Annotated in this window: 51 protein-coding genes and 1 pseudogene (2 of these 52 running past the window's edge); 31 read left to right on the forward strand and 21 right to left on the reverse strand. The window is 63.4% G+C overall.

Annotated features, from left to right (window positions below; genetic code table 11):
- From topA to J4P02_RS10320, 5 genes are all read right to left on the reverse strand, one after another.
- Window positions 1-2258, reverse strand: partial view of a type I DNA topoisomerase gene (gene topA / locus J4P02_RS10300; RefSeq protein WP_426189721.1) — the 5' portion only. The gene continues 355 nt to the left of window position 1, outside the view; the window shows 2258 of its 2613 coding nt (coding positions 1-2258); the start codon lies at window positions 2256-2258; its stop codon lies off the left edge, out of view.
- Window positions 2259-2372: 114 nt separating this feature from the next.
- Window positions 2373-2609: a DUF1653 domain-containing protein gene (locus tag J4P02_RS10305; RefSeq protein WP_426189723.1), complete on the reverse strand. Its 237-nt coding sequence runs from the start codon at window positions 2607-2609 to the stop codon at window positions 2373-2375.
- A 99-nt stretch (window positions 2610-2708) separates the two neighbouring features.
- Window positions 2709-3884 (reverse strand): acetyl-CoA C-acyltransferase FadA, encoded by a 1176-nt coding sequence (gene fadA / locus J4P02_RS10310; protein ID WP_426189725.1) that lies wholly within the window; start codon window positions 3882-3884, stop codon window positions 2709-2711.
- A gap of 28 nt (window positions 3885-3912) precedes the next feature.
- Entirely contained in the window at window positions 3913-6060 is a 2148-nt protein-coding gene (gene fadB / locus J4P02_RS10315; RefSeq protein WP_426189727.1) for a fatty acid oxidation complex subunit alpha FadB, read from the reverse strand.
- A gap of 537 nt (window positions 6061-6597) precedes the next feature.
- Window positions 6598-7035 (reverse strand): hypothetical protein, encoded by a 438-nt coding sequence (locus tag J4P02_RS10320; RefSeq protein WP_426189729.1) that lies wholly within the window; start codon window positions 7033-7035, stop codon window positions 6598-6600.
- Window positions 7036-7136: 101 nt separating this feature from the next.
- Here J4P02_RS10320 and J4P02_RS10325 point away from each other — a divergent pair, with 101 nt between their 5' ends.
- Complete coding sequence (locus tag J4P02_RS10325) at window positions 7137-7574, forward strand: universal stress protein (RefSeq protein WP_426189731.1); 438 nt, start codon at window positions 7137-7139, stop codon at window positions 7572-7574.
- Between the two features lie 79 nt (window positions 7575-7653).
- Here the strand turns inward: J4P02_RS10325 and J4P02_RS10330 are convergent, their stop codons facing one another.
- Window positions 7654-9576, reverse strand: coding sequence for an ATP-binding cassette domain-containing protein (locus J4P02_RS10330; protein ID WP_426189733.1), 1923 nt, complete (start codon window positions 9574-9576; stop codon window positions 7654-7656).
- A gap of 213 nt (window positions 9577-9789) precedes the next feature.
- On the opposite strand from J4P02_RS10330, the gene J4P02_RS10335 reads away from it, so the two are divergent.
- The gene (locus J4P02_RS10335; RefSeq protein WP_426189735.1) at window positions 9790-11718 is read left to right on the forward strand and encodes a transglycosylase SLT domain-containing protein; all 1929 of its coding nucleotides are present in this window, start codon (window positions 9790-9792) and stop codon (window positions 11716-11718) included.
- A gap of 189 nt (window positions 11719-11907) precedes the next feature.
- On the opposite strand, the gene J4P02_RS10340 is transcribed toward J4P02_RS10335, so the two are convergent.
- On the reverse strand, window positions 11908-13686 hold the full coding sequence (locus J4P02_RS10340) for an ABC transporter transmembrane domain-containing protein (protein WP_426189737.1): 1779 nt from the start codon (window positions 13684-13686) through the stop codon (window positions 11908-11910).
- Window positions 13687-13944: 258 nt separating this feature from the next.
- On the opposite strand from J4P02_RS10340, the gene J4P02_RS10345 reads away from it, so the two are divergent.
- Window positions 13945-14124: a PA1571 family protein gene (locus J4P02_RS10345; protein ID WP_011060254.1), complete on the forward strand. Its 180-nt coding sequence runs from the start codon at window positions 13945-13947 to the stop codon at window positions 14122-14124.
- A 69-nt stretch (window positions 14125-14193) separates the two neighbouring features.
- Here the strand turns inward: J4P02_RS10345 and pdxB are convergent, their stop codons facing one another.
- The gene (gene pdxB / locus J4P02_RS10350; protein WP_426189740.1) at window positions 14194-15336 is read right to left on the reverse strand and encodes a 4-phosphoerythronate dehydrogenase PdxB; all 1143 of its coding nucleotides are present in this window, start codon (window positions 15334-15336) and stop codon (window positions 14194-14196) included.
- 178 nt (window positions 15337-15514) lie between these two features.
- Here pdxB and J4P02_RS10355 point away from each other — a divergent pair, with 178 nt between their 5' ends.
- Window positions 15515-16924, forward strand: coding sequence for an MATE family efflux transporter (locus J4P02_RS10355; protein WP_426189742.1), 1410 nt, complete (start codon window positions 15515-15517; stop codon window positions 16922-16924).
- Here J4P02_RS10355 and tusA read toward each other — a convergent pair.
- The gene (tusA, locus tag J4P02_RS10360) at window positions 16921-17172 is read right to left on the reverse strand and encodes a sulfurtransferase TusA (RefSeq protein ID WP_426189744.1); all 252 of its coding nucleotides are present in this window, start codon (window positions 17170-17172) and stop codon (window positions 16921-16923) included. The genes J4P02_RS10355 and tusA overlap by 4 nt on opposite strands.
- Window positions 17173-17229: 57 nt before the next feature.
- A complete protein-coding gene (rlmM, locus tag J4P02_RS10365; RefSeq protein WP_426189746.1) occupies window positions 17230-18303 on the reverse strand; it encodes a 23S rRNA (cytidine(2498)-2'-O)-methyltransferase RlmM in 1074 nt (357 codons plus the stop codon).
- 204 nt (window positions 18304-18507) lie between these two features.
- On the opposite strand from rlmM, the gene acnA reads away from it, so the two are divergent.
- From acnA to J4P02_RS10380, 3 genes are all read left to right on the forward strand, one after another.
- Window positions 18508-21249 (forward strand): aconitate hydratase AcnA, encoded by a 2742-nt coding sequence (gene acnA / locus J4P02_RS10370; protein ID WP_426189748.1) that lies wholly within the window; start codon window positions 18508-18510, stop codon window positions 21247-21249.
- 173 nt (window positions 21250-21422) lie between these two features.
- The gene (locus J4P02_RS10375; protein ID WP_426189750.1) at window positions 21423-22214 is read left to right on the forward strand and encodes a CPBP family intramembrane glutamic endopeptidase; all 792 of its coding nucleotides are present in this window, start codon (window positions 21423-21425) and stop codon (window positions 22212-22214) included.
- Window positions 22215-22430: 216 nt separating this feature from the next.
- Complete coding sequence (locus tag J4P02_RS10380) at window positions 22431-23996, forward strand: methyl-accepting chemotaxis protein (protein ID WP_426189752.1); 1566 nt, start codon at window positions 22431-22433, stop codon at window positions 23994-23996.
- 146 nt (window positions 23997-24142) lie between these two features.
- Here the strand turns inward: J4P02_RS10380 and J4P02_RS10385 are convergent, their stop codons facing one another.
- Complete coding sequence (locus J4P02_RS10385) at window positions 24143-24850, reverse strand: alpha/beta family hydrolase (RefSeq protein WP_426189754.1); 708 nt, start codon at window positions 24848-24850, stop codon at window positions 24143-24145.
- A gap of 99 nt (window positions 24851-24949) precedes the next feature.
- On the opposite strand from J4P02_RS10385, the gene ccoN (J4P02_RS10390) reads away from it, so the two are divergent.
- The 17 genes from ccoN (J4P02_RS10390) to hemN all read left to right on the forward strand — a co-directional run bounded on the left by ccoN (J4P02_RS10390) (window position 24950) and on the right by hemN (window position 41965).
- Complete coding sequence (gene ccoN / locus J4P02_RS10390) at window positions 24950-26374, forward strand: cytochrome-c oxidase, cbb3-type subunit I (protein WP_426189756.1); 1425 nt, start codon at window positions 24950-24952, stop codon at window positions 26372-26374.
- A gap of 10 nt (window positions 26375-26384) precedes the next feature.
- Window positions 26385-26993 carry a cytochrome-c oxidase, cbb3-type subunit II gene (gene ccoO, locus J4P02_RS10395; protein WP_426189758.1) on the forward strand — a complete coding sequence of 203 codons (609 nt, stop codon included), beginning with the start codon at window positions 26385-26387 and terminating at the stop codon, window positions 26991-26993.
- 3 nt (window positions 26994-26996) lie between these two features.
- Complete coding sequence (locus J4P02_RS10400) at window positions 26997-27227, forward strand: cbb3-type cytochrome oxidase subunit 3 (RefSeq protein WP_426189760.1); 231 nt, start codon at window positions 26997-26999, stop codon at window positions 27225-27227.
- Complete coding sequence (ccoP, locus tag J4P02_RS10405) at window positions 27224-28171, forward strand: cytochrome-c oxidase, cbb3-type subunit III (RefSeq protein ID WP_426189762.1); 948 nt, start codon at window positions 27224-27226, stop codon at window positions 28169-28171. The genes J4P02_RS10400 and ccoP (J4P02_RS10405) overlap by 4 nt, the downstream gene beginning before the upstream one ends.
- A gap of 496 nt (window positions 28172-28667) precedes the next feature.
- Window positions 28668-30110 (forward strand): cytochrome-c oxidase, cbb3-type subunit I, encoded by a 1443-nt coding sequence (ccoN, locus tag J4P02_RS10410; protein ID WP_426189764.1) that lies wholly within the window; start codon window positions 28668-28670, stop codon window positions 30108-30110.
- Window positions 30110-30718: a cytochrome-c oxidase, cbb3-type subunit II gene (gene ccoO / locus J4P02_RS10415; protein WP_426189766.1), complete on the forward strand. Its 609-nt coding sequence runs from the start codon at window positions 30110-30112 to the stop codon at window positions 30716-30718. Before ccoN (J4P02_RS10410) ends, ccoO (J4P02_RS10415) begins: the two co-directional genes overlap by 1 nt.
- Before the next feature lie 5 nt (window positions 30719-30723).
- Window positions 30724-30909, forward strand: a complete 186-nt coding sequence (locus J4P02_RS10420; RefSeq protein WP_426189768.1) for a cbb3-type cytochrome oxidase subunit 3 — start codon at window positions 30724-30726, stop codon at window positions 30907-30909.
- Window positions 30906-31883 carry a cytochrome-c oxidase, cbb3-type subunit III gene (gene ccoP, locus J4P02_RS10425; RefSeq protein WP_426189770.1) on the forward strand — a complete coding sequence of 326 codons (978 nt, stop codon included), beginning with the start codon at window positions 30906-30908 and terminating at the stop codon, window positions 31881-31883. The genes J4P02_RS10420 and ccoP (J4P02_RS10425) overlap by 4 nt, the downstream gene beginning before the upstream one ends.
- A gap of 167 nt (window positions 31884-32050) precedes the next feature.
- Complete coding sequence (locus tag J4P02_RS10430) at window positions 32051-32305, forward strand: type II toxin-antitoxin system Phd/YefM family antitoxin (RefSeq protein WP_426189772.1); 255 nt, start codon at window positions 32051-32053, stop codon at window positions 32303-32305.
- Window positions 32305-32715, forward strand: a complete 411-nt coding sequence (locus J4P02_RS10435; protein WP_426189774.1) for a type II toxin-antitoxin system VapC family toxin — start codon at window positions 32305-32307, stop codon at window positions 32713-32715. The genes J4P02_RS10430 and J4P02_RS10435 overlap by 1 nt, the downstream gene beginning before the upstream one ends.
- 204 nt (window positions 32716-32919) lie before the next feature.
- The gene (gene ccoG, locus J4P02_RS10440) at window positions 32920-34335 is read left to right on the forward strand and encodes a cytochrome c oxidase accessory protein CcoG (RefSeq protein ID WP_426189776.1); all 1416 of its coding nucleotides are present in this window, start codon (window positions 32920-32922) and stop codon (window positions 34333-34335) included.
- A gap of 12 nt (window positions 34336-34347) precedes the next feature.
- Complete coding sequence (locus tag J4P02_RS10445; RefSeq protein ID WP_426189778.1) at window positions 34348-34881, forward strand: FixH family protein; 534 nt, start codon at window positions 34348-34350, stop codon at window positions 34879-34881.
- Between the two features lie 100 nt (window positions 34882-34981).
- A complete protein-coding gene (locus J4P02_RS10450) occupies window positions 34982-37432 on the forward strand; it encodes a heavy metal translocating P-type ATPase (protein WP_426189780.1) in 2451 nt (816 codons plus the stop codon).
- Between the two features lie 21 nt (window positions 37433-37453).
- Window positions 37454-37684 (forward strand): cbb3-type cytochrome oxidase assembly protein CcoS, encoded by a 231-nt coding sequence (gene ccoS, locus J4P02_RS10455; RefSeq protein ID WP_426189782.1) that lies wholly within the window; start codon window positions 37454-37456, stop codon window positions 37682-37684.
- The gene (locus J4P02_RS10460; protein WP_426189784.1) at window positions 37677-38360 is read left to right on the forward strand and encodes a sulfite exporter TauE/SafE family protein; all 684 of its coding nucleotides are present in this window, start codon (window positions 37677-37679) and stop codon (window positions 38358-38360) included. Before ccoS ends, J4P02_RS10460 begins: the two co-directional genes overlap by 8 nt.
- Window positions 38361-38545: 185 nt before the next feature.
- Window positions 38546-40405 (forward strand): calcium-binding protein, encoded by a 1860-nt coding sequence (locus J4P02_RS10465; RefSeq protein ID WP_426189786.1) that lies wholly within the window; start codon window positions 38546-38548, stop codon window positions 40403-40405.
- A 177-nt stretch (window positions 40406-40582) separates the two neighbouring features.
- Entirely contained in the window at window positions 40583-41965 is a 1383-nt protein-coding gene (gene hemN / locus J4P02_RS10470) for an oxygen-independent coproporphyrinogen III oxidase (RefSeq protein WP_426189788.1), read from the forward strand.
- Here the strand turns inward: hemN and J4P02_RS10475 are convergent.
- A complete protein-coding gene (locus J4P02_RS10475; RefSeq protein ID WP_426189790.1) occupies window positions 41962-42306 on the reverse strand; it encodes a hypothetical protein in 345 nt (114 codons plus the stop codon). The two genes, hemN and J4P02_RS10475, sit on opposite strands and share 4 nt — an antisense overlap.
- A 288-nt stretch (window positions 42307-42594) precedes the next feature.
- Between J4P02_RS10475 and fnrA the strand changes: the two genes are divergently transcribed.
- Both fnrA and J4P02_RS10485 read left to right on the forward strand, forming a co-directional pair.
- A complete protein-coding gene (gene fnrA, locus J4P02_RS10480; RefSeq protein ID WP_426189792.1) occupies window positions 42595-43329 on the forward strand; it encodes a Crp/Fnr family transcriptional regulator FnrA in 735 nt (244 codons plus the stop codon).
- Between the two features lie 82 nt (window positions 43330-43411).
- A complete protein-coding gene (locus J4P02_RS10485) occupies window positions 43412-43960 on the forward strand; it encodes an adenine phosphoribosyltransferase (protein WP_426189794.1) in 549 nt (182 codons plus the stop codon).
- Between the two features lie 23 nt (window positions 43961-43983).
- On the opposite strand, the gene J4P02_RS10490 is transcribed toward J4P02_RS10485, so the two are convergent.
- Window positions 43984-45393, reverse strand: a complete 1410-nt coding sequence (locus J4P02_RS10490) for a PLP-dependent aminotransferase family protein (protein ID WP_426189796.1) — start codon at window positions 45391-45393, stop codon at window positions 43984-43986.
- Between the two features lie 116 nt (window positions 45394-45509).
- Here J4P02_RS10490 and J4P02_RS10495 point away from each other — a divergent pair, with 116 nt between their 5' ends.
- Window positions 45510-46241, forward strand: a complete 732-nt coding sequence (locus tag J4P02_RS10495) for an NAD-dependent epimerase/dehydratase family protein (RefSeq protein WP_426189798.1) — start codon at window positions 45510-45512, stop codon at window positions 46239-46241.
- Window position 46242: 1 nt separating this feature from the next.
- On the forward strand, window positions 46243-46749 hold the full coding sequence (locus J4P02_RS10500; protein WP_426189800.1) for a cupin domain-containing protein: 507 nt from the start codon (window positions 46243-46245) through the stop codon (window positions 46747-46749).
- Window positions 46750-46769: 20 nt separating this feature from the next.
- Here the strand turns inward: J4P02_RS10500 and J4P02_RS10505 are convergent, their stop codons facing one another.
- The 7 genes and pseudogenes from J4P02_RS10505 to J4P02_RS10535 form a co-directional block, all read right to left on the reverse strand.
- Window positions 46770-47918: an acyl-CoA dehydrogenase family protein gene (locus tag J4P02_RS10505; RefSeq protein WP_426189802.1), complete on the reverse strand. Its 1149-nt coding sequence runs from the start codon at window positions 47916-47918 to the stop codon at window positions 46770-46772.
- 103 nt (window positions 47919-48021) lie between these two features.
- Window positions 48022-48624, reverse strand: a complete 603-nt coding sequence (recR, locus tag J4P02_RS10510) for a recombination mediator RecR (RefSeq protein ID WP_426189804.1) — start codon at window positions 48622-48624, stop codon at window positions 48022-48024.
- A 164-nt stretch (window positions 48625-48788) separates the two neighbouring features.
- Window positions 48789-49127 carry a YbaB/EbfC family nucleoid-associated protein gene (locus tag J4P02_RS10515; protein ID WP_426189806.1) on the reverse strand — a complete coding sequence of 113 codons (339 nt, stop codon included), beginning with the start codon at window positions 49125-49127 and terminating at the stop codon, window positions 48789-48791.
- A 66-nt stretch (window positions 49128-49193) separates the two neighbouring features.
- The gene (gene dnaX, locus J4P02_RS10520; RefSeq protein WP_426189808.1) at window positions 49194-51296 is read right to left on the reverse strand and encodes a DNA polymerase III subunit gamma/tau; all 2103 of its coding nucleotides are present in this window, start codon (window positions 51294-51296) and stop codon (window positions 49194-49196) included.
- 201 nt (window positions 51297-51497) lie between these two features.
- A complete protein-coding gene (locus J4P02_RS10525; RefSeq protein WP_426189810.1) occupies window positions 51498-53216 on the reverse strand; it encodes a putative bifunctional diguanylate cyclase/phosphodiesterase in 1719 nt (572 codons plus the stop codon).
- Between the two features lie 18 nt (window positions 53217-53234).
- Window positions 53235-54287: a methyl-accepting chemotaxis protein gene (locus J4P02_RS10530; RefSeq protein ID WP_426189992.1), complete on the reverse strand. Its 1053-nt coding sequence runs from the start codon at window positions 54285-54287 to the stop codon at window positions 53235-53237.
- 231 nt (window positions 54288-54518) lie between these two features.
- Window positions 54519-54800: pseudogene (locus J4P02_RS10535) on the reverse strand (PAS domain-containing protein); the annotation flags it as partial.
- Between the two features lie 445 nt (window positions 54801-55245).
- Here J4P02_RS10535 and J4P02_RS10540 point away from each other — a divergent pair.
- From J4P02_RS10540 to J4P02_RS10550, 3 genes are all read left to right on the forward strand, one after another.
- Window positions 55246-55560, forward strand: a complete 315-nt coding sequence (locus J4P02_RS10540; RefSeq protein WP_426189812.1) for a helix-turn-helix domain-containing protein — start codon at window positions 55246-55248, stop codon at window positions 55558-55560.
- A 235-nt stretch (window positions 55561-55795) separates the two neighbouring features.
- Window positions 55796-56167, forward strand: a complete 372-nt coding sequence (locus J4P02_RS10545; RefSeq protein ID WP_426189814.1) for a VOC family protein — start codon at window positions 55796-55798, stop codon at window positions 56165-56167.
- Window positions 56168-56301: 134 nt separating this feature from the next.
- Window positions 56302-57195, forward strand: a complete 894-nt coding sequence (locus J4P02_RS10550) for a DUF2167 domain-containing protein (protein ID WP_426189816.1) — start codon at window positions 56302-56304, stop codon at window positions 57193-57195.
- A 42-nt stretch (window positions 57196-57237) separates the two neighbouring features.
- Here J4P02_RS10550 and J4P02_RS10555 read toward each other — a convergent pair whose 3' ends face one another.
- Window positions 57238-57671 carry the end of a DMT family transporter gene (locus tag J4P02_RS10555; RefSeq protein ID WP_426189818.1) on the reverse strand. Its footprint extends 496 nt past the window's final position, so 434 of the gene's 930 nt are visible here — the last part of the coding sequence; its start codon lies beyond the right edge, outside the window; the stop codon is at window positions 57238-57240.

Here is a 57671-nt window from a genome sequence, read left to right on the forward strand (position 1 = left end):
GCCGCATCACCGCTTTTCAGCAGCTTGCGGGTGTTCTTGCAGGTGGCGTTGGTGCAGCCGAAGAACTTGCCGAAACGACCGGTCTTGAGCTGCATCTCGCTGCCGCACTTGTCGCATTCCAGGCTCGGGCCTTCATAACCCTTGATCCGGTAGCTGCCTTCCTCGATCTCGTAACCGGCGCAATCCGGGTTGTTGCCGCAGATGTGCAGCTTGCGCTTTTCATCCAGCAGGTAGGCATCCATCGCGGTGCTGCAGATCGGGCAACGATGCTTGCCACGCAGCACCAGGGACTCGGACTCACCCTCGTCGTCCGCAGCGATTTCATCGCCCGGCACCAGGTTGACCGTGGCCTTGCAGCGCTCCTTGGGCGGCAGGCTGTAGCCCGAGCAACCGAGGAACACACCGGTGGAGGCAGTGCGGATCTGCATCGGCCGACCGCAGGTCTGGCATGGAATATCGGTCATCACCGGCTGGTTGGCGCGCATGCCGCTTTCCGCGCCTTCGGCCACTTCGAGCTTCTTCTTGAAGTCGCCGTAGAACTCGTCGAGCACGTTCTTCCAGTCACGCTCGCCCTGGGCCACGTCGTCGAGGTTCTCTTCCATGCCGGCGGTAAAGCCGTAGTCCATGAGATTGGAGAAGCTCTCGGAAAGGCGCTCGGTGACGATATCGCCCATCTTTTCCGAATAGAAACGCCGGTTGTGCAGGGTCACGTAGCCGCGATCCTGGATGGTCGAGATAATCGCCGCATAGGTCGAAGGACGACCGATGCCGCGTTTTTCCATTTCCTTCACCAGGCTGGCTTCGGAGTAGCGCGCCGGCGGCTTGGTGAAATGCTGGCTCGGGTCGAGCTTGATCAGCTTCAGCACCTCGCCCTGGGCCATCTCCGGCAGCACATCGTCATCGCCTGGCTTGGCCATTTGCGGCATGACACGGGTGTAGCCGTCGAACTTGAGAATACGGCCCTTGGCACGCAGCTCGAAGCCGCCAGCGGCCACGCTGACGGTGGTGGACAGGTATTGCGCCGGCAGCATCTGGCAGGCAACGAACTGGCGCCAGATCAGCTCATAGAGCCGCTCAGCGTCACGCTCCATGCCCGACAGCTTGCTTGGGTGGGTATTCACATCGGACGGACGAATCGCTTCGTGCGCCTCCTGGGCCCCTTCCTTGCTGCTGTAGACATTGGGCGAGGCCGGCAGGTACTTGTTGCCGAACTCTTCTTCGATATAGCTGCGCGCCATCGCCACGGCATCTGCCGAGAGGTTGGTGGAGTCAGTACGCATATAGGTGATGTAGCCGGCCTCATACAGACGCTGGGCCATCATCATGGTCTTCTTCACCCCGAAGCCCAGGCGATTGCTCGCCGCCTGCTGCAGGGTGGAGGTAATGAAGGGTGCCGACGGCTTGCTGCTGGTGGGCTTGTCTTCACGCTTGGCGACGCTGTAGGCCGAGGCCTTGAGCTTCTCCAGGGCCGCCATGGCCTGGGCTTCGTTGAGCGGCTTGAAGGCTTCGCCGTTTTCACGGGCCACTTCAAAGCGCACATTCGAGCCCTTGGCGGTACCCAGGTCAGCGTGTATTTCCCAGTATTCTTCCGGGATGAAGGCACGAATCTCACGCTCGCGCTCCACCACCAGTTTCACCGCTACCGACTGCACACGACCGGCAGACAAGCCACGGGCGATCTTTGCCCACAGCAGCGGCGAAACCATGTAACCCACCACGCGATCGAGGAAGCGCCGGGCCTGCTGGGCATTGACCCGATGGATATCCAGTTCGCCCGGCTCGGAGAATGCCTCCTGGATCGCCTTCTTGGTGATCTCGTTGAACACCACGCGCTTGTAACGGCTGTCATCACCACCAATGGCTTCCCGCAGGTGCCAGGCAATGGCCTCCCCTTCGCGGTCCAAGTCCGTTGCGAGATAGATGGTGTCGGCATCCTTGGCCAGACGCCGCAGTTCTTCGATGACCTTTTCCTTGCCAGGAAGGATTTCGTACTTGGCCTTCCAGCCGTGCTCGGGGTCGACGCCCATGCGCGACACCAGCTGTTTGCGCGCTTTTTCCTTCGGCGACAGGGCCGGGGCTTCGCCCGCAGCAGCCTTGCCGCGCTTGGCAGCGGGCTCCTTGGCGGCACTAGCCGAACCGCTGGTGGGCAGGTCTCGGATATGGCCGATACTCGACTTCACCACGTATTGGTTGCCCAAGTACTTGTTGATGGTCTTGGCCTTAGCCGGGGATTCCACAATGACCAGCGATTTGCCCATGGATCGGAAAATTCCTGAATTCGAGAAGTGAGAGGCGGTTGGCGCCTGACGCGGCACCGCTATATATAGTGGCAACAGGGTGAGGTCAAGCGCAGGGTACTGCGCGACCGGCACCTATGCCGGTGAAAAAAGACTGGCTTCAGCTTGCACCAAAGCAAAGCGCGGGACCTGCTCGCCGTCAACTTCGACCGACTCCAGGAACATGCTCAAAGGCCGCACCCAAAAGCCGTATTCGCCATACAGGGCTTGGTAGAACACCACCTCTTCTTCCGTTTCCGAGTGCCGCGCGACACTGAAGACACGGTACTGCGGCCCCTTGTAATGCTGATAGAGCCCGGGTTGTAACTGCATGCTCTGGCCCTCGTAGATTTCTTTCAAAATAAAAATAAATAAAACGTCGGAAAAACAAAAACCGGGGCACAGGGCCCCGGTTTGCCATCAAGCCAACGCTTAAACGCGTTCGAAGACAGTCGAGATACCCTGGCCAAGGCCGATGCACATGGTGGACACACCGAAGGTGCCGCCATTTTGCTTCATGACGTTGAGCAGGGTCCCGGAGATACGCGCACCGGAGCAGCCGAACGGGTGACCCAGGGCGATCGCGCCGCCGTGCAGGTTAACCTTCTCGTTCATCTTGTCGAGCACTTTCAGATCTTTCAGCACGGGCAGGGCCTGTGCGGCGAAAGCTTCGTTGAGCTCGAAGAAGTCGATATCGGCAATACCCAGGCCCGCGCGCTTCAGGGCTTTCTGCGTGGCCGGTACTGGACCATAGCCCATGATGGCCGGGTCCACACCCGCCACCGCCATCGAGCGGATCACCGCCATCGGCTGGATACCCAGATCCTGGGCACGCTGGGCCGACATCACGATCATGCACGAGGCGCCGTCAGTGATCTGCGACGACGTACCGGCAGTCACGGTACCGCCCTTGGGGTTGAACGCCGGCTTCAGCGCCGCCAGGCTCTCCAGGGTGGTCTCGGGACGGATGGTTTCGTCGTAGTCGAACAGTTTCAGGAAACCGTTCTCGTCGTAACCCTGCATCGGGATGATCTCGTCCTTGAACTTGCCTTCCACGGTCGCCTTGTGGGCGAGTTGGTGGGAGCGCGCGCCAAAGGCGTCCTGCTGCTCACGGGTGATGCCGTGCATCTTGCCCAGCATCTCGGCGGTCAGCCCCATCATGCCCGAGGCTTTCGCCGCGTACAGGGACAGGTGCGGGTTCGGATCCACGCCATGCATCATGCTCACGTGGCCCATATGCTCGACGCCGCCGACCACGAACACGTCACCGTTGCCGGTCATGATCGCTTGCGCCGCGGTGTGCAGGGCGCTCATGGAGGAGCCACACAGACGGCTAACGGTCTGGCCAGCCGAGGTGTGCGGGATCTGGGTCATCAGCGACGCCATGCGGGCGATGTTCCAGCCCTGTTCCAGGGTCTGGTTGACGCAGCCCCAGATCACGTCCTCGACTTCCGCCGGGTCGACCTTGGTGTTGCGCTCCAGCAGTTTGCTGATCAGGTGCGCCGACATGTCTTCGGCGCGGGTGTTGCGGTGCATGCCGCCCTTGGAGCGGCCCATCGGAGTACGACCGAAGTCGACAATCACGACGTCTCTAGGATTCAAGCTCATATGTTCACTCTCGCTCTAGTGTGGGCGCTTAACCGAAGAAGCTCTGGCCGTTCTTGGCCATTTCACGCAGCTTCGCGGTCGGGTGGTACAGCGCGCCCAGATCGGCGTACTGGTCGGCCAGGGCAACGAACTCGGCAACACCGATGGAGTCGATGTAGCGCAGCGCACCGCCACGGAATGGAGGGAAACCAATACCGTAGACCAGGCCCATGTCCGCTTCGGCAGCGGTCTCGACGATGCCGTCTTCCAGGCAACGAACGGTTTCCAGGCACAGCGGGATCATCATCCAGTTGATGATGTCTTCGTCGGTGACTTCACGCTGCTCGTAGACGATCGGCTTGAGCACTTCCAGCACCGATGGATCGGCAACCTTTTTCTGCTTGCCCTTCTTGTCGGTTTCGTAAGCGTAGAAACCCTTGCCGTTCTTCTGGCCCAGGCGCTTGGCTTCGTAGAGCACGTCGATCGCGGAACGACGGTCGTCTTTCATGCGATCCGGGAAACCTTCAGCCATCACGTCGCGGCCGTGGTGGCCGGTGTCGATGCCGACCACGTCCATCAGGTACGCCGGGCCCATGGGCCAGCCGAATTTTTCCATGATCTTGTCGATGCGCACGAAGTCCACACCGGAGCTGACCAGCTTGGCGAAACCGCCGAAGTAGGGGAACAGCACGCGGTTGACCAAAAAGCCCGGGCAGTCGTTGACCACAATCGGGTTCTTGCCCATTTTCTTGGCGTAGGCAACGGTGGTGGCAACCGCCAGCTCGCTGGACTTCTCGCCACGAATCACTTCCACCAGCGGCATCATGTGCACCGGGTTGAAGAAGTGCATGCCGACGAAGTTTTCCGGACGCTTGAGGGCCTTGGCCAGCAGGCTGATGGAAATGGTCGAGGTGTTGGACGCCAGGATGGTGTCCTCCTTGACCTGGCCTTCCACTTCGGCCAGCACGATCTGCTTGACCTTGGGGTTCTCGACCACGGCTTCGACCACCAGGTCGACGTTGCCGAAGTCACCGTAGGACAGGGTCGGACGAATGCCGTTGAGCACTTCAGCCATTTTCGCTGCGGTCATGCGACCTTTATCAACGCGGCCTACCAGCAGTTTCGCGGCTTCCGCCAGGCCCTGCTCGATACCGTGCTCGTTGATGTCCTTCATCAGGATCGGCGTGCCCTTGGACGCCGACTGGTAGGCGATGCCGCCACCCATGATGCCGGCACCGAGTACGGCGGCCTGCTTCACGTCCTTGGCGATCTCGTCGTAGGCCTTGGCCTTTTTCTTCAGCTCCTGATCGTTCAGGAACAGGCCGATCAGGCTCTGTGCGGCCGAGGTCTTGGCCAGCTTGACGAAGCCCGCGGCTTCCACTTCCAGGGCCTTGTCGCGACCGAAGTTGGCGGCTTTCTGGATGGTCTTGATCGCTTCGACCGGCGCCGGGTAGTTCGGGCCAGCCTGGCCAGCCACAAAACCCTTGGCGGTTTCGAACGCCATCATCTGCTCGATGGCGTTGAGCTTGAGTTTTTCCAGCTTTGGCTGGCGCTTGGCCTTGTAGTCGAATTCGCCGGAAATGGCGCCTTTGACCAGGGCCAGGGCGGCTTCCTGAAGTTTCTCAGGAGCGACCACAGCGTCGACTGCGCCCACTTTCAGCGCGTCTTCGGCACGGTTTTCCTTGCCGGCGGCAATCCACTCGATGGCGTTGTCGGTACCGATCAGGCGCGGCAGGCGCACGGTGCCGCCGAAGCCCGGGTAGATGCCCAGCTTGACTTCCGGCAGGCCGATCTTGGCGCTGGCGGACATGACGCGGTAGTCCGCGGCCAGGCACATTTCCAGGCCGCCACCCAGGGCGATGCCATTGATCGCGACCACGGTGGGCACATTGAGGTCTTCGAAATCGCTGAAGATCTTGTTGGCTTCGAGGTTGCCAGCCACCAGCTCCGCATCCGGCAGCTTGAAGTTGTCGACAAACTCGGTGATGTCGGCGCCGACGATAAACACGTCCTTGCCACTGCTGACGATCACGCCCTTGATCGAAGCATCTGCCTTGATGGTGTCAACAGCCTGACGCAGTTCGTTCAGGGTTAGACGGTTGAACTTGTTGACGGACTCACCCTTGAGGTCGAAATTCAATTCGACGATGCCACTTTCAAGAGCCTTAACCGTGATGGCTTTACCTTCGTAAATCATCAACTGATCTCCACGATATGGAAGCTGAACAGTACACGTCGGACGCTAACTTCAGGCTTGGCATGGACGTCACCGTCGATGCTAACGCCAATCCGCCAGGCACACCCGCCAACGCGATAGTCGGGAATCTGTATAGAGCCGCCTGAGATACAAACGCTCATTTCATACGCCCGTTTGATTTGGGTACGCCACATTCAGGGAAAACCCGACAATTGTCAATCGTACAAAACACTGTTTGAAACGCGACTTTGCGGTCATTCCGGCGCCCCCCCTGGACGATCAACACGCCCCTGCATTTATAACCATTCATAGGGGCTATATTTAGAAAAAGCTCCCTAAATCGCCCATCGGTGCAGAGAAAGAACGGCTACGCTGGGAAGAAATCTGAAGAAATGCCCAGCCAAAGCGCAGCAGGAGCAAACCCCAGACAGCAAAAAACCACCCGAAGGTGGTTTCAAGGAGATTACCGGCCTGCCTGGCCATCCCGCCCGATGCTCAGTCGGGCTTTTTATTGCCCAATGCGCCCTCCCCGCCGACTCAGGCCAGGGCCTTGAGTACTGCGGCAATATCCTGCAAGACACGGGTCTCGCCACGCTCGTTCCAGTACAGCGCGATCATCTGGCGGTCCGCCTCGACCTTGAACACTCCTGCCGGCAAGCTCTGCAGGTGCGACAGCAGTGACTCATCGACGCAGGGCTCGCGCCACTGATTGCACCAATTGCCCGGCTCCACCTGCCAGTAACTCCAGCAAGCCGCCTGCGCACTGCGTCGCGGCCGGTGGTATTGCGGGCAAGGATTGGGCGGCTCCTGGCCCAGCCAGTGCGGCCACTCCTGGGGCGCCAGTTGCATGGCCAGGCCCATGCGCCGCGCCTCCATGCGCAGGGCGATCTGAGCGTTCTGGCGCCGTGAAGGTCGCAGCCAGGCCAGGGGACTCAGCACTACCGCAAGGATTGACACCACTATCAAGACCGTCATATCAGTACTCTCGATTTTTTCATGAGCGGGAACCGGGTGGAACCAACCCGCTTGAAACCAGCCATACTTGAAGCTATTGCAATCCTCAGGAGGAGCGCCTCATGTCCTACCACCACATTCTGGTCGCCGTAGATCTAACCGAAGAGTGCGATCCTGTTATCCACCGCGCCCGCGAGCTGTCGGTGAGCAGTGGGGCCAAACTGTCCCTGGTGCACATTGTCGAACCCATGGCCATGGCCTTCGGGGGCGACGTGCCCATGGACCTGTCGCAGCTGCAACAGCAGCAGTTCGACCAGGCCAGGGAGCGCCTGGACCGGCTGATCAACAAGTATCCGGAGCTGACCAAGGAATACAGCCACCTGACTTATGGCCAGCCGCGCCAGGAGATTCATCACCTGGCCAAGGAACAGGAATGCGACCTGATCGTGGTCGGCAGCCATGGTCGTCACGGCCTGGCGCTGCTGCTGGGCTCCACCGCCAATGACGTCCTGCATGGCGCGCCTTGCGACGTGCTGGCGGTACACCTGGCCAAACGCTGAATCCGCAACCGCGCAGGCGGTAGCAGCCCCGACAAAAAGCCCGACTCTGAAGTCGGGCTTTTTATCAACCGCCGATCACTCAGGCATCCAGCTCGGCCCAACGCTCGACCATCTGCTCCAGCTCGGCGTTCAACTGCTCCAGGCGGGCAATCACCGCCGCGGTTTCAGTCGCCGGACGCTGGTAGAAACCGCCATCGGCCATTTCCGCCTCGACTGCGGCAATCTGCTGCTCCATGGCATCGATCTGCCCAGGCAATGCCTCAAGCTCGCGCTGCAACTTGTAGCTAAGCTTCTTTTTCGCCGCCGGCGCTTCCTGCACGGGCGCCGGGGCCGCAGCCGGTACCGGGGCCACCACCGCAGAATTCAGCTCGGCCTTGCCAGACTTGTTCTCGGTCACGCCCAACAGCCGCGGCGAACCGCCCTGGCGCAGCCAGTCCTGGTAGCCACCGACATACTCGCGAACCTTGCCTTCACCTTCGAAGACCAGGGTGCTGGTCACCACGTTGTCGAGGAACGCCCGGTCGTGGCTGACCATCAGTACGGTGCCCTGGAAGGTCAACAGCACTTCTTCCAGCAGCTCCAGGGTTTCCACGTCCAAGTCGTTGGTCGGCTCATCGAGCACCAACAGGTTGGCCGGCTTGCTGAACAACTTGGCCAGCAATAACCGCGCACGCTCACCACCGGACAGCGCCTTGACCGGCGTGCGCGCACGCTGCGGGCTGAACAGGAAATCGCCGAGGTAGCTCAGCACGTGCCGGCTCTGACCATCGATCTCGATGAAGTCACGACCTTCGGCAACGTTGTCGATCACGGTCTTTTCCAGGTCCAGCTGATGGCGCAACTGGTCGAAGTAGGCGACGTCGATCCGCGTGCCCTCTTCCACCTTGCCACTGCTGGGCACCAGGCCACCGAGCATCAACTTGAGCAGGGTGGTCTTGCCGGTGCCGTTGGCTCCCAGCAGGCCGATACGGTCGCCGCGCTGCAGGACCATGGAGAAGTCCTTGACCAGGAACGGGCCGTCCGGATGCGCGAAGCTGACATTCTCCAGCACCATCACCTGCTTGCCGGACTTGTCTGCGGTTTCCAACTGGATGTTGGCCTTGCCGGTGCGCTCGCGACGCTCGCTGCGTTCAACACGCAGTGCCTTGAGGGCACGCACGCGACCTTCGTTACGGGTCCGCCGGGCCTTGATGCCCTGGCGAATCCACACTTCTTCCTGGGCCAGGCGCTTGTCGAACAGCGCGTTGGCGGTTTCTTCCGCCGCCAGCATGGCTTCCTTGTGCACCAGGAAGCTGGCGTAGTCGCCATTCCAGTCGATCAGGCCGCCACGATCCAGTTCGAGGATGCGGGTGGCCAGGTTCTGCAGGAAGGAACGGTCGTGGGTGATGAACAGCACCGCGCCCTGGAAGTCTTTCAGCGCCTCTTCCAGCCAGGCAATGGCGCCGATGTCCAGGTGGTTGGTCGGCTCGTCCAGCAGCAGCAGGTCGGGCTCGGACACCAGGGCCTGGGCCAGCAGCACGCGACGGCGCCAGCCACCGGACAGCTCGGCAAGGGTCTTGTCGGCGGGCAATTGCAGACGGCTCAGGGTGCTGTCCACCAATTGCTGCAGGCGCCAGCCGTCACGCGCTTCGAGGTCGTGCTGAACGTGCATCAGTTTTTCCAGATCAGCGTCGGTAACGATGTTCTGGCTCAGGTGGTGGTACTGCGCCAGCAACTCGCCAACGCCGTCCAGGCCCTGGGCGACCACGTCGAACACGGTCCGCTCGTCGGCCACCGGCAATTCCTGGGGCAATTCGCCGATCTTCAGACCGGGTGCGCGCCATACGGAGCCGTCATCGGGCTTCTGATCGCCCTTGACCAGCTTCATCATGCTGGATTTGCCAGTACCGTTACGGCCGATGATGCACACCCGCTCACCACGGGCGATCTGCCAGGACACCTTGTCCAACAGCGGCATGGCGCCGAAAGCAAGGGACACATCGCTGAATTTGAGCAGGGTCATGTTGTTCTCCAAAAACCGGGCGCGCATTCTACCTGACTTGCGCCCTTATAAGGCCGGCTATTTCGCCGCCGATGGCACCAGCGGCGCATTTGTTGCGAACTGCTGCCAGGGGCCCGGCAAAGCTTTCGCCGGTTGCTGGCAAAAGGCTAAGCTAGTCAGCAATCAGTGTTGGCCCTGTCGGCACTTGTCATGATTTCTCTGCCCGGATGTCTCATGCGCAGTCGCCTTTTCAGTCTTTTATCTTGCCTGTTTCTTTCCGCCGCGGCCGTCCATAGCGCCCAGGCAGCGGACCTGACCCAACAACGCCAGTACTACGATGAAGCCAAGCGCGCCCTGGCCAAGGGCGATTCCGGCCCCTACTTCCGTTATGCCGATGCCCTGCGCGATTACCCGCTGGAACCCTACCTCGCCTATGACGAGCTCACCGCCCGCCTGAAGAGCGCGAGCAACGCCGAGATCGAGAAGTTCCTCGCCGCCCATGGCGACCTGCCCCAGGCCAACTGGATGAAACTGCGCTGGTTGCGCTGGCTGGCCGAACGCGGCGACTGGGCCACCTTCACCCGCTACTACGACCCGAAGCTCAATTTCACCGAGCTGGACTGCCTCAACGGCCAGTACCAGCTCGGCCACAACCTCAAGGCCGAAGGCTACGCCACCGCGGAAAAACTCTGGCTCACCGGCAAGTCCCAGCCGGCCGCCTGTGACGGCCTGTTTGGGCAGTGGGCCGCCGAAGGCCAGTTGACCGAACAGAAACGCTGGCAGCGGGCAAAACTGGCGGCCGAAGCCCGCAACTACCCCCTGGCCAACAGCCTGGTGAACAGCCTGTCCACCCTGGCCCCGCAAGGGCGCCTGCTGGTGGACGTGGCACAGAAACCCGAACTGCTGAGCCAGCCCTCGCGCTTCCAGCCGGCCAACGAAGCCATGGCCGACGTAGTGGGCCTCGGCCTGCGCCGCCTGGCCCGCCAAGATCCGGACAAGGCCATGGCCCTGCTGGACGGCTATGCCAGCAGCATGCACTTCTCCCGTGACGAAAAAGTGGCCATCGCACGGGAAATCGGCCTGACCCTGGCCCGCCGCTTCGACAGTCGCGCCCTGGCGGTGATGACCCAATATGACCCGGAACTACGGGACAACACCGTGTCCGAATGGCGCCTGCGCCTGCTGCTGCGCCTGGCGCGCTGGGAAGATGCCTACCAGCTCACCCGCAAGCTGCCCCAGGACCTGGCCAGCACCAACCGCTGGCGTTACTGGCAGGCGCGCAGCCTGGAGCTGGCCGAGCCGAAGAACCCACAGGCCCAGGCGCTGTTCAAGGGCCTTGCCCGGGAGCGGGACTTCTATGGTTTCCTGGCCGCCGATCATGCCAAGGCCCCCTACCAGCTGACCAATCAGCCACTGATGCTGAGCCAGGCGGTGATCAACAAGGTGCGCAACACCCCGGGCGTGCGTCGCGCCCTGGAGCTCCACGCCCGCGGCCAGGTAGTCGATGGCCGTCGTGAGTGGTACCACGTCAGCCGGCACTTCAACCGTGACGAAATGGTCGCCCAGGCGCGCCTGGCCTACGACCTGAAATGGTATTTCCCGGCCATCCGCACCATCAGCCAGGCGCAATACTGGGACGACCTGGACATCCGCTTCCCCATGGCCCACCGCGACACTCTGGTGCGTGAGGCCAAGGTTCGTGGCCTGCACTCCAGCTGGGTATTCGCCATCACCCGCCAGGAAAGCGCCTTTATGGACGATGCCCGCTCCGGTGTCGGCGCTAGCGGCCTGATGCAGCTGATGCCCGGCACCGCCAAGGAAACCGCGCGCAAGTTCAGCATCCCCCTGGCTTCGCCGCAGCAGGTGCTGGACCCGGACAAGAACATCCAGCTGGGGGCAGCCTACCTGAGCCAGGTGCACAGCCAGTTCAACGGCAACCGAGTGCTGGCTTCGGCGGCCTACAATGCCGGCCCTGGGCGCGTGCGCCAATGGCTCAAGGGCGCCGACCACCTGAGCTTCGACGTCTGGGTGGAAAGCATTCCCTTCGACGAGACCCGCCAGTACGTGCAGAACGTGCTGTCCTACTCGGTGATCTACGGCCAGAAGCTCAACTCGCCACAGCCGCTGGTGGATTGGCACGAGCGTTATTTCGACGATCAGTAAGCACCGGCTCAACCCCAAAAGCCCGCAGCGATGCGGGCTTTTTTATTGCCCGCCAGTTCATCACAGGCGCAGGTTTGTCACACGGTTTGAGGCCGCTTTCGCCGGCAAGCCGGCTCCTACGGTGGCGCCCGCCAAACCAGCAAGCCCAGCCTCCCGTAGGAGCTGGCTTGCCAGCGAAAAAGCCTGCACCTACGAGGGGGAATGCACACCATCGCTGAACTGCAGGGCCGCCAGGCGGGCATAGAGCGGGCTGCTGGAGAGCAGTTGCTGATGGGTACCCAGCGCCACCAGCCGCCCCTGATCCATGACCGCGATGCGGTCGGCGTTCTTCACCGTGGCCAGGCGATGGGCAATCACCAGGGTGGTGCGGTTGTGCATCAGGCTGGGCAAGGCTTGCTGGATCAGGTGTTCGCTTTGCGCATCCAGGGCGCTGGTGGCCTCGTCCAGCAGCAAAATCGGCGCATCCACCAGCAAGGCCCGGGCGATTGCCAAGCGCTGGCGCTGGCCTCCCGACAACCCCAGCCCACCATCCCCCAGGTGGGTCTGGTAGCCCTCGGGCATCTGTTCGATGAACTCGTGGGCGTAGGCGATCTTCGCCGCTTCCTGGACCTGGGCCAGGCTCGCATCGGGATTGCCGTAGCGAATATTGTCCTCGATGCTGCCGTAGAACAGCGCCGGGCTCTGCGATACCAGGGCGAAGCAACGGCGCAGGTCCTGCGGGTCGAGCCGGGTCAGGGCCACGCCGTCCAGCAGGATCTGCCCCTGCTGTGGGTCATAGAAGCGCAGCAGCAAATCATACAGGGTCGACTTGCCCGCTCCCGACGGCCCCACCAGCGCCAGGGTTTCCCCGGCCCGCACCTCCAGGCTCAAGCCCTCCAGCGCATAGCGCTCGGGGCGCGACGGATAGGAGAAGTACAGGCCATCGAGTTGCAGATCGCCGCGCACCCGTTCCGGCAGGCGCAGCACGCCGGTGTCGGGCGGCAAGATCAGGCTCTCGGCCCGCAACAGTTCGGCGATTCGCTGCGCGGCTCCGGCGGCCCGCTGCAGTTCGCCAATCACCTCGCTCAGGGTGCCGAAGGCACTGCCGACGATCAGGCTGTAGAACACGAAAGCCGCCAGCTCGCCCGCGGAAATCCGCCCGGCGATCACATCCATGCCGCCGACCCAGAGCATCACCCCCACCGCCCCCAGCACCAGCACTATCACCAGGGTGATCAGCCAGGCACGCTGCAAGATGCGCTTGCGGGCGGTATCGAACGCCTGCTCCACCGTCAGGGCAAAACGCTGCTCGTCCTGGGCCTGGTGGTTGTAGGCCTGGACCGTCTTGATCTGGCCCAGGGTTTCCGCGACATAGCTGCCGACATCGGCGATCCGGTCCTGGCTCTGGCGCGACAAACTGCGCACCCGCCGGCCAAAGATCAGGATCGGCGCCAGCACCAGTGGCAAGGCCACCACCACAATGCTGGTGAGCTTGGGGTTGGTGATGAACAGCAGCACTATGCCCCCCAGCACCATCAACGCATTGCGCAAGAACAGCGACAGCGAAGAGCCGATCACCGATTGCAGCAAGGTGGTGTCGGCAGTCAGTCGCGACTGGATTTCCGAGCTGCGGTTGTTCTCGTAGAAGCCGGGGTGCAGGTAGATCAGGTGATTGAACACCTGGCGCCGGATATCCGCCACGCAGCGTTCGCCGATCCACGACACCAGGTAGAAACGCACGAAAGTACCCAATGCCAGCGCCAGCACCAACAGCAGGAACAGGCCGATGGTCTGGTTCAGCAAATGCGGCGACTGAGTCATGAAGCCCTGGTCCACCAGCAGGCGAATGCCCTGCCCCATGGACAGGGTAATGCCCGCCGTGACGATCAACGCCAGCAGGGCGGCCAGCGCCTGCCAACGGTAGGGAGCGATAAAGCGCGTGGCCAGTTGCAGTGCCCGGCGCTGAGGTGAAGAAAGCATGCTGTTCATCCATTGACGCGCCGGCGACTCACCGGCCGCCGCGACGGCAACGAGATGAATTCGCAGGAACTTTGCTAAATCACAATGAGTCGGTTTGATTATGACCGCTGACACTAGGGCCTAGAGATTATCGGTCTAATCCGTGGCTGGCACTCCCCGGGCATTTCTGTTGGAGTGAAGTTGCCGGCCCGGCCTTGCGGCGCTCTGTCACAGCTTGGTCACCCGGTCATTCTAAAGTAAGCACACCACCTGACGAGGAGACAGGCCATGTCCTTGCAACACAGCAGCAATGACAAGATTCAAGTGATCCGTACCCAGCCCAACCAGTCTCTGGGGTGTGCCATCATCGACGCCCAGGGGCGCGAAGTACCTATCACTGAAGACATGATCCAGAACGCCTGCCGCGAACTGGAAAAGCGACTGGTCAAGCCTGCTCGGCAAGATTGACACACAGCCTCACGTCCTCTTGACCCGGCCATCCATATGGCCGGGTTTTTTATGCCTGCGGCCCAGCCTTCACACTTCACTGGCACCCAGGGCCCGAACGATCCGACTCAAGGCCGCCGACTCGCCTTGGATCCGCACGTGCAGGCCATCGATCTCACGCCGTTCCGGGTAATGCTTGCGCAGGCCGTCGAAGGCGCTGCGCTGCAGGGCGACATCGTCCACCAGGCTGCGGCGAAAATCCGCATCGTCACGGCGCGGGTCGTACACCGCCCGGCAAATCATCGCCAGGGCCCAGGCCGGGTGCGCATTGGCATTGAGGCTGACTTGCGGCACCCAGGGCGCCGGCAGCAGGCTGGCCAGGTCAACCTGCTCGGCCTGGCCGAGGAACCGGCAATAGGCCTGGTAGATCTGCGCCGTGCCGCGCTGCTTGCCGTCCAGGCTGTAGCCGGCGATATGCGGCGTGGCCAGCACGCAGAGGTCTGCCAGCTCGCGGTCCACCGTCGGCTCGGCCTCCCACACATCCAGCACCGCTTGCAGGTCTTCGCGCTGCAACAGCACCTCGCGCAACGCCTGGTTATCCACCACCGGGCCACGGGCGGCGTTGATCAGCCAGGTGCCCTGGCGCAGGCGGTCGAGGCGCTGCCGATCCAGCAGGTGCCAGGTGCGCTGCTCGCCATCGCGGGTCAACGGGGTGTGCAGGCTGATCACATCGCAGCGCTCGAGCAACTCATCCAGGCCGACGTAGTCGCCGCCTTCCGCCGCCTGCCGCTGCGGGTCGCAGACCAGCACCTGCCAGCCCAGAGCCCGCAGCACCTGAATCAGCCGCCCACCCACTTCGCCAGCCCCCACCACGCCATAGCAGCGCTGGGCCAGGTCCACGCCCTCGATCTCGGCCAGGGTCAGCAGGCTGCCCAGTACATAGTCCACCACCCCCCGGGCATTGCAGCCCGGCGCACTGGACCAGGTGATACCGGCCTCCTGGAAATAGTCCAGGTCCAGGTGATCGGTGCCTATGGTGCAGGTGCCGACAAAACGCACCGGGCTGCCTTCGAGCAACTGGCGATCGACTTGGGTCACCGAACGCACCAGCAACACATCCGCCTCGGCCACGCAGGCCTGATCGATGGCGCGCCCGGGGTAACGCCGGATCTCGCCGAAACCGGCAAAGAACTCTTCGATCAGGGGAATATTTTCGTCGGCGACAATCAACATGGCAGGCTCCTCGTGGGGAGCCGCAGTGTAGGCGCAGATGCGCGGGCGAGCTAGCACCGCAAGCAGCGCTTGCGGGCCCGGCCATTACAAATCCGCAACACGGGATCTTTTCCTGACCGCAGCGTCAGCGCGTAGACTGTCGCGCTCCCGGCAACACCACCTATGGACGCTACGCCCCGTGAATTCCGTGATCGACTCCCCCGCCGCCACCCTCTCCAGCCGCCCTGCCCGGGTTGGCCGCGAACTGCGCGACCTGCTGCGATTGGCCCTGCCCATCATGATTGCCCAGGTGGCCACCACCGCCATGGGTTTTGTCGATGCGGTGATGGCCGGGCGGGTCAGCCCGCGGGACCTGGCCGCCGTGGCCCTGGGCAACTCGATCTGGATCCCGGTATTCCTGCTGATGACCGGTACCCTGCTGGCGACAACGCCCAAGGTGGCCCAGCGCTTTGGCGCCGACAAGCTCGAGGAGATCGGCCCTGTGGTGCGCCAGGCCCTGTGGCTGGCCGTGGCCACCGGCATCTCGGCCACGCTGATGCTGATCAGCGCCGAACCGATACTGCACCTGATGAAGGTCGACCCGGAACTGATCGAACCCTGCATGGGCTACCTGCACGGCATCGCCAGCGGCCTGCCGGCGGTGGCGCTGTACTACGTGCTGCGCTGCCTGAGCGACGGCCTTGGGCGCACGGTGCCAAGCATGGTCATCGGCCTGTGCGGCCTGGCCCTGAACATTCCCATCAACTACATCTTCATCTATGGCCACTTCGGCGTGCCGGCCATGGGCGGGGTTGGCTGCGGCTGGGCCACGGCGATCGTGATGTGGGTGATGATGCTGGGCATGGCCGGCTGGATTCGCTGGGCACCGGCCTACCGCAAGATCCAGTTGTTCAGCCGCTTCGACTGGCCGCAGTGGGCGGTGATCAAGCGCCTGCTGAGCGTTGGCCTGCCCATCGGCATCGCGGTATTCGCCGAATCGAGCATCTTCGCGGTGATCGCCCTGCTGATCGGCAGCCTGGGCGCCACGGTGGTGGCCGGACATCAGATCGCCCTCAACGTCAGCGCCCTGATGTTCATGATCCCCTACTCCCTGGCCATGGCCGTGACCGTGCGCGTCGGCCAGTCCCTGGGGCGCCAGCAACCGCGCGATGCACGCTTCAGTGCCGGGGTCGGCATGGGCGCGGCACTGGCTTATGCCTGCCTGTCGGCGAGCCTGATGTACCTGCTGCGCGAGCCTATCGCTTCGATCTACACCAGCGACCCGTTGGTGATCCAGGTGGCCTCGATGTTGATTGTGTACGCGGCGCTGTTCCAGTTTTCCGACGGCATTCAAGTCACCGCCGCCGGTGCGCTGCGGGGTTACCAGGACACCCGGGTGACCATGATCCTGACCCTGTTCGCTTACTGGGGAATTGGTTTGCCAGTGGGCTATGCCCTGGGCCTGACCGACTGGTTCGGCCCGGCACAGGGGCCGAGCGGTCTATGGGAGGGCCTGATTGCCGGCTTGACCTGCGCCGCGCTGATGCTGCTGATCCGCCTGACCCGCAGTGCGCGCAAGCAGATCCGCATCAGCCGCGCGACGGCTTAGTCGAGCTTCTTGCGAATCCAGTAGAGATAGGTGCCGGCCTGCTCCTCCTGCGCCACCAGTTCGTGGTCGAGAAACACGCAGAACTTGGGAATGTCGCGGCGGGTGGACGGGTCGGTGGCAATCACCTTCAACAGCCCACCGGCCGGCAGGTCGCGGATGTGCTGGTGCAGCATCATCACTGGCTCGGGGCAATTGAGGCCGGTGGCGTCGAGGGTGCCGTCAACCGGCGTATCGATGATTTGACTCATGGTTCACTCCAGAAACAGGCCGGCATTGTCGCGCAATGCCGGAAGCGTGGCGAGGGCTCAGCGTGAGCGGGCGGGCTTGGTGTCCAGGCGCCGCAGGTGGCAGGTCACTTCCTCACGATCGTGGTACAGCTGCTTGCAACCGATCACCACGCGGATGCCCCGGGCCTTGAAGCCCTCTTCGATGCGCTCCAGCAAACGCTTCACCTCGGCATAGCGCTGCTTCATCGGCAGCTTGAGGTTGACCACCGCCTCGCGGCAGTGGCCTTCGCCGATCCAGGTTTCCAGCAGCGCGGCATTGCGCGCCGGCTTCTCGACGATGTCGCAGACCATCCAGTCCACCGGCTGCCGCGGCTTGTAGGTAAAGCCATCCGCCATCAGGTGCTGTACCAGGCCAGTGTCCATCAGGCTTTCGGCCATGGGACCGTTGTCGACCGCCGTCACCAACATGCCGCGATTGACCAGCTGCCAGGTCCAGCCACCCGGGGCCGCCCCCAGGTCGACCCCGGTCATGTCGCCGTGCAGGCGCTCATCCCATTGGTCCCTGGGGATGAAATGGTGCCAGGCCTCTTCCAGCTTCAGGGTCGAGCGGCTCGGCGCTTCCCGGGGGAACTTCAGCCGTGGAATGCCCATGGGCCACATCGCCGAGTTGCCGGCATCGGCCAGGCCGACAAAGACTTCACGGCCGCTCTTGAAGGTCAGCAGCAGGCGCGGCTTGGCGGCATCCTCCACCAGCTTGCCGGCGCCAGTCAGGGCCTTGCGCAGCGGCGCTTCGAATTTCTTGCAGAAGTTCGACAGCTCCTTGCCGTCGTTGGTGTCCACCACTTCCAGCCACAGGCTGCCGCACTGCGGAAAGTTGGCCAGGTAGGCCAGGATCACGCTGATGCGGTCGGTTTCCGGCAGATCGATGAAACCGCCCCGGGCCCACTGCCGGGGAAAGATCAGCTCCGAGAAACGCAGGCCCTGCATCAGGCGCTGGGCGCCGTCATCCTCGGTGCAGATGAATTCGGCGCAGGCAGTGCTGGGCTTGGCCTTGGCGTAGCCGGCGACATTCAAGCGGGCCGCGTGATCGGCGATCTCGGAGCAGACTTCGCCCTCGAAACCGGGCCGGCAATGGATAAACAGGGTGTTCATTGAATCTCCTGGGCGATGGGCGATGGATCCGCAAACCTGCCCTGTAGCAAAGCCTGTCACGAAAACCGGCGCATGATAACCGAGTTCGGAACCTTGGACTTGCGCCCGCAGTCCAGTGATTAGCGCCAAGCCCCAAACAGAGCTAGCTTGATCCTCTGTCCGTATCACAGGTCCGTAGCCGTGCGGGCCACAAGGAGTCATTCAATGCCATCCCTCGATAGCCTGAAAACCCTTACACCGCTAAAAGTCGCCGACAAGACTTATCACTACTTCAGCCTGCCGGAGGCCGCCAAGAGCCTGGGCGATATCGACCTTTTGCCCATGTCGCTGAAGGTCCTGCTGGAAAACCTGCTGCGCTGGGAAGACGCCAAGACCGTCACCGGCGCCGACCTCAAGGCCCTGGCCGGCTGGCTCAAGGACCGCCGCTCCGACCGCGAGATCCAGTACCGCCCGGCCCGGGTGCTGATGCAGGACTTCACCGGCGTACCGGCGGTGGTCGACCTGGCCGCCATGCGTGCCGCCATGGCCAAGGCCGGTGGCGACCCGCAGCGAATCAACCCGCTGTCGCCGGTGGACCTGGTGATCGACCACTCGGTGATGGTGGACAAGTTCGCCAGCAGCAGCGCCTTCGAACAGAACGTCGACATCGAGATGCAGCGCAACGGTGAGCGTTATGCGTTCCTGCGCTGGGGCCAGAGCGCCTTCGACAACTTCAGCGTGGTGCCGCCGGGCACCGGCATCTGCCACCAGGTCAACCTGGAATACCTGGGGCGCACGGTCTGGACCAAGGACGAGGACGGTCGCACCTACGCCTTCCCCGACACCCTGGTGGGCACCGACTCGCACACCACCATGATCAACGGCCTGGGCGTGCTGGGCTGGGGCGTGGGCGGCATCGAGGCCGAGGCGGCGATGCTCGGCCAGCCGGTGTCGATGCTGATTCCGGAGGTCATCGGCTTCAAGCTCACCGGCAAGCTCAGGGAAGGCATCACCGCCACCGACCTGGTGCTGACGGTGACCCAGATGCTGCGCAAGAAAGGCGTGGTGGGCAAATTCGTCGAGTTCTATGGCGACGGCCTGGCCGACCTGCCCCTGGCCGACCGCGCCACCATCGCCAATATGGCCCCGGAATACGGGGCCACCTGCGGCTTCTTCCCGGTGGACCAGATCACCCTCGACTACCTGCGCCTGTCCGGCCGCCCTGCCGAGCTGGTGCAACTGGTGGAGGCCTACAGCAAGGCCCAGGGCCTGTGGCGCCTGCCGGGCAAGGAGCCGGTGTTCACCGACAGCCTGGCGCTGGACATGGCCACGGTAGAAGCCAGCCTCGCCGGCCCCAAGCGCCCCCAGGACCGTGTGGCGCTGCCCGCTGTGGCCCAGGCCTTCACGGATTTCATCGACCTGCAATTCAAACCCACCAGCAAGGAAGAAGGTCGCCTGGAAAGCGAGGGCGGCGGTGGCGTGGCAGTGGGCAACGCTGACCTGCTGGGGGAAACCGACTACCAATACGAAGGCCAGACCCATCGCCTGAAGAACGGTGCGGTGGTGATCGCCGCCATCACCTCCTGCACCAACACCTCCAACCCCAGCGTGATGATGGCCGCCGGGCTGGTGGCGAAAAAGGCCGTGGAAAAGGGCCTGCAACGCAAGCCCTGGGTCAAGAGTTCCCTGGCCCCCGGTTCCAAGGTAGTAACCGACTACTACCAAGCCGCGGGCCTCTCGACCTACCTCGACCAACTGGGCTTCGACCTGGTGGGCTACGGCTGCACCACCTGCATCGGTAACTCCGGCCCGCTACAGGAGCCGATCGAGAAAGCCATCCAGCAGGCCGACCTGACTGTGGCGTCGGTGCTCTCGGGCAACCGCAACTTCGAAGGCCGGGTGCACCCGCTGGTGAAGACCAACTGGCTGGCCTCGCCACCGCTGGTGGTGGCCTATGCCCTGGCCGGCACCGTGCGCATCGACCTTAGCCGCGAGCCCCTGGGCCAGGGCAAGGACGGGCAGCCGGTGTACCTGCGGGATATCTGGCCCAGCAGCCAGGAGATCGCCGCGGCGGTGGCCCAGGTGAATACGCGGATGTTCCACAAGGAATACGCCGAGGTCTTCGCCGGCGATGCCCAGTGGCAGGCCATCGAGGTGCCCCAGGCCGCCACCTATGTCTGGCAGGACGACTCCACCTATATCCAGCACCCGCCGTTCTTCGACGAGATTACCGGCCCGCTGCCGCGGATCGAGGATGTGCGCGGCGCCCGGGTGCTGGCACTGCTGGGGGATTCGGTGACCACCGACCACATCTCCCCCGCCGGCAATATCAAGGCCGACAGCCCGGCCGGCCGCTACCTGCGGGACAAGGGCGTGGAGCCGCGGGACTTCAACTCCTACGGTTCGCGCCGTGGCAACCATGAAGTGATGATGCGCGGCACCTTCGCCAATATTCGCATCCGCAACGAAATGCTCGGTGGCGAGGAAGGTGGCAACACCCTCTATATCCCCAGCGGCGAGAAGCTGGCGATCTACGACGCGGCCATGCGCTACCAGGCCTCGGGCACGCCGCTGGTGGTGATCGCCGGCCAGGAGTACGGCACCGGCTCCAGCCGCGACTGGGCAGCCAAGGGCACCAACCTGCTGGGAGTCAAGGCGGTGATCGCCGAGAGCTTCGAGCGCATCCACCGCTCCAACCTGGTGGGCATGGGCGTGCTGCCCCTGCAGTTCAAGCTCGACCAGAACCGCAAGAGCCTCAAGCTCACGGGCCGCGAGACCCTGGATATTCTCGGCCTCGACGGCGCCGAGCTGGCGCCGCGAATGAACCTCGGCCTGGTGATCACCCGTGAGGATGGCAGCCAGGAGAAGATCGAGGTGCTGTGCCGCATCGACACCCTGAACGAGGTCGAGTACTTCAAGAACGGAGGGATCTTGCACTACGTATTGCGCCAGCTGATCGCCGCCTGACCCGGCAGCAGAAAACACCGCCTACGGGCGGTGTTTTCTTGTTGGGCTGTCGAACAATACCCAGCTGGTTATACTGCCCGCCCGTCGGAATAGAGCCGTCGCTCCCTGCGACTACAGATCCGGCGCTGAAAAACGTCTGTGCAATACCCTTTCTTTCGCAACAAGGATTTCCCATGACCGCTTTGCCATGGATGTATCTGGCACTCCTTTCCATTGGCTACGCGCTGGCCCTGAGCTACGGACAACTGGGGCTTCTGGCCGCCCTCTCGATACTGCTGTTGCTGGGCGCCGGTTTCGCCGTGCGCCAGCAACGCAGCCGCATCGGCCAGTACCTGGGCCACGGCCTGTTCGTGGTGCTCGCCCTGGCACTGGCCATGCACTGGCTCCCCGGGTTCTACAACGGCCGGGCCATCGACCCGCAACGCTTCACCGACGATTCCGTGCCCTTCTCCATGTACCTGAACCAGGACAAGCCATTGATCGGCTTCTGGCTGCTGCTGGTATGCCCGTGGATAGTCGGGCGCCGCTCGTTGCGCCTGTCGCTCTACGCCACAGCCCTGGCCCTGGTGCTCTGCGCGGTGGCCGCACTGGGCGGCGCCCTGCTGCTGGGCATGATCAATTGGGCGCCGAAATGGCCCGACCAGGCCTGGCTCTGGGTGCTGAACAACCTGCTGCTGGTGACCCTGGTGGAAGAGGCACTGTTTCGTGGTTATATCCAAGGCGGCCTGAGCCGACGCTTCAAGGCCCTGCCCTATGGCGACAACCTGGCCCTGCTGTGCGCGGCCCTGCTGTTCGGCCTGGTGCACCTGGGCGCGGGGTGGCAATGGACGCTACTGGCCGGCATCGCCGGAGTCGGCTACGGTCTGGCCTATCGCTTCGGCGGCCTGGGCGCGGCAGTGGCCACCCACTTCGGTCTCAACCTGTTGCACTTCGCGCTGTTCAGTTACCCGATGCTGGCCGGGTAAATCACCCCTATTCTGCAAAACCAGTACTTCAGAACTATTGACTGCCAAGGAAGAAGGTCAATGATTATGCCCTCGCCAATGCCGCCGAATCCTCGGCGGCGCACTTTGCAAGCGACACATTTTGTCAATGAGACCCAGTGCCGATTATTGGAAAATAATTTCAACAATCGACTAAAGCGGCCGACACCCTATCAAAGCCTTGCGGATTGAAAAAACATGCGTAATAACCAGCCTGTCACACAGCGCGAACGTACCTTCCCGGCTCAACAACGGTTGATTTCCACCACCGATGCCAAAGGCGTGATCACCTACTGCAACGACGCCTTTGTCGAGATCAGTGGGTTTTCCCGAGAGGAACTGATTCGCGCGCCGCACAACCTGGTACGTCACCCCGATGTACCCGCGGCGGTATTTGCGCACATGTGGGGCACCTTGAAACAAGGTCTGCCATGGATGGGCATCGTCAAGAACCGCTGCAAGACCGGCGATCATTATTGGGTCAACGCCTACGTGACCCCGGTGTTCGAAGGCAGCCAGGTCGTGGGCTACGAGTCGGTACGGGTCAAGCCCACGGCCGAGCAGGTGCGTCGCGCCGAAGCGCTGTACCAGCGAATCAACCAGGGCAAGTCGGCCATTCCCAAGCGGGACAAGTGGCTGCCGGTGCTGCAGGACTGGTTGCCGTTCATCCTGGTCAGCCAACTGAGCTTCACCATTGGCGTATGGCTCAACTCCCATTGGGGCTTCGCCCTGGCTGCCGCCTTGTCAGTGCCATTGGGCCTGCTGGGCCTGAGCTGGCAGCAGCGCGGCCTCAAGCGCCTGCTGCGCCTGGCCGAGCAGACCACGTCCGACCCGCTGATCGCACAGATGTACACAGACAGCCGCGGCGCCCAGGCGCGCCTGGAAATGTCCATCCTGAGCCAGGAAGCACGCCTGAAAACCTGCCTCACCCGCCTGCAGGACACCGCCGAGCACCTCAACGAGCAGGCCCGGCAGTCCGACACCCTGGCCCACAACAGCTCCAGCGGCCTGGAACGCCAGCGGGTGGAAACCGAGCAGGTGGCCACCGCGGTCAACCAGATGGCCGCCACCACCCAGGAAGTCGCCAGCCACGTACAACGCACCGCCGATGCCACCCAGGAAGCCAATCGCCTGACCGGGCGCGGCCGGGATATCGCCGGGGAAACCCGCGAAGCCATCCAGCGCCTGTCGGAAGTGGTGGGCGAAACCGGCCTGACCGTGACCCAACTGGCCAAGGACAGCGACGAAATCGGTGGCGTGGTGGATGTGATCAAGGGCATTGCCGACCAGACCAACCTGCTGGCCCTGAACGCCGCCATCGAAGCGGCCCGTGCCGGGGAAATGGGCCGCGGCTTTGCCGTGGTGGCCGACGAAGTGCGCCAGCTGGCGCAACGCACCAGCGAATCCACCGGGCAGATCCATACCCTGATCGCCAAGTTGCAGCAGACCGCCGCCACCGCCGTGCAAACCATGGACGCTGGCCACCGCCAGGCCGAGGAAGGCGTGGCCCGGGTACTGGAAGCCGACCAGGCGCTGGTGGGCATCAGCGAAGCGGTGGCCAACATCACCGACATGACCACCCAGATCGCCGCCGCCACCGAAGAGCAAACCTCGGTGGCCGAGGAGATCAGCCGCAACATCAGCACCATCGCGCAACTGGCGGACCAGACTTCGGAGCAGGCCCAGCACTCGGCCGAGCTCAGCGAAGCCCTGACCCGTACCGCCAACACCCAGTACTCGCTGGTGGAACGCTTCAACCGCTAAGCCTCAAGGCTTGGCACAAAAAAACCGCAGGCACTCGCCTGCGGTTTTTTTATGCCCGTGAAACGACCCAAGAACCGTAGGAGCGAGCTTGCTCGCGAAAGATCTGCTGGGCGATACGGATCAGAGCTTCGCGAGCAAGCTCGCTCCTACAGGTTTGGGACAGGCAGTGCTTTGAGGAAGGTGGCCACCTTGCTCGCGGTGGCTTCAAGGTGTTGCTCGTGGGTGAAACCCGAGGCCTTCAGCGGCTTGAGATCATGGTCAGCCGCCGCCAGCCAGTGCAGCTCGATACTGGGTGCCAGTGAGTAGGCCGCAACCGCCTGGCGGTTGCCCAGGGCGTCACGCTCGCCCTGCACGATCAGGGTCGGCGTGGCCAGTTCGGCCAGGTGCGCCACCCGGGGCTTCTCCGGCTTGCCCGCGGCATAGAAGGGGTAACCCAGGCACACCAGGGCATCAACCTTGAGCTCATCGGCCAGCAAGCTGGCCATGCGCCCGCCCATGGACTTGCCACCCACCGCCAGCACTCCAGTGACATAAGGTCGCACCAGGGCATACACCTCGCGCCAGCTCTCCAGCAGTTTCGCCGCCGGGTTGGGCGGACGCTTGCCCCCGTCCAGTCGCCGCTGCGCCATATAGGGAAACTCGAAGCGCAGGACGTTCACCCCATGCCCGGCAAGGCGCAGGGCAATATCGTTCATGAACCCGCTGTCCATTGGCGCGCCGGCACCGTGAGCCAGGATCAGCGTCGCCGAGGAGCGCGGCGCCACGTCCCGCGCCGCCTCCCAGATCCAGCCCCGCTGCTGCACGCACTGCCCCCATTGATCCCCGTCAATACTGGCCTTGTGCTCATTGCTCATGCTTGCCTCGCTTTTAGTCTGCCTATAACTCCAGAAGAAATGAGCGCGCCCTGCCTTGCGCAGTCGCTTTCACTTCAGCTGAACCGTGGATGGGGAACCATGAACACTTCTATCAGTACCGCCTACAACTACAAGGTGGTCCGCCAATTCGCCATTATGACGGTGGTGTGGGGCATCGTCGGCATGGGGCTCGGGGTTTTTCTCGCTGCCCAGTTGGTCTGGCCCGAACTCAACTTTGACCTACCGTGGACCAGCTTCGGCCGTCTGCGTCCATTGCACACCAACGCGGTGATCTTCGCCTTCGGCGGCTGTGCACTGTTTGCCTGCTCGTTCTACTCGGTGCAACGTACCTGCCAGACCACGCTGTTCGCGCCGAAAATCGCCGCGTTCTGCTTCTGGGGCTGGCAACTGGTGATCCTCCTGGCGGCCATCAGCCTGCCATTGGGCTACACCAGCACCAAGGAATACGCCGAACTGGAATGGCCGATCGATATCCTGATCACCATTGTCTGGGTGGCCTACGCCATCGTGTTCTTCGGCACCCTGGTCAAGCGCAATACCAAGCACATCTATGTGGGTAACTGGTTCTTCGGTTCCTTCATCATCACCGTGGCCATCCTGCATATCGTCAACAACCTGGAAGTGCCGGTGAGCTTCACCAAGTCCTATTCGCTGTATGCCGGTGCTACCGATGCCATGGTGCAATGGTGGTACGGCCACAACGCCGTAGGCTTCTTCCTCACCGCAGGCTTCCTGGGGATGATGTACTACTTCGTGCCCAAGCAGGCCGAGCGTCCGGTGTACTCCTATCGCCTGTCGATCGTGCACTTCTGGGCACTGATCACCCTGTACATCTGGGCCGGCCCGCACCACTTGCACTACACCGCGCTGCCGGATTGGGCGCAGTCGCTGGGCATGGTGATGTCGCTGGTACTGCTGGCGCCAAGCTGGGGCGGCATGATCAACGGCATGATGACCCTCTCGGGCGCCTGGCATAAGCTGCGCAGCGACCCGATCCTGCGCTTCTTGGTGGTGTCCCTGGCGTTCTACGGCATGTCGACCTTCGAAGGTCCGATGATGGCGATCAAGACCGTCAACGCCCTCTCCCACTACACCGACTGGACCATCGGCCACGTACACGCCGGTGCCCTGGGCTGGGTAGCGATGATTTCCATCGGCGCCCTGTATCACCTGATCCCGAAAGTCTTCGGCCGCGAGCAGATGTACAGCACCGGCCTGATCAACACCCACTTCTGGCTCGCCACCATCGGCACCGTGCTCTACATCGCTTCGATGTGGGTCAACGGCATCGCCCAGGGCCTGATGTGGCGTGCGGTCAACGAAGACGGCACCCTCACCTACTCCTTCGTCGAAACCCTGGTGGCCAGCCACCCAGGCTTCATCGTGCGCCTGGTGGGTGGTGCGATCTTCCTCAGCGGCATGTTGCTGATGGCTTACAACACCTGGCGCACCGTGCGTGCCGCGGTGCCAGCCGAAGTCAACACCGCTGCGCAGATGGCCTGAGGAGTCCGCCATGAAACACGAAACGATTGAAAAAAACGTTGGCCTGCTGATGCTGCTGATGGTCTTCGCGGTGAGCATCGGCGGTCTGACCCAGATCGTCCCGCTGTTCTTCCAGGACGTCACCAATAAGCCGGTGGAAGGCATGAAGCCCTACACCGCACTGCAGCTGGAAGGCCGCGACATCTACATCCGCGAAGGCTGCGTGCAGTGCCACTCGCAGATGGTGCGTCCGTTCCGCGCGGAAACCGAACGCTACGGCCACTACTCGGTAGCCGGTGAAAGCGTCTGGGATCACCCCTTCCTCTGGGGCTCCAAGCGTACCGGTCCGGACCTGGCCCGGGTGGGTGGCCGCTACTCCGATGACTGGCACCGCGCGCACCTGTACAACCCGCGCAACGTGGTCCCCGAGTCGAAGATGCCGGCCTACCCCTGGCTGGTGAATGCGCCGGTGGACAGCAGCCATACCGAAACCAAGATCAAGGTCATGCGCACCCTCGGCGTGCCCTACACCGATGACGACATCGCCGGCGCCACGGCCTCGCTCAAGGGCAAGACCGAGATGGACGCCCTGGTGTCCTACCTGCAAGTGCTTGGCACTGCGATCAAGAGCAAGAGGTGAGCCATGGGTTTTGCACTCGATAGCGGCATGATCCGCGGGCTCGGGACCCTGGTAGTGATGATTGCCTTCGTCGGCCTGTCGATCTGGGTCTTCAACGCCAAGCGCAATCCCGAGTTTGCTCAGGCACGCCTGCTGCCCTTCGCCGATGACCCGATGCCGGGCACGGCGCCGGCCAGCCACACAACTGATGACGCTCAACCTCAAGAGCCTGCAACAAGGAGCATTCGGCCATGACCACCTTCTGGAGTACGTGGATCTGCGTACTGACCATCGGCAGCCTGATCGGTCTGACCTGGCTGCTGGTCGGCACCCGCAAGGGTGAGACCAAGGGCAGCGTGGACCAGACCATGGGCCACGCCTTCGATGGCATCGAGGAGTACGACAACCCCCTGCCGCAATGGTGGTTCCTGCTGTTCGCCGGCACCCTGGTGTTTTCCGTGGGTTACCTGATCCTCTACCCGGGTCTGGGCAACTGGAAAGGCATCCTGCCGGGCTATGAAGACGGCTGGACCCAGAACAAGGAATGGGAAAAGGAAATGGCCAAGGCCGACGCCAAGTTCGGGCCGATCTTCGCCAAATTTGCTGCCATGCCCGTGGAAGAAGTAGCCAAGGACCCACAAGCGCTGAAGATGGGCGGACGCCTGTTCGCCTCCAACTGCGCGGTGTGCCACGGCTCCGATGCCAAGGGCGCCTTCGGCTTCCCCAACCTGGCGGACGACAGCTGGCGTTGGGGCGGCAGCGCCGACACCATCAAGGCCACCATCATGGGCGGACGCATGGCCGCCATGCCGGCCTGGGGCGAAGTGCTCAAGGAAGACGGGGTGAAGAACGTGGCCGCCTATGTGCGTCACGAACTCGCCGGCCTGCCCCTGCCAGCGGACAGCGATGCCGACCTGCTGGCCGGACAGCAAGCGTTCAGCACCACCTGCGTAGCCTGCCACGGCGCCAACGGCAAGGGCACCCAGATCATGGGCGCACCCGACCTGACCCAGCCGGCCGGTTTCATCTACGGCACCAGCCTGGCGCAACTGCAGCAGACCATCCGTCACGGTCGCCAGGGCCATATGCCGGCGCAGAGCGAACTGCTCGGCAACGACAAGGTGCAACTGCTGGCCGCCTACGTGTACAACCTGTCCCACCACAGCAGCGACAAGCCACAAGCTGACAGCGTCAAGTAAAAGATCAACGGCAAGCTGCGAGATTTCACTTGCAGCTTGCCGCTTGAAGCTTCTCCCCCTCCGCTTTGCGACTAAGTGTCGCACCCCCTCCTCCCCCTTCCTTTGCACTGATTCGAATCAGGACTAAGCTTGCCCCGAAGTGGTCCGGCAACAGTCGGTTACAGGCCAAGGGTATCCGTGAGGTTCACAGCTTCAGATCGATGACAGGCCGCAAAGGCTGGTTTATACCGGCTGTCGACTCACTTACCGCCTGTCAGCTGATTCAAGAGCGTCCGCCCACCCGGTTGCAACCCACCTGAAACCCCGACTTTTCTGTCCACTGCGACAGCTTGTCCGAGGGCGATTTTTTGTCCCTACTCGGCATAGGGAAAGGCCGCAGAATCAGGCATGGAACGCATTGACGCAGGTCATGGCGCGTTGCAATGACCCCCTGCTTTCTCCATACTTGCGGCCGATTTTTATCCCTAATAAAACACCCAAACCGTGGAACCTTAGAATGAGCACAGCAATCAGTCCGACTGCTTATAACTATAAGGTAGTCCGCCAGTTCGCCATCATGACGGTGGTCTGGGGGATCCTTGGCATGGGGCTCGGTGTCTTCATCGCCTCGCAACTGGTCTGGCCGGAGTTGAACTTCGGTCTGCCATGGACGACCTTTGGACGCCTGCGCCCGCTGCACACCAACCTGGTGATCTTCGCCTTCGGTGGATGTGCGTTGTTTGCCACCTCCTACTATGTCGTGCAGCGAACCTGCCAGACGCGACTGATTTCCGACAGCCTCGCGGCCTTCACCTTCTGGGGTTGGCAAGCGGTGATTGTCGGCGCCATCGTGACCCTGCCCCTGGGCTACACCACCACCAAGGAATACGCTGAACTGGAATGGCCGCTGGCCATCCTGCTGGCGATCGTGTGGGTCACCTACGGCCTGGTGTTCTTCGGCACCATCACCAAGCGCAAGACCAAGCACATCTACGTCGGCAACTGGTTCTACGGTGCCTTCATCGTGGTGACCGCGATGCTGCACATCGTCAACCACGCTTCCCTGCCGGTCAGCCTGTTCAAGTCCTACTCGGCCTACGCCGGTGCGACTGACGCGATGATCCAGTGGTGGTACGGCCACAACGCCGTGGGCTTCTTCCTGACCACCGGCTTCCTGGGGATGATGTACTACTTCGTGCCCAAGCAGGCCGAGCGTCCGATCTACTCCTATCGCCTGTCGATCGTGCACTTCTGGGCGCTGATCACCCTGTACATCTGGGCCGGTCCGCACCACCTGCACTACACCGCACTGCCGGACTGGGCCCAGTCCCTGGGCATGGCCATGTCGATCATCCTGCTGGCTCCGAGCTGGGGCGGCATGATCAACGGCATGATGACCCTGTCGGGCGCCTGGCATAAATTGCGCACCGACCCGATCCTGCGCTTTTTGGTGGTGTCCCTGGCGTTCTACGGCATGTCGACCTTCGAAGGCCCGATGATGGCCATCAAGACCGTCAACTCGCTCTCGCACTACACCGACTGGACCATCGGCCACGTACACGCCGGCGCTCTGGGCTGGGTAGCGATGATCTCCATCGGCGCCCTGTACCACCTGATCCCGAAAGTCTTCGGTCGTCAGCAGATGCACAGCATCGGCCTGATCAACACCCACTTCTGGCTGGCTACCATCGGTACCGTGCTGTACATCGCTTCGATGTGGGTCAACGGCATCACCCAGGGCCTAATGTGGCGTGCAATCAACGATGACGGCACCCTCACCTACTCCTTCGTCGAAGCGCTGCAAGCCAGCCACCCGGGCTTTATCGTCCGCGCCCTGGGCGGTGCGTTCTTTGCCGCCGGCATGCTGTTCATGGCCTACAACGTGTTCCGCACCGTTCGCGCCTCGAACCCGGCTGAAGCTGAAGCCGCCGCTCAGATCGCTGTAGTTGGAGCTCACTGATGAAGCACGAAGTAGTTGAGAAGAATATCGGCCTGCTGGCCTTCTTCATGGTCATCGCCGTCAGCATCGGCGGCCTGACCCAGATCGTCCCGTTGTTCTTCCAGGACGTCACCAACAAGCCGGTGGAAGGCATGAAGCCTCGCTCCGCGCTGGAACTGGAAGGCCGCGACGTCTACATCGCCAACGGCTGCGTCCAGTGCCACTCGCAGATGATTCGTCCGTTCCGTGCGGAAACCGAACGTTATGGCCACTACTCGGTGGCTGGCGAAAGCGTCTGGGACCACCCGTTCCTCTGGGGTTCCAAGCGTACCGGTCCGGACCTGGCCCGGGTCGGTGGTCGCTACTCCGATGACTGGCAGCGTGCGCACCTGTACAACCCGCGCAACGTGGTTCCCGAGTCGAAGATGCCGGCTTACCCGTTTCTCGTAGAAAACAAGCTCGACGGCAAAGACACCGCGAAGAAAATGGAAGTCTTGCGCACGCTCGGCGTCCCTTACACCGACGAAGACATCGCCGGTGCCAAGGACGCAGTGAAGGGCAAAACCGAAATGGACGCGCTGGTGGCCTATCTGCAAGGCCTGGGCACCATCATCAAAAGCAAACGGTGATCTAGATGGATATCGGGATGATTCGTGGCCTGGGCACCCTTGTCGTGATGGTGGCCTTCATCGGTTTGGCTCTGTGGGTGTTCAGCCCCAAGCGCAAGTCCGAGTTTGAAGACGCGACCTTGTTGCCGTTCGCGGATGATCCCGAGGCTATCAAGCACGTCGAGCAAGCTTCTAGGAGTAACAAAGAATGACAACATTCTGGAGTCTGTACGTCACAGTCCTCAGTCTGGGCACCATCTTCGCCTTGACCTGGCTGTTGCTGTCGACCCGCAAGGGCCAGCGTACCGAGCAGACCGACGAGACCGTCGGCCACTCGTTCGACGGCATCGAGGAGTACGACAACCCGCTGCCGAAATGGTGGTTCATGCTGTTCGTCGGCACCATCGTCTTCGCCCTGGGTTACCTGGTGCTGTACCCCGGCCTGGGCAACTGGAAAGGCGTACTGCCGGGCTACAGCTACCTCGATAACGAGAAGCAGACCCCGTTCGCCAACGGCCAGTCCGGCTGGACCGGCGTGCACGAGTGGGAAAAGGAAATGGCCAAGTCGGATGCCAAGTTCGGGCCGATCTTCGCCAAATACGCCGCCATGCCCATTGAAGAAGTGGCCAAGGACCCGCAAGCGCTGAAAATGGGCGGGCGCCTGTTCGCCTCCAACTGCTCGGTGTGCCACGGTTCCGACGCCAAGGGCGCCTATGGCTTCCCCAACCTGACCGACGCCGACTGGCGCTGGGGCGGCGAGCCGGAAACCATCAAGGCCACCATCATGGGCGGCCGCCATGCGGTGATGCCGGCCTGGGTCGACGTGATCAAGGAACAGGGCGTCAGCGATGTTGCCGCCTATGTGCTGACCAACCTCGACGGCCGCAAGCTGCCGGAAGGCATCAAGGCCGATCCGGCCAATGGCCAGAAGCTGTTCGCCGCCAACTGTGCGGTCTGCCACGGCCCGGAAGGCAAGGGCACCCCAGCCATGGGCGCGCCTAACCTGACTCACCCGGCAGCCTTCATCTACGGCTCGAGCTTCGCCCAACTGCAGCAGACCATTCGTCACGGCCGCCAAGGCGTGATGCCTGCTCAGGAACAGTTGCAAGGCAACGACAAGGTTCACCTGCTGGCGGCTTATGTCTACAGCCTGTCCCACGGTGACAAGCAGGCCGACGCCGAGTAAGCGCAACGCCTGAAAGCAGCACCCGACGGCCCCGCCAATGCAGATTGGCGGGGCCGTTTTATTTGCCCCCTACCCTGCCCGCGACAGCCGTGCGTCAGTGCAACCTTGCCTGCCCCAAACCACAGTAGTAACGTTTCTACATTGCGCTTCCCGGACAGGCTCCCGACATGACCATCACCACGCTTTCCAGTCGCGAATTCAATCAGGACACAAGCGGTGCCAAAAAAGCCGCGCTATCGGGCCCGGTGATCATCACCGATCGCGGCAGGCCGGCCCATGTGCTGCTAAGCATTGAGGAGTACCAGAAACTCAGTGGCCTCAACCTGAGCATCGTCGAGATGCTGGTGATGCCGGAGGCCAAGGACCTTGAATTCACTCCGGAGCGCGCCGTGATCACCCCACGCGATACAGACCTGTCCTGATGTTCCTGCTCGATACCAACGTCATCTCCGAGCTACGCAAACCCAAGGCCAATCACGGGGTCAAGGCCTGGGCCCATGGCATAGCCCCCACCAGCCTGTTTCTTTCGGCCATCACCCTGCTGGAGCTGGAAACGGGCATCTTGCGCATGGAACGCCGGGACCCGGCACAGGGAGCAATGCTTCGTGCCTGGCTCGAGCGTCGGGTGCTGCCGGCCTTTGCCGGACGCATCCTGGCCATCGATAACGCGGTGGCCCTGCGCTGCGCCCAACTGCATGTGCCGGACCGCAGCAATCAATGCGATGCACTGATCGCCGCCACGGCCCTGGTGCATGGCCTGACGCTGGTGACACGCAATGTGGCGGACTTCGAAAGCTCTGGCGCGCGCCTGCTCAACCCCTGGAAGAATTGAACGGCGCGGTGTCTGAAAGGGTGCATAATTCACAAGTCAATTGATTCAAGTCATTACACCATCAGTTGATTTCCCCCAACGCGACCAAAGGTCGCACCCTTGAGCTAGAGCTACAGGCGTATCATTGCGCCACTGCAACACCCTTCATGACCCCGATCGGCACGTACTGATCGAGGCATTTTTCCACTGCCGTGGGATGCAATGATGAGCAACCAGATTCCGGTACACGACGTCACCCCCCCTGCCAAGAACGCCAGCAAGAGCGTCGACCTTTACGCCTCCAGAGAAAAAATCTACACCCGCGCCTTCACCGGCCTGTTCCGCAACCTGCGGATGATCGGCGGCGCCGGTTTGTTCCTGCTGTATTTCGGCACCGTCTGGCTCAACTGGGGCGGCCACCAGGCGGTCTGGTGGAACCTGCCAGAACGCAAGTTCTTCATCTTCGGCGCCACCTTCTGGCCCCAGGATTTCATCCTGCTCTCGGGCATGCTGATCATCGCCGCCTTCGGCCTGTTCTTCATCACCGTGTATGCCGGGCGCGTCTGGTGCGGCTACACCTGCCCGCAAAGCGTCTGGACCTGGATCTTCATGTGGTGCGAAAAGGTCACCGAAGGCGACCGCAACCAACGCATCAAGCTGGACAAGGCGCCCATGAGCGCCAACAAGTTCCTGCGCAAATTCAGCAAGCACAGCCTGTGGCTGCTGATCGGATTCGTCACCGGCATGACCTTTGTCGGCTACTTCTCGCCGATCCGTGAACTGGTGATCGACTTCTTCACCGGCCAGGCCGATGGCTGGTCGTACTTCTGGGTCGGTTTCTTCACCCTCGCCACCTACGGCAATGCCGGCTGGTTGCGCGAGCAGGTGTGCATCTACATGTGCCCTTATGCCCGCTTCCAGAGCGTGATGTTCGACAAGGACACCCTGATCGTCTCCTACGACCCGCGCCGTGGCGAAAGCCGTGGCCCGCGCAAGAAAGGCGCCGACTACAAGGCCCAGGGCCTGGGTGATTGCATCGATTGCACCATGTGCGTCCAGGTCTGCCCCACCGGCATCGACATCCGCGACGGCTTGCAGATCGAGTGCATCGGCTGCGCCGCCTGCATCGACGCCTGCGACAGCATCATGGACAAGATGGAATACCCTCGCGGCCTGATCAGCTACACCACCGAGCACAACCTCTCCGGGCAGAAAACCCATAAACTGCGCCCACGCCTGATCGGCTACGCCCTGGTGCTGCTGGCCATGATCAGCCTGCTGGTCACCGCCTTCTTCATGCGCTCCCTGGTGGGCTTCGACGTCAGCAAGGACCGGGTGCTGTACCGCGAGAACGCCGAAGGGCGGATCGAGAACGTCTACAGCCTGAAGATCATGAACAAGGACCAGCGCGACCACACCTATGTGCTCGACGCTGCCGGCCTGCCGGACCTGAAGCTGCAAGGCAAGCGCGAGATCCACGTGGCGGCCGGCGATATCGTCAGCCTGCCGGTGGAACTGTCGATTGCTCCCGACCAACTGCCGTCGACCACCAACGAGGTGCAGTTCATCCTCAAGGACGCCGACGATAACAGCGTCCACATTGAAGCCAAGAGCCGGTTCATCGGCCCACAAGTCCGCTAAAGAGAAGTGAACATGCCCACAGCCATCACCAGCCCCTGGTACAAGCACCTCTGGCCCTGGATCATCATCGGCATCCTGGCCTGCTCGGTGACCCTGACCCTGTCCATGGTGACCATCGCCGTGAACAACCCGGACAACCTGGTCAACGACAACTACTACGAGGCCGGCAAGGGCATCAACCGCTCACTGGACCGCGAACTGCTGGCCCAGACCTTGAAGATGCGTGCCAGCGTGCACCTCGACGAACTGACCGGCGAAGTGGAACTGCGCCTGAGCGGCATCAGCCAGCCCAAGACCCTGGAGCTCAACCTGATCTCGCCGACCCAGCCGGAGAAGGACCGCAAGATCAACCTCACCCGCAGCGAAACCGAACACGGCCGCTACATTGGCCAGTTGACCGACCAGGTCGAAGGCCGGCGCTTCGTCGAGCTGCTGGGGGTCGAAGGCGACAGGACCTGGCGCATGTTCGAAGAGGAACAGGTCAGCCACGACAAGGACCTGCTGCTGGGCGATGAGCCGCTGCAGGGCGCGGAAGACCTGAACTGAGCCACACCTGTCGTCCATCGCCGCCCCGTCGCCCCTACCCGTTCCCCGGGAGCAGGCGACGGGGCGGCGATGAGTTGTTTCCCGACCACTAAGACTGCCGATGACCACGCCACAGCCTTGCTACCACTGCGCCCTGCCGGTTCCCGCCGGCAGCCGGTTCACCGCCGTCGTGCTCGGCGCCTCCCGCGAGTTCTGCTGCCCGGGCTGCCAGGCAGTGGCCGAGGCCATAGTCGCTGGCGGCCTGGAGCATTACTACAGCCATCGCAGCGAAGCCTCGGCCAACCCCGGTGCCCTGCCGGTGCAATTGGTGGACGAGCTGGCGCTGTACGACCGTGCCGACGTGCAGCAACCCTTTGTACGGCATGAGGGCGAGCTGGCGGAAACCACCTTGCTGATGGAAGGCATCAGTTGCGCCGCCTGCGGCTGGCTGATCGAAAAACACCTGCGCAGCCTGCCGGCGGTAGCCGAGGCGCGGCTCAACCTGTCCAACCATCGCCTGCATGTGCGCTGGGCCGACAGCCAACTGCCCCTGAGCCAGGTACTGAGCGAACTGCGGCATATCGGCTACGCCGCCCACCCCTATCAACCGGACCGCGCCAGCGAGCAACTGGCCAGCGAAAACCGCCTGGCCCTGCGCCAGCTGGGAGTGGCCGGGCTGCTGTGGTTCCAGGCAATGATGGCGACCATGGCCACCTGGCCGGAATTCAATATCGACCTGAGCCCGGAGTTGCACACCATCCTGCGCTGGGTGGCGCTGTTTCTCACCACGCCCATTGTCTTCTACAGCTGCGCGCCCTTCTTCAAGGGCGCCATGCGCGACTTGCGCACCCGCCACCTGACCATGGACGTCTCGGTGTCCCTGGCCATTGGTGCCGCCTACCTGGCGGGCATCTGGACCTCCATCAGCGGGGTCGGCGAACTGTATTTCGATGCCGTGGGCATGTTCGCCCTGTTCCTGCTTGCCGGCCGCTACCTGGAGCGCCGAGCCCGGGAACGCACCGCAGCGGCCACCGCGCAACTGGTCAACCTGCTGCCGGCCTCCTGCCTGCGCCTGGGCGATGACGGTCAGAGCGAACGCATCCTGCTCAGCGAACTGCGCCTGGGCGATCGGGTGCTGGTGCATCCCGGCGCGGTGCTGCCGGCGGATGGCAAGATCCTCGACGGCCAGTCGAGCATCGACGAATCCCTGCTCACCGGCGAATACCTGCCCCAGCCCCGCAGCCTCGGCGACAGCGTCACTGCAGGCACCCTGAACGTCGAAGGCGCGCTGACCGTGGAAGTCCAGGCCCTGGGCCAGGACACCCGGCTCTCAGCCATAGTGCGCCTGCTGGATCGGGCCCAGGCGGAGAAACCACGCTTGGCGGAAGTCGCCGATCGCGCGGCCCAGTGGTTCCTGCTGTTCTCCCTGATCGCCGCCGCCGGCATCGGCCTGCTGTGGTGGCAGCTGGACGCCTCGCGGGCGTTCTGGATCGTTCTGGCGATGCTGGTGGCCACCTGCCCTTGCGCGCTGTCCCTGGCCACCCCCACCGCCCTTACCGCCGCCACCGGCACCCTGCACAAGCTTGGCCTGCTGCTGACCCGTGGCCATGTGCTGGAAGGCCTGAACCAGATCGACACGGTGATCTTCGACAAGACCGGCACCCTTACCGAAGGACGCCTGGCACTGCGCTCGATCCGGCCGCTGGGCAGCCTCGGCGCCGATGATTGCCTGAGCCTGGCCGCCGCCCTGGAGAACCGCTCCGAACACCCGATCGCCCGCGCCTTTGGCCGCGCCCCGGTGGCCGCCGAGGAAGTCACCAGCAGCCCGGGCCTGGGCCTGGAAGGCCGGGTCGGCGAGCAGCGCCTGCGCATCGGCCAGCCGGCCTTTGTCTGCGCCCTCAGTGGTTGCCCGGTGCCGGCCATGCCGGAAGAGGCCGGCCAATGGCTGCTGCTCGGCAACCACCAGGGCGCCCTGGCCTGGCTGGTGCTCGATGACCGCCTGCGCAGCGACGCCCCGGCCCTGCTGGCCGCCTGCAAGGCCCGAGGCTGGCGCACCCTGCTGCTGTCCGGCGACAGCTCGCCGATGGTCGCCAGCGTTGCCGCCGAACTGCAGATCGACGAGGCCCGCGGCGGCCTGCGCCCGGATGACAAGCTGCAAGTACTGCAACAGTTGCACCAGCAGGGGCGCAAGGTGCTGATGCTCGGCGACGGGGTCAACGATGTGCCGGTGCTGGCCGCTGCCGATATCAGCGTGGCCATGGGTTCGGCCACCGACCTGGCCAAGACCAGCGCCGACGCGGTGCTGCTGTCCAACCGCCTGGACGCCCTGGTGCAAGCCTTCAGCCTGGCCCGTCGCACCCGCCGGGTAATCATCGAGAACCTGCTCTGGGCCGGACTGTACAATGGCCTGATGCTGCCGTTCGCCGCCCTCGGCTGGATCACCCCGGTGTGGGCTGCGGTCGGCATGTCCATCAGTTCCCTGACCGTGGTGCTCAACGCCCTGCGCCTGACCCGCCTGCCGCGGTCCGACGCCAGCGCCGACGCCCCCGCAACCCGCCCGCTGCCGGCCTGAGCCGCCGGGCCTGGAGTCCAGATGCCAGCTCTTTACGTGATGATCCCGGCCGCACTGCTGATCGTGGCCATCGCCATCTACATCTTCTTCTGGGCCGTGGACAGCGGCCAGTACGACGACCTCGACGGCCCGGCCCACAGCATCCTGTTCGACGACCAGGACCCGAGCCACACCGCCGCAGTGGATGAGGCCAAGGCCCAGCCCGAGCAGCACGCCGAACCGGGCAAGAAACCGGAACCACCCCATGCTTGAACTGGCGCCCCTGCTGGTTTCCGCGCTGATTCTCGGCCTGCTGGGCGGAGGCCACTGCCTGGGCATGTGCGGCGGCCTGATGGGCGCCCTGACCCTGGCCATCCCCCGGGAACAGCGCAGCCGGCGCTTTCGCCTGCTGCTGGCCTACAACCTGGGGCGGATCCTCAGCTACGCCCTGGCTGGCCTGCTGCTGGGCCTGGCCGGCTGGGCCGCGGCCAATAGCCCGCTGGCGCTGTTCATGCGAATACTGGCCGGCCTGCTATTGATCGCCATGGGCCTGTACCTCGCCGGCTGGTGGAGCGGCCTGACCCGTATCGAAGGCCTTGGACGAGGCCTGTGGCGGCATATCCAGCCCGTCGCCAACCGCCTGCTGCCGGTATCCAGCCTGCCCCGGGCATTGCTCCTGGGCGCGCTCTGGGGCTGGCTGCCTTGCGGCCTGGTGTACAGCACCCTGCTGTGGTCGGCGAGCCAGGGCAATGCCCTGGACAGTGCCCTGCTGATGCTGGCGTTCGGCCTCGGCACCTGGCCGGTGCTGCTGGCCACGGGCCTGGCGGCGGAACAGGCCACCGCCCTGCTGCGCCGGCGCAGCGTGCGCCTGGCCGGTGGCCTGCTGGTGGTGCTGTTCGGTATCTGGACCCTGCCCGGCCCGCACCAGCATTGGCTGATGGGCCATTGATCGCGACGCACTATCGTCTACGCTCCCCTGGCGCGCCCCGGCGCGCTGAACGAGGAACGGCTCGCGCCCGCTGAACCTGCATTCCACGGCTGTCGCCTTTCCTTCTGGCTGATTCGACCTCCCCCGTTGAAGCAAGCCCGCCTGCCGAGCGCTGTGCGCCCACAGGCGGCCAAGGAGCAATGCACATGTCCATTTTCGACTACAAAGGGCAAGACGCCCGCCAACTGATCTCCGATGCCTGGACCCTGGCGGCCTACACCAGCGGTACCGCCACCGTGGGCAAGCTGTTCGAAATTCCCGGCCTGGTGCTCGACGGCGACCACAACTTCAAGCCCCCCGCCGGCTGGAAGGAACTCAGCGCCAAGGACCTGAACATCGACCCCAGCCACCTCGACCTCACCGGCAGCTTCAAGGGTGAACACACCCTTGGCGCCCAGGCCAAGGTCTTCGGCCAGTACGACGATCAGGGGCAACTGCTCAAGCTGGCCTTCTCCATCGCCGGCACCAACTCCCTGAGCGACGTGCTGTTCTACCCGGCGATGATCGACAACAGCTACATCCGCACCTTCGACTACCTGCTGGACGCCATAAAGGACTACGCCGGCGCCAAGGGGCTGAGTGGCAAGGACGTGCTGGTTACCGGCTACAGCCTGGGCGGCGGCGTGGTCAACAACATGTACCTGCACAAGGACAGCCTCGCCGATGGCTTCTTCAAGGACGCCGACTACTTCGGCATGGAATCGCCGAAAATCAACGACGGCGAGGGGATCTTCAACTTCGGCTTCGAGAACGACGTGGTGCACCGCATCGTCGGCGGCGAGACCGACCTCGGCCAGGCGATCCTCGACGCGCTCAAGGGCAGCGATGCCAACTACCACTCCAGCACCGACAACATCATCCTCTTCGACAGCATCTACGCCCTGCCGACCTGGCCCAACGGCCCGTTCTCCATCGCCAACCTGAGCAACTGGTCATCCCATCTCGGCGGGCTGTTCACCAACCCCATCGAGCGCATCGCCAAGTCCAGTTTCTATGACTACATCGAGCGCGACAGCACGGTGATCATCAGCAACCTCGACCCGGTAAGCCGGGCCTTCACCTGGGTCCGTGACAAATGGACCAGTACCTCCGACCACTACGGCACCCCAGCCTTCCTGCTGGGCAGCACCAGCGCCGACAAGCTGCAAGACGGCAGCGGCGACGACTTCCTCGACGGCTTTGCCGGCAATGACAGCTTCCGCCTGAGCACCGGCACCGATGTGGTGTACGGCGGCGACGGCGACGACAAGGTGTTCCTCCAGGGCACGGTCAATACCTACGAAGCCATCCGCCTGCAGGACGGCAGCCTGTTCCTCAATGACACCAGCGGGCGCTACGGGCTCAAGGAACTGCATGGGGTGGAACATGTGGAGTTCGAAAGCGGCCTGGGCAATTCCCTCGGGCAACTGCCGTGGATAGGCGGCGCCATCAGCGGCATTGGCGAACTCCTGACCCCGGCCTACACCGTCACCGGCGGCAAGCTGGTGTACGAAGGCCTGTGGGGTGCCGACAAGTCCTACAGCAAGGCGCTTGAAGGTAGCAGTGGCAACGACCTGCTCACCGGAGGCAGTGGCCGCGACCTGATCTTCGGCCTGGATGGCGATGACCGCATCGACGGTGGCGCCGGCAACGACCTGCTGCACGGCGGCAACGGCAATGACGTGCTGCTGGGCGGCAGTGGCCACGATGAGCTGTATGGCGGCGCCGGCAACGACGTGCTGATAGGCGGCAGCGGCAACGACCTGCTCAGCGGCGGCGTGGGCAGCGACCTGTTCGTGTTCGACCAGGCGAATTTCGGTCACGACCGGATCACCGACTTCAACCTGCATCAGAACGGCCACGACCGGCTGCAGTTCTCCCACGAGCTGTTCGCCTCCGTCGATGCAGTGCTGCGCGCCGGCAGCCAGCAGGGCAATGACACGGTGATCCACCTGGGCAACAACAGCGTGACCCTGGTGGGCTTCAGCGCCGCGCACCTGACCAGCGACATGATCCTCATCAGCTGACCCACGCCCGCCTCGACCGCCGCCCTCGGGCAGCGATCGAGCGCCCGAACACCAGGGTGCAACCCCCGCCGGTGCTACCCCAGCAGCTCCCGAGCACCCTTGATACAAGTCAAGATGGCCGCAGCCTGAACCTCCTAGACTCGCGAACAATGCCAGCCTATCCGGGGGAATTCCCGCATGCTCGACGCCATTCGTTGGGACACAGATCTGATCCGCCGCTACGACCTGGCGGGACCACGCTACACCTCATACCCCACTGCGGTGCAGTTCAACAGCCAGGTCGGGGCCTTCGACCTGCTGCACGCCCTGCGCGACAGCCGCAAGGCCCAGCGCCCGTTGTCGCTCTACGTGCACATCCCGTTCTGCGCCAACATCTGCTACTACTGCGCCTGCAACAAGGTCATCACCAAGGATCGCAGCCGCGCCCTGCCCTACCTGCAACGCCTGGAACAGGAGATGCAACTGATCGCCTGCCACCTGGCACCCAACCAGCGGGTCGAGCAACTGCACTTCGGCGGCGGCACCCCGACCTTTCTCAATCACGACGAGCTGCGCCAGTTGATGGCCCTGCTGCGCAAGCACTTCAACCTGCTGGACGACGACTCGGGCGACTACGGCATCGAGATCGACCCACGGGAAGCCGACTGGTCGACCATGGGCCTGCTGCGGGAACTGGGCTTCAACCGGGTCAGCATCGGCCTGCAGGACCTGGACCCGGCGGTGCAACGGGCGGTCAACCGCCTGCAGAGCCTGGAGGAAACCCGTGCGGTGATCGAAGCGGCGCGCACCCTGCAATTTCGCTCGATCAACATCGACCTGATCTACGGCCTGCCCAAGCAGACCCCGGACAACTTTGCCCGCACCGTGGATGAAGTCATCAACCTGCAACCGGACCGGCTCTCGGTGTTCAACTACGCCCACCTGCCGGAACGTTTCATGCCCCAGCGGCGGATCAACGGCAGCGAGCTTCCGGCGCCGGCGGACAAGTTGCAGATGCTCCAGCGCAGCATCGAACAGCTGACCGCAGCCGGCTATCGCTACATCGGCATGGACCACTTCGCCCTGCCCGATGATGAACTGGCGATTGCCCAGGAAGAGTCGACCCTGCAACGCAACTTCCAGGGCTATACCACTCACGGTCATTGCGACCTGATTGGCCTGGGGGTATCGGCCATCAGTCAGATCGGCGATCTCTACTGCCAGAACAGCAGCGACCTGAATCACTATCAAAACACCCTGGCAGGCGCGCAACTAGCAACCAGTCGTGGTCTGGTATGCAATGCCGATGACCGTCTGCGCCGTGAAGTTATTCAACAACTGATCTGCAACTTTAGTCTTAACTTCGAAAACATCGAGCACGCATTCAATATCGACTTCCGCGGCTACTTCAATGAACTATGGCCGGAGTTGCAGGAGATGGACGACGACGGCCTGATCGAACTCAGCGATACAGCGATCCGCGTATTGCCCGCCGGCCGTCTGCTGGTGCGTTCGGTGTGCATGGTCTTCGATGCCTACCTGGGCCAGCAGAACCGTCAGCGTTTTTCCCGAGTGATCTAGGACTTCATCAACAGCGCGGCGGCTTTCTGCAGTTGCTCAGGGGTCAGGCCCGACTCCCGCAGCACCTTGGCCAAAGTAGCATTGGCCGTGAGCAGGGCGCCATTCAGGTTGGCCAGGTCGGCTTGCAGGGCAGTGACCTTGGCCCGGGCTTCTTCAGGGCTGAGGCGCTTGTCGGCCATGAGCGCCTGGAGCCGGGCGAGCCTCTCGGCAATCTGTTGTTGCAATTTTCTGATCATTTTCAGGATCTGTTGAACATTTTCCGGCAGGCCGCTTTCCTCGATATCGCGGTCGCCCCCGGCGGCGCTGGAGGATTTCTCCAACCCGACACCAGACAGCGACACTTTGACGCCCTCCCCCAGAACGGGCTCGGCAACTAACGGTGCAGCCCTTAGTTGATTGTCATCGGTGCTTTTCGAAGAATCAGGAATGGGCTGCAAGTTATTGCTGCCATTAGTAATACCACCAACAACGGACATAATTGCGGTTCTCCAAGTTGCATTTATCTACGGGTTATCGACCCGTAAAAGGATTGCTTTACGACTAACCGTCATTACGCCACGGACTGGCCGGAACCTCCTCCCGTGAGTTACCCTTACGGCTTATGTGTGCTTTCCCACAAGGATTCTAGAATGTCCGAGCCAGTTAAACTGCGCGCTCATAACCAGGCCCATTGCAAGGATTGCAGCCTGGCCCCTCTCTGCCTGCCACTTTCTCTGAATCTGGAAGACATGGACGCGCTGGACGAAATCGTCAAACGTGGCCGCCCATTGAAAAAAGGCGAATTCCTGTTCCGTCAGGGCGACGGTTTCGACTCGGTGTATGCCGTGCGCTCCGGTGCCCTGAAAACCTTCAGCCTGAGCGACAGCGGCGAAGAGCAGATCACCGGTTTCCACCTGCCCAGCGAACTGGTGGGCCTGTCTGGCATGGACACCGAAAGCCACCCGGTTTCGGCCCAGGCCCTGGAAACCACTTCGGTGTGCGAAATCCCCTTCGAGCGCCTCGATGAACTGGCCCTGCAACTGCCGCAATTGCGTCGCCAGCTGATGCGGGTCATGAGTCGCGAAATCCGTGACGACCAGCAAATGATGCTGCTGCTGTCGAAAAAGACCGCCGACGAGCGTATCGCCACTTTCCTGGTCAACCTCTCGGCGCGTTTCCGCGCACGGGGCTTCTCGGCCAACCAGTTCCGCCTGAGCATGTCGCGCAACGAAATCGGCAACTACCTGGGCCTGGCGGTGGAAACCGTGTCCCGGGTGTTCACCCGTTTCCAGCAGAACGAACTGCTTGCCGCCGAAGGCAAGGAAGTGCACATCCTCGATCCGATCCAGCTCTGCGCCCTGGCCGGCGGCTCGGTGGAAGGCTGATCCGCAGCCGCTGCGACTGAGCCAAGCGGCTCGGTCACGGGTATACTGGCGCGGCCTAATTTGCCCGCCAGGACACCTGAAGATGGCTTTCGATTCCTTCGACATCAAATCCCTGATCCGCCCCGTTATCGACTTCCCGAAACCGGGCGTGATCTTTCGCGACATCACTCCCCTGTTCCAGTCTCCCCGGGCCCTGCGCCTGGTAGCCGACAGCTTTGCCCAGCGTTATGTCGAAGCCGACTTCAGCCATATCGGCGCCATGGATGCCCGGGGTTTCCTGATCGGCTCGATCATCGCCTATCAACTGAACAAGCCGCTGATCCTGTTTCGCAAACAGGGCAAGTTGCCCGCCGACGTGCTCGCCGAGGGCTACCAGACCGAGTACGGCGAAGCCTTCCTGGAAGTGCATGCCGACAGCCTGTGCGAAGGCGATTCAGTGCTGATGTTCGATGACTTGATCGCCACCGGCGGCACCCTGATCGCCGCGGCCAACCTGGTGCGCCGCATGGGGGCGAAGATCTTCGAAGCCGCGGCCATCATCGACCTGCCGGAACTGGGCGGCTCGCAGAAGCTGGAAGACATGGGCATCCCGACCTTCTGCCTGACCCAGTTCTCCTTGAGCGAACGCTGATCCGCCCCAAAGCGCGGGCCGGCCTAAGCCATCACCCGCGCCAGGCGTTGTGCCCACTGACGAGCCTGGAATGCATCCTGCACATTGGTAAAGCCCAGCAGCAGAGCATTGCCAGGACCCGCCTGCAGGCACCAACTCGACAGTGCCTGCAACCCCAGCCCCGCCTCCCGCGCCCGTTGCACCAGGGCCTGATCATCCTGCGCCGTGCGCGCCAGCAAATGCATGCCCCCGGGCAGATCGGCGAACGCCAGGGCCCCGCCCAGCTCGGCGTTCAAGGCTTCGCGTGCCAGTTGCCGACGCTCGCCGTACAGCCCGCGCATGCGCTTGAGATGGCGAGCGAAATGCCCCTGCTCGATAAAGTCGCAGACCACGCCCTGGGCCTGCTCCGGGCAACCGCCGAGAAAGCTGGCGGCGACCTGCTGGAAATGCTCGACCTGGGTTTGCGGCACCACCAGGTAGCCCAGGCGCACCCCGGGAAACAGCACCTTGCTGAAGGTTCCGCAGTAGAGCACCCGGTCCTGGCGATCGAGGCTCTTCAGCGCCGGTAGCGGCCGCCCGCTGTAGCGGTATTCACTGTCGTAGTCATCCTCGATGACCCAGCTGCCCTGGCGGCTCGCCCATTCCAGCAGCGCCAGCCGTCGCGGCAACGACAGCGCCACACCCAGGGGGCTCTGCTGTGCCGGCGTCACCAGGGCAAGGCGCGCCTGGGGCGAATGCTCGATGGCGTATTGCACATCCAGGCCCTGGTCATCCACAGGTATCGGCAGCAAGCGCGCCCCGGCGGCCTGCAACAACTGTCGGCTGCGCACATACCCCGGGTCTTCATGCCAGACCTCGTCCCCCGGCCGCAGCAGGGCCCGGCAAATCAGCTCCAGGCAGCCGTTGTAACCGGCACAGACAAACACCTGGTCGGCCTCGCAGGCCAGCCCGCGGGAGATATTCAGGTAGGCCGCCAGCGCCTGGCGCAAGGCCGCCAGCCCCGCAGGCGCGGGGTAGCCCATGGCCGTCGGGCTCATGCCGCGAACCTGGCGATTGTGCAGCCGTGACCACAAGGCGCGAGGGAAGGCATCCAGCGCCGGCAAACCAAGCTGATAGGGCAATGGCGCGCCGGCCAGGGGCATGCTGTTCAATGCCCGGGGCGCTGCGAAAGGCCGGGACACAGTCGCCGTGCGCGTCCCACTCAGTTGCGTCGACACCCGGGTGCCCGCCGCTCCACGCCCCTGCAGATAGCCCTCGCTGATCAACAGCTGGTAGGCCAGCTCCACGGTGCCACGGGACAGTTGCAGCTCGCTGGCCAGCACCCGTATCGACGGCACCCTCTCGCCGGGGCGCAGTACGCCTTTGCCGATGGCCGCCTTGAAGCGTTCGTAGAGCTGGCGATAGGCGGGCTGTACCAGGGTGCGATCGAGTTGCAGTTGAAGATCGGCAAGCATCGGGATAGGCCTTCTTGTCCCAGTCATTTTGTTGCTTTTTGCCACTTCTGACCAAGCCATAGCAAGCCTAGAGTTGCGCCAACGGCCTGTTTCCTGGCCGATATCGGGAGTTGCAGATGAGCCATAACATCTTTATCGCCGGCGCCAGCGGGGTGATCGGCCGTCGCCTGCTGCCACTGCTCAGGGCCCAGGGGCACCGGGTGTTGGCCATTACCCGTAGCGCAAACAAGGTCGCCGCGCTGCAAGCCGCCGGCGCCCAGGCGCAAGTGCTGGATGTGTTGCAGACCGAAGAACTGTGCCGCTTGCTCGAAGGCTTCCAGCCACAGATCGTTATCCATCAGCTCACCGACCTGCCCGCCGGGCTCGAGCCGGCGCAGATGGCCGACGGCATCCGGCGTAACGCCGAGATTCGCCGCCGGGGCACCGCCAGCTTGATTCGTGCGGCGCAGGCCGGCGGCGCCCAGCGCCTGATCGCCCAGAGCATCGCCTGGGCCTATGCACCCGGCACCCTGCCCCAGGATGAACAGCAAGCCCTGGAAACCGATGCTCCTGGCGCCAGAGGCATCAGCGTCAATGGCATTGCCGAGCTGGAACGCCAGGTGCTGGGCACGCCTGGCCTCGATGGCCTGGTATTACGCTATGGACGCCTGTTCGGCGGCGATGCCGGCATGCAGCATGCCGAATCCTCCCTGGGCCTGCATGTGGATGCCGCGGCCCATGCCGCCCTGCTGGCTATCGACCGAGGCACACCGGGTTGCTACAACCTGGCCCAGGACGAGCTGCAAGTCAGCACCCGAAAAGCCCGCCAAGAGCTGGGCTGGCAAGCTGATTTCCGCCTGGAGCACTGATATGCACAGCATCCCATCGCCATTCAAAATGCCTCAGGTACTGCTGCCCCTGGGCCTGCTCGCTGCCGCCCTGCTGGCAGCCATGACCCTGGCCACCTGGAACCTCGAACGGCCGCACCCGGCCCTGATCGCGGGCCAGCACGCCACTCACTCGAACCCGGCCGCGGCGCGTCCGCAAACCCAGATCAAGCCCTTGTCCTGCCAGCCCCTGAGCGATATGCCGGGTAAGGTGGTCACCACCCTGCTGGTGGATTTCCCGCCCGGGGCCCATACCCCGGCCCACCGCCATCCGGGCAGCGTCACCGCGTTCGTGGTCAAGGGCCAGGTGCGTTCGCAGATGCAAGGCAGCCCGGCGCAGACCTACAGCGCCGGTGAAACCTGGTACGAAGCCAAGGGCGAGTTGCACAGTTTTGCCGAGAACCCCAGCAGCACCGAACCGGCGCAACTGCTGACGGTGTTTGTCAGCGACGAGAACTGCGGCCCGCTGGTGATTCCGGAACCGGGCTAAGGCCCGCATGGCCAAAGCGCCTAGAGCCCCATCTGCTTGCTGATGATTTCGTTCATCACCTCGCGGGTGCCGCCACCGATGGAGAGAATGCGGTTGTCGCGATACAGGCGCTCCACCAGGCTTTCGCGCATGTAACCCATGCCGCCAAGGATCTGCACCGCATCATGGGTGATGCGGTCGGCGGTATCGGTGGCGAAGTTCTTGGCCATGGAGATTTCCTTGATCACGCTTTTGCCCGCGGCCATCTGCGCCGCCTGGCGATAGGTGAACTCCCGGGACACCTCCAGGGCCGTGGCCATCTCCGCCAGGCGATGCTTGAGCACCTGGAACTTGGCGATGGGCTTGCCGAACGCCTCGCGCTCGCGGGCCCACTTCAGGCTTTCCTCCAGGGCCAGTTGCGCGGTCATATTGGCCATCAGCGCCAGGGCCAGGCGTTCACTCTGGAAATTGCCCATGATGCAGGCAAAGCCCATGTTCTCGGCGCCGATCAGGTTGCCCACCGGTACCCGGCAATCGTCGAAGAACAGCTCGGCGGTGTCCGAGGCCCACCACCCCATCTTCTTCAACTGCCGCCCGAGGGTGAAGCCGGGGGTGCCCTTCTCGATCAGCAGCAGGCTGATGCCGCCGAAACCGGGTGCGCCGGTGCGCACCGCCACGGTGTAGAAATCGGCGCGGATGCCGCTGGTGATAAAGGTCTTGCTGCCGCTGACTCGATAGTGATCGCCGTCGCGCACGGCTCGGGTCTGCAGGTTGGCCACATCCGAACCGCCACCGGGTTCGGTCACCGCCAGGGCACAGATTTTCTCGCCACTGAGCACCTGCGGCACCACCCGCTCGCGCACTTCGGGGCGGGCCCATTTGACGATCGGCGGCAGGCCGATATCCAGCGACCCCAGCCCCGCCACCAGGCCGCCGGAGCCGCTGCGCATCAGCTCTTCACTGGCGGCGATCTTGGCGAACAGATCGCCCTCATGGCTGCCGCCCAGGGCTTCGGGATAACCGATGCCGAGGATCCCGGCAGCACCGGCCTTGAGGTACAGCTCGCGGGGGAAGCTTGCCGCCTCCTCCCACTGGTCGATCTCGGGAAGGATTTCACGCTCGACGAAACGTCGCACGCTGTCGCGGACCAACTGGTGGCTGGGGTCGAAGTATTCCTGGCAGGCAGACATCGGCAAGCTCCTCTGAAGGGTCGGAGGAACTTACCAAGCGCTTGCTTGGTTTTCAAGAGAAACCCAGGCGGCGTCCTTTGCCGCCAAGCCGGCTCCGGTAGCCTTAGAGCGCTATGGGTTTGCGCCCGGCGAAGGAGTGCGCCAGGGTGCCGCCGTCCACCAGCTCCAGCTCGCCGCCCAGCGGCACGCCGTGGGCGATCCGTGAGGTGATCAGGCCCTTGTTGGTCAGCAACTGGGCGATGTAGTGGGCCGTGGCTTCGCCTTCCACCGTGGGGTTGGTGGCCAGGATGACCTCGGTGAAGCTGCCCTGCTCCTCGATCCGCGCCAGCAACTGCGGGATGCCGATGGCCTCCGGGCCCAGGCCATCGAGGGGCGACAGGTGGCCCTTGAGCACGAAGTAGCGCCCGCGATAACCGGTCTGCTCCACCGCATAGACGTCCATCGGCCCTTCCACCACGCACAGCAGGCTGTCGTCACGCCGCGGGTCGGCGCACTGTGGGCAGAGTTCGTCTTCGGTCAGGGTCCGGCACTGGCGGCAATGCCCAACCCCGTCCATGGCCTGGCTCAAGGCCTGGGCCAGACGCAAGCCGCCGCTGCGATCACGCTCAAGCAGTTGCAAGGCCATGCGCTGGGCGGTTTTCTGACCCACCCCCGGCAAGGTGCGCAGGGCATCGATCAGTTGGCGAATCAGGGGGCTGAAGCTCATGGGCAAAGGTCCGACAAAACAACGAGACGCGGTTTATACCCGCGCCCCGGGGTAGCGTCAAATGCTCGGGTTGGCGCCTGCCCCGGCCCTGGCTGACGGCGGCGGATAAAAAAACCAGGCTCAAGGCCTGGTTTCTTCGCAACTCATCCGAACGCCTGGGCGAATCAGAACGGCAGCTTCATGCCCGGAGGCAACTGCATGCCGGCGGTCATGCCGGACATCTTGTCCTGGCTGTTGGCCTCGATCTTGCGCACCGCGTCGTTGACCGCGGCGGCAAACAGGTCTTCCAGCACTTCGCGGTCTTCTTCGCTGACACCCTCCAGCAGGCTCGGGTCGATGCTCACGCGCTTGATGTCGTGACGCCCGGTCATGACCACGCTGACCATGTCGCCGCCAGCCTTGCCGGTGACTTCGGCGTTGGCCAGTTCTTCCTGCATCTTGGCCATTTTTTCCTGCATTTGCTGAGCCTGCTTCATCAGGCCGACCATGCCACCTTTCATCATGGGAATTACCTCAAAGTACGGGGATAAAAACGGCGCCCGACCCCTGGTCCGGCGCCCTGTAAGTGATCAACCCTGAGCGGCCAGGGCCTCGACAGGTTCAATAGTATCCTGGCGCACCACGGCGCCGAACTGCTGAACCATCTGCTGGATGAACGGATCGCCATGGATCGACTCCTCGGCCTCGCGCTGGCGATCGGCACGGCGCCGCGACGCGGCCTGGGCCGGGGTTTCCTGCTCGGGCTTGATCAGTTCGATGGCCAGGGTCAGGGGGCGGCCGTGGTACTGGTTCAGCGCATCGTTGAGCCGCCGTTGCTGGGTGGCGTTGAACAGCGCGCTGTGGGCCGGGTCCAGGTGCAGCAACCAGTGGTCGCCATCCACGCTGATCAGGGTGCAGTTGGCGGCGATGCTCCCGGTCATGCCGGAGATCGGCAGTTTCGGAAACAGTTGCAGCCACTCCAGGGCCAGGCCGGTGGCCGGCGCGGCGGCAGGCTCGGGTTCCGGCTCCGGGGCCGGCTCGGCGACATGCTCGCTGGCCAGTTCGTCGAGGTAGCTGTAGGCCGAGTCCATGTCCGGCTCGATGTAGTCCTCGTCCAGGGGCGGCTCGTCGTCCAGGTCGATGCCTGGCACCACGGTTGCGGCCGGGCTCGACTCGGGCATGGGCGCACTGGCCCACTCCGGCGCATCCGGCATGGCGTTGCTGGCTGCGGCAACCGGCAGTGGCTCGGGTTCAGACTGAGGCTCAGGCTCCCGCTCTGGTTCTGGCTGCGGCTGCGGCTGCGGCTGCGCTGCGACCATCGGCGGCGTCGGCTCGATCTCCGCGGGCGCCTCGGCGGGTGGCGGTGCCGGGTCGTTCCACGGCAGGTCGACCACCTCTTCGGCAACCACCGGCTCAGGCTCGACCACGGCTGGCTGCACCACCGGCTCAGGTACGGCAGGCGCCGCGACAACGGCAGCAGCGCTGACCACGGGTGCTGGGGTCGCTACCGGTGCTGCCGGCACCGACGCCGCCACGGCTTGGGCGGAATCAACTGTGGCCTGGCTGATCCCCACTGGCTTTAGCGGCTGTCTCGGTGCATCCGCGGTGTCTGCCGGGCGGAAGGCCAGCATCCGCAGCAGGACCATCTCGAAGCCCCCTCGCGGGTCCGGCGCCAAAGGCAGGTCACGGCGACCGATCAGGCCCATCTGATAGTAGAACTGTACGTCTTCGGCCGGCAGCGCCTGGGCCAGGGCCAGCACGCGCTCGCGGTCGCCATGGCCGTTGTCGACGCCATCCGGCAACGCCTGGGCAATGGCCACCCGGTGCAGCACATTGAGAATTTCCGAAAGCACGCCGTTCCAGTCCGGGCCCTGCTCGGCCAGATGGCGCACAGCCTCCAGCAGCGCCTTGGCGTCGCCATTGATCAGCGCATGCAGCACGTCATAGACCTGGCCATGATCGAGGGTGCCGAGCATGGCCCGCACATCGGCGGCCAGGACCTTGCCTTCACCGAAAGCGATGGCCTGGTCGGTGAGGCTCATGGCGTCGCGCATCGAACCGTCGGCGGCGCGGCCCAGCAGCCACAGCGCATCGTCTTCGAAGGGCACGTTCTCCACGCCGAGGACGTGGCTCAGGTGCTCGACCACCCGCTCGGGGGTCATGTTCTTCAGGGAGAACTGCAAGCAGCGCGAAAGAATGGTGGCCGGCAGCTTCTGCGGGTCGGTGGTCGCCAGGATGAACTTGACGTAGGGCGGCGGCTCTTCGAGGGTCTTGAGCAGCGCGTTGAACGAGTGGCTGGAGAGCATGTGCACTTCGTCGATCAGGTAGACCTTGAAGCGCCCGCGGCTCGGTGCGTACTGCACGTTGTCCAGCAGTTCACGGGTGTCCTCGACCTTGGTCCGGCTCGCGGCGTCGATCTCGATCAGGTCGACGAAGCGCCCTTCATCGATCTCGCGGCATACCGAGCAGGTCCCGCAGGGCGTGGAGGTGATGCCTGTTTCACAGTTCAGGCATTTGGCGATAATCCGCGCGATGGTGGTCTTGCCCACCCCGCGGGTGCCGGTAAACAGGTAGGCGTGGTGCAGCCGCTGGCTGTCCAAGGCATTGATCAGAGCCTTGAGCACATGGGTCTGGCCGACCATTTCGCGGAACGAGCGCGGACGCCATTTACGTGCAAGAACCTGATAACTCATCGAAAACCGTCGCAACTGGAAAGCGGAAGCCGGTAATGCTAGCGGAGCAAGGGCGAAATTGCATCCGGCGCGCTCGTCTAATCCATTCAAGCGGCATCTTGCACAGGTTTGCCCGCCCGCCAAACCCCGGTAACCCTATGCGCTTGACCTGGGCCGCCGCGTCGGGTGGCACCAAAGCGCAACTGGCCTGGAGCCCGGCTCTCAGGCCTCCGGCAGCACTTCACCCTGCCCCCGGGCATCGCGCCACGACAGCGGCGGCTGGAAACCCCGCACCCACTCCAGCACCGCCACAGCCGGCATCGGCGCCGCGATAAACTCGCCCTGGGCCACTTCACAGCCCAGGGCCAGCAGGCGCTCGCCATGGGCCAGGCTGTCCAGCCCCTCGGCCACCACCTGCCTGCCAAAGGCCCGGGCCAGCCCCACCATGGCCTGGATCAGCGCCTGGTCATCCTGGTCGTGGAGCATGTCACGGACAAACAATCGGTCGATCTTGATGGTCTGGGTGCGCAGGCGCTTGAGATAGCTGAGGGAGGAATGCCCGGTGCCGAAATCCCCCAGGGAGAACTGCACGCCGAAGCCCTGGCAGGCCTCGAGGCAGTCGCTGACCCGCTGGATATTGTCGATGGCCACCGACTCGACGATTTCCAGGTCCAGCAACGCCGGCGACACCTGTGGATAGCGGTCGAGCATGGCCTTGAGGCGCTCGACGAAGTCGCTGCGCTGGAAGTGCCGGGCCGCGACATTGAGACTCACCGGCCAGTCATGGCCCGCCGCCTGCCAGCGCTGCAACTGGCTCATGACCTGATCCATGACCCACTCGCCGATATCGACGATCAGGTCGGTTTCTTCCACCTGGGGCAGGAACTCCTGGGAGCCGAGCATGCCGCGCTGCGGATGCTGCCAGCGCAACAGCGCCTCGAAGCCCACCACCGCGCCGCTGCGCAGGTTGATCTTGGGCTGGAAATGCAGGTGCAACTCGCCGCCGTCCAGTGCCTGGCGCACCTGCTCGACGGTCTGGTAGGTGACCATGACCTCGCGATCACGCAGCACGTCGAACAGGTGGAAACGGTTGCGCCCGCTCTGCTTGGCCACGTACATGGCCTGGTCGGCATGCCGCAGCAAGGTGTCGGCATCGTGGTCATCGGTGGGAAACAGGGTCACGCCGATGCTGGCGAAGACATTGATGTCCTTGCCCTGGATCGAATACGGCTGGGAGATGGCGGCCAGCACCCGCTGCAGCGCCGCGCGCAATTCCAGCATGTCGCGCACATAACGCAGGATCAGCACGAACTCGTCGCCGGCCAGGCGCGCCACCACGTCTTCGCCGCGAATGATCGAACGCAGGCGCGCCGCCACTTCCACCAGCAGCAGATCGCCACAGGCGTGCCCATAGCCGTCGTTGACCGCCTTGAAGCCGTCGAGGTCGAGCATGCATACCGCCAGCGGAATCCGTTCCTGGCGGGAGAATTCCAGGGCCTGGTGCAGCAAGTCGGAAAGAAAGGCCCGGTTGGGCAGGCCGGTCAGTACATCGTGGCCCACCCGCCATTGCAGCGAATGCAGCAACTGGCGCTTCTCGCTGACATCGAAACGTATCGATACATAGCGCACCACCTTGCCCGAGCGCTGATCCACCAGGGGCACCATGGTGCTGTCGACCCAATACAGGCTGCCGTCCTTGGCGCGGTTGCAGATCTCGCCCTTCCACACCCGGCCCTGAGTGATGGTCCGCCACAGCTCGCCAAAGAACTCCGGAGGGTGCAGCCCGGAGCTGAGCATCCGGTGATTGGCACCGATCAATTCTTCGCGGCTGTAGCCCGAAACCTCACAGAACAGATCATTGACATAGGTGATCCCCCCCTCCAGATCCGTCTCGGAGAAGATGGCGGCGGCATCGACGGCCCTGCGGTATTTCTCATCCATGAGTCGAACTCGCCGTCGCTAGCGGTTGAACCGCTCGACCAGGGCACGCAACCCGGAAGAGATGTGTTCCAGCTCGGCGCCGCGAAGCACCCCGGCGCTGGCGTTCTCGGCGGTGCGCTGCACCGTGGCGGCGACCCCGTTGATCTGTTCGGAAACCGACTCCGCGACATGGGACTGTTCCTGGGACGCCGCGGCCATCTGCTGGCTCATGTCGGTGATGCGCTCCACCGCTTCGCCGATGCCTTGCAGGGCCTGTTGCGCCTGCAGCACTTGCTGCACGCCCTGCTCGGCTTCCTCGATGCCCAGGCTGGCGATCTGCACCGCCTGGTCGGCGCCGGCCCGCAGGCTGTGGATGATGCCCTGGATCTGCTGGGTCGATTCGCGGGTCTTGCCGGCCAGGGCTCGCACTTCGTCGGCGACCACGGCAAAACCGCGTCCCTGCTCGCCGGCCCGAGCGGCCTCGATGGCGGCATTCAGGGCCAGCAGGTTGGTCTGGTCGGCGATGGCCTGGATCATGCTCGCGGCCACCATGATGTCCTGGGTCTGCCCGGCCAGGTCGCCCACCGCCTGGTTGATCTGGCTGACGGTGCGGGCCAGCAGCAGAATCGCCTCGCGCGAGGTGCCCGCCACTTCGCTGCCCTGGCGGGCCAGCAGGTTGGCGGTGTGGGCCTCGCTGGCGGTGTGTTGCACATGCTCGGCGACCTCGGTGATCGACGCCGCCATCTGGGTCATGGCGGCGGCGGTCATGTCGGTTTCGGCGCGCTGCTCCAGCAGGGCCGACTCGGTACGGCTGGACAACTGGCTGGAATCGGCCGCCGCCGTGGCCATCTGCCGTGCCAGGTCGCTCAAGCGCGTGAGGGCGGTTTTCAGGCGCGCTTCCTCGCTGATCAGGATCATCTGCAACTGCGCCGCCGGCCCCAGGGCTTCGCTGTAGGCCAGGGCGCAGATCGGATCGGCAAAGGTGTTCGGGGTGCTGCCGACTATCTGCTTGAGCTGGCGCCCCAAACGACGCTGGGCCAACAGGCCGACGCCGACGAAAGCGGAAACCGTCAGGCCCTGGGCCGCCGGCATCGGCAACCAGTTGAACGCAGCCAGGCAAACCAGCGACACCGCCACCGGCAGCAGCAGTGGCCGGGCTCCGGCCTGCAGGCGGCGCCAGGTCGAAACCGGCGCCTTGTCGGCACGCAACCTTGCATACAGGACCTCGGCGCGGCTGATTTGCTCCCGGGTTGGCTTGACCCGCACCGACTCATAGCCCACCAGCCGCCCGTCTTCGAGGATCGGCGTGACATAGGCGCTGACCCAATAGAAATTGCCGTTCTTGCAGCGGTTCTTCACCACCCCCATCCAGCTCTGGCCGGCCTTGAGGTAACCCCACATCGACTCGAACACCGCCGCCGGCATGTCCGGGTGGCGCACCAGGTTGTGCGGGCTGCCGATCAGTTCGGCCTGGCTGAAGCCGCTCATGGCGGCGAACTCGGCATTGCAATAGGTGATCAGGCTGTTGGTATCGGTGGCGGAGATCAGCCGCTGCTGGTCGGGAAAGGTCTGCTCAACAGAGGTGACCGGCAAATTGAGACGCACTTTAGAACTCCATAGACAGCCTGCGATCAACAGTTACCGGAAGACCGGCAACCGGCTGCTTCGCACTGTAGTTTCCTGGCAGCACGGCCCAATCGGAAGGTTCGCCTTGATTGCGGCCGTACAGCGGTTTGCGCGGCAGTTGACCGTTGATTCAACGAAGATCAACTAGGATCAGATAAGGCGTCAGGTGGGAACGGCGGACGGAGCGTTGGCGGCAATTGCGAGACGTTCGAGCCTCTGCCAAGCCCTGGGTTTAGGTGAACAAGTGAAATGCAATGATTTCCTGTTTCATAAACCTGCCTTCTGAAACTAGATCACCAAATACCTGTCCGAAGCGCCGATTCTACGAAATACATCACATTTTGCAAAGCAAGGTGATGAACCATGATGTTGTCTAATGCCAATATTTATCGTTAAGTTCTTGATTCTAAATGGGAATTGAGCGATGCAAATTTCAAGTTTGGGTGCAGCCATCAAGCGCTATCGAAAGCTAGCCGGGCTTACTCAGGCTGAACTAGGTGAAAAAACCGGTTTTGACCCAAAAACCATCAGCCGCTTCGAAACCGGCACCTACACCCCCAGCGTTGAAGCTCTATTTCTGCTAGCCGATGCACTGGGAGTGAAGCTGAAAGCCTTCTTTGCCGATCTGGGCGACGAAGAGGAACAGCGGGCTTATTTGTTCGGTGTCATTCACAAAGCCACCCCCAAGGATCTGGGAAAGCTGATAGCAGCGGTAGACCAGGCCTTGTCCAAGCCTTGAGCCCCGCAACAAATCCACCGCAAGAGGCCCGCCAACCCATTCCAGGCATGCAGGCCTCTTCTTCAATCCGTCCCGTGTGGCGATCCCCGGATCGCCGTTCCTGCCGCTGCATGCAGGTTCGGCCACATGCCGGCGATATGACGCCACATCCAGTATCACGACTCCTGACAGGAACTGACGGCCCTGCCACCTAAGCTGGCGCCCCTCACAGCGCCCAAAGCACTCAGGAGTCAGCATGATCAGCAACACCTATTTCCTGCTCTACGTAGACAGCACCAGTGTCAGCACGGCGTTCTACAGCCGCCTGCTGGACAAGCCGCCAGCGCACTCCACCGAAGCCTTCGCCCTGTTCATTCTCGACTCAGGCATCAAGCTGGGCCTCTGGTCCCGCCCCAACGTCGAACCCGAGGCGCAAGCAGCCGGCGGTGGCAGCGAACTGGGCTGGGCGGTGGACAGCCGCGCGACCGTGGATGAGCTGCATCGACACTGGCAACAGCTGGGCATGACCATCGCCCAGCCACCGACCGAAACGGGCTTCGGCTACACCCTGCTCGGCCTCGATCCGGACGGGCATCGCCTGCGCGTGCTGTACCTCACCGCGGCTTGATTCAAGACTGGAAGTGGCGTCGAGCCAGACGCCCTTCCACTGCCAATACAGAAATAAATAGAAACATTGCATTGAGCCACTAGCGACTCATCGTTATCCTCCGCGCCACTTGTCACAAAATGTAAGGGAATACGATGAAGTACCTGCGCCACCTCATGGCCATGGCCCTGCTTTGCGCCGCCCCCTGGCTCGCCAGCGCCGCCACTCCGAGCACAAGCCAGAACAGCGAAGAACAGAGCGCCGAGCAATTTCTCGCCTCGCTCTCGCCGCGCCACGGCAACGTCAAGCTGCCCGGGGATATCGCCAGCCTCGAGCTGAGCAAGGAGTTCTACTACCTGAACCCCAAGGACACCGAGAAGCTGCTCACCGAAGGCTGGGGCAACCCGCCCGGCTTCACCACCCTGGGCATGATCGTACCCAGCGCTGTCAGCCCGCTGGCCGCCGAAGGCTGGGGCGTGATCATCAGCTACAAGGATGACGGCCATATCTCCGACGACGATGCGGCGAAGATCAACTACCAGGACCTGCTCAAGCAGATGCAGGAAGCGGACGAGGAAGACAACAAGCAGCGCAAGGAACAGGGCTACGGCGCCATCCACCTGCTGGGCTGGGCCGAGCAGCCCAGCTATGACGCACAATCGCACAAGATGTACTGGGCTCGTGAGCTGAAGGCCGAAGGCGCCGAGGGCAATACCCTGAACTACAGCATCCGCGTGCTGGGTCGCGAAGGCGTGCTGGAACTCAATGCCGTGGCCTCGATGCACGACCTGCCCACCATCAAGCGCGAGATTCCCAAGGTCCTGGCCTTCACCAACTTCACCGACGGCAACCGCTACGCCGACTACAACCCGAGCACCGACAAACTGGCCGGCTACGGCCTGGCTGCCCTGGTGGCCGGCGGTATCGCCAGCAAGGCCGGGCTGTTCGCCAAGCTCGGGGTACTGCTGCTGGCGGGCAAGAAATTCATCGTCATCGGTTTCCTCGCCATTGCCGCGTTCGTCGGCCGGCTGTTCAAGAAGAAAGGCTGATTCAGCAAGCAAGGCCCCGTGCTGACGGGGCCTTGCCGCTTATCAGTCGCCTTGCATCAGCGCCCCTCGGCGCTTGGCCCGCGGCCCGTTGCGCCACTGCCGCCAACGCCCTTCCAGCTGCATGGCCAGCACACTGCCCAGCACCACCACCGCCCCCAGCACCACACTCGGTTGCACGGTCTCCCCCAGCACCATGGCTGCCAGCAGCATGGCCACGGGCGGAATCAGGTACAGGGCGATCGACGCCCGACTCACCTCGACCCGCGCCAGCACATAGGCCCAGGCCAGATAGGCCAGGGCGCTGGGAAACACCCCCAGCAACAGCACCGCCAGATTCACCCGCAACGGCGCCAGAACCACCGCCCGGGCCAATCCCGGGGCATACACCAGCAACAGCAAGGTAGCGCCCCAGACCATGTAGCACACCGTGGTCAGCACCCCATAGCGCCCGGAATAGCGCCGCTGCAAGACAAAGT

Origin of the sequence: Pseudomonas sp. NFXW11, from assembly GCF_049887815.1 — a bacterium.
In the GTDB taxonomy this organism is placed as follows: domain Bacteria; phylum Pseudomonadota; class Gammaproteobacteria; order Pseudomonadales; family Pseudomonadaceae; genus Aquipseudomonas.

Coding starts and splice junctions, on each gene's coding strand:
- J4P02_RS10305 (WP_426189723.1), bottom strand. CDS start 2,609: ATGCAGTTACAACCCGGGCTCTATCAGCATTACAAGGGGCCGCAGTAC.
- fadA (WP_426189725.1), bottom strand. CDS start 3,884: ATGAGCTTGAATCCTAGAGACGTCGTGATTGTCGACTTCGGTCGTACT.
- fadB (WP_426189727.1), bottom strand. CDS start 6,060: ATGATTTACGAAGGTAAAGCCATCACGGTTAAGGCTCTTGAAAGTGGC.
- J4P02_RS10320 (WP_426189729.1), bottom strand. CDS start 7,035: ATGACGGTCTTGATAGTGGTGTCAATCCTTGCGGTAGTGCTGAGTCCC.
- J4P02_RS10325 (WP_426189731.1), top strand. CDS start 7,137: ATGTCCTACCACCACATTCTGGTCGCCGTAGATCTAACCGAAGAGTGC.
- J4P02_RS10330 (WP_426189733.1), bottom strand. CDS start 9,576: ATGACCCTGCTCAAATTCAGCGATGTGTCCCTTGCTTTCGGCGCCATG.
- J4P02_RS10335 (WP_426189735.1), top strand. CDS start 9,790: ATGCGCAGTCGCCTTTTCAGTCTTTTATCTTGCCTGTTTCTTTCCGCC.
- J4P02_RS10340 (WP_426189737.1), bottom strand. CDS start 13,686: ATGAACAGCATGCTTTCTTCACCTCAGCGCCGGGCACTGCAACTGGCC.
- J4P02_RS10345 (WP_011060254.1), top strand. CDS start 13,945: ATGTCCTTGCAACACAGCAGCAATGACAAGATTCAAGTGATCCGTACC.
- pdxB (WP_426189740.1), bottom strand. CDS start 15,336: ATGTTGATTGTCGCCGACGAAAATATTCCCCTGATCGAAGAGTTCTTT.
- tusA (WP_426189744.1), bottom strand. CDS start 17,172: ATGAGTCAAATCATCGATACGCCGGTTGACGGCACCCTCGACGCCACC.
- rlmM (WP_426189746.1), bottom strand. CDS start 18,303: ATGAACACCCTGTTTATCCATTGCCGGCCCGGTTTCGAGGGCGAAGTC.
- acnA (WP_426189748.1), top strand. CDS start 18,508: ATGCCATCCCTCGATAGCCTGAAAACCCTTACACCGCTAAAAGTCGCC.
- J4P02_RS10375 (WP_426189750.1), top strand. CDS start 21,423: ATGACCGCTTTGCCATGGATGTATCTGGCACTCCTTTCCATTGGCTAC.
- J4P02_RS10380 (WP_426189752.1), top strand. CDS start 22,431: ATGCGTAATAACCAGCCTGTCACACAGCGCGAACGTACCTTCCCGGCT.
- J4P02_RS10385 (WP_426189754.1), bottom strand. CDS start 24,850: ATGAGCAATGAGCACAAGGCCAGTATTGACGGGGATCAATGGGGGCAG.
- ccoN (WP_426189756.1), top strand. CDS start 24,950: ATGAACACTTCTATCAGTACCGCCTACAACTACAAGGTGGTCCGCCAA.
- ccoO (WP_426189758.1), top strand. CDS start 26,385: ATGAAACACGAAACGATTGAAAAAAACGTTGGCCTGCTGATGCTGCTG.
- J4P02_RS10400 (WP_426189760.1), top strand. CDS start 26,997: ATGGGTTTTGCACTCGATAGCGGCATGATCCGCGGGCTCGGGACCCTG.
- ccoP (WP_426189762.1), top strand. CDS start 27,224: ATGACCACCTTCTGGAGTACGTGGATCTGCGTACTGACCATCGGCAGC.
- ccoN (WP_426189764.1), top strand. CDS start 28,668: ATGAGCACAGCAATCAGTCCGACTGCTTATAACTATAAGGTAGTCCGC.
- ccoO (WP_426189766.1), top strand. CDS start 30,110: ATGAAGCACGAAGTAGTTGAGAAGAATATCGGCCTGCTGGCCTTCTTC.
- J4P02_RS10420 (WP_426189768.1), top strand. CDS start 30,724: ATGGATATCGGGATGATTCGTGGCCTGGGCACCCTTGTCGTGATGGTG.
- ccoP (WP_426189770.1), top strand. CDS start 30,906: ATGACAACATTCTGGAGTCTGTACGTCACAGTCCTCAGTCTGGGCACC.
- J4P02_RS10430 (WP_426189772.1), top strand. CDS start 32,051: ATGACCATCACCACGCTTTCCAGTCGCGAATTCAATCAGGACACAAGC.
- J4P02_RS10435 (WP_426189774.1), top strand. CDS start 32,305: ATGTTCCTGCTCGATACCAACGTCATCTCCGAGCTACGCAAACCCAAG.
- ccoG (WP_426189776.1), top strand. CDS start 32,920: ATGAGCAACCAGATTCCGGTACACGACGTCACCCCCCCTGCCAAGAAC.
- J4P02_RS10445 (WP_426189778.1), top strand. CDS start 34,348: ATGCCCACAGCCATCACCAGCCCCTGGTACAAGCACCTCTGGCCCTGG.
- J4P02_RS10450 (WP_426189780.1), top strand. CDS start 34,982: ATGACCACGCCACAGCCTTGCTACCACTGCGCCCTGCCGGTTCCCGCC.
- ccoS (WP_426189782.1), top strand. CDS start 37,454: ATGCCAGCTCTTTACGTGATGATCCCGGCCGCACTGCTGATCGTGGCC.
- J4P02_RS10460 (WP_426189784.1), top strand. CDS start 37,677: ATGCTTGAACTGGCGCCCCTGCTGGTTTCCGCGCTGATTCTCGGCCTG.
- J4P02_RS10465 (WP_426189786.1), top strand. CDS start 38,546: ATGTCCATTTTCGACTACAAAGGGCAAGACGCCCGCCAACTGATCTCC.
- hemN (WP_426189788.1), top strand. CDS start 40,583: ATGCTCGACGCCATTCGTTGGGACACAGATCTGATCCGCCGCTACGAC.
- fnrA (WP_426189792.1), top strand. CDS start 42,595: ATGTCCGAGCCAGTTAAACTGCGCGCTCATAACCAGGCCCATTGCAAG.
- J4P02_RS10485 (WP_426189794.1), top strand. CDS start 43,412: ATGGCTTTCGATTCCTTCGACATCAAATCCCTGATCCGCCCCGTTATC.
- J4P02_RS10490 (WP_426189796.1), bottom strand. CDS start 45,393: ATGCTTGCCGATCTTCAACTGCAACTCGATCGCACCCTGGTACAGCCC.
- J4P02_RS10495 (WP_426189798.1), top strand. CDS start 45,510: ATGAGCCATAACATCTTTATCGCCGGCGCCAGCGGGGTGATCGGCCGT.
- J4P02_RS10500 (WP_426189800.1), top strand. CDS start 46,243: ATGCACAGCATCCCATCGCCATTCAAAATGCCTCAGGTACTGCTGCCC.
- J4P02_RS10505 (WP_426189802.1), bottom strand. CDS start 47,918: ATGTCTGCCTGCCAGGAATACTTCGACCCCAGCCACCAGTTGGTCCGC.
- recR (WP_426189804.1), bottom strand. CDS start 48,624: ATGAGCTTCAGCCCCCTGATTCGCCAACTGATCGATGCCCTGCGCACC.
- J4P02_RS10515 (WP_426189806.1), bottom strand. CDS start 49,127: ATGATGAAAGGTGGCATGGTCGGCCTGATGAAGCAGGCTCAGCAAATG.
- dnaX (WP_426189808.1), bottom strand. CDS start 51,296: ATGAGTTATCAGGTTCTTGCACGTAAATGGCGTCCGCGCTCGTTCCGC.
- J4P02_RS10525 (WP_426189810.1), bottom strand. CDS start 53,216: ATGGATGAGAAATACCGCAGGGCCGTCGATGCCGCCGCCATCTTCTCC.
- J4P02_RS10530 (WP_426189992.1), bottom strand. CDS start 54,287: ATGCCGGCGGCCCAGGGCCTGACGGTTTCCGCTTTCGTCGGCGTCGGC.
- J4P02_RS10540 (WP_426189812.1), top strand. CDS start 55,246: ATGCAAATTTCAAGTTTGGGTGCAGCCATCAAGCGCTATCGAAAGCTA.
- J4P02_RS10545 (WP_426189814.1), top strand. CDS start 55,796: ATGATCAGCAACACCTATTTCCTGCTCTACGTAGACAGCACCAGTGTC.
- J4P02_RS10550 (WP_426189816.1), top strand. CDS start 56,302: ATGAAGTACCTGCGCCACCTCATGGCCATGGCCCTGCTTTGCGCCGCC.